Genomic DNA, 55,093 nt, shown 5'->3' on the forward strand with positions numbered 1-55,093 from the left:
TCAAGAAGCTATAAAAACTTCTTGATAATTTCTAAGACATATTATACGAGGGGGAGTATAAGATGTCAAAGTTCAATATGCCTCATGAGGATCACGAAAATCACTTGTGCTATCTCCATAATTTAGGCCTACTGGAGGCTAACCTAGACCACTACAAGGGGTTGGTAAAGGACGCTCAGTATATATGCAAAAGATGCGGCCGTGCGGCAAAAAGAGCAGAAAACCTATGCGAACCAGAGAAACTTTAAAAAACTCAAATTTTGCGGGAGAAGCTTTGAGCCTCTCCCGCAAAACTCTCATTACATACATGCTTTATGATTAGGACTGAAGAAATACTTACGTTAAGCGCTAGGCTCTCAGGTATCTTTTGGAAGCTCTGCAACACCTTGGCTGACGCTCCAGAAATTTCATCACAAGAGTACAATGCTTCTAACTTGCACGCAGAAACCCTAAAGCAATTTGGTTTCACTATAGAAAAACCCTTCGCTGACTCAGAAACAGCCTTCAGGGCGACTTATGGCCAAGGAAGGTTGAATTTTGCCTTCTTGGTGGAATATGACGCTCTTGAGGGGATAGGCCACGGATGTGGGCATAACCTCAGCGGCGCCATGACCAGTCTTGCAGCTGTATTGCTGTCTTTTCTTTCTTCCAGCCTTCCTCCTTTTCGGATCACAGTGTTCGGAACCCCCTCGGAGGAAAAAGGCAACTTCAAGGCCCATTTGGTGACCGAAGGACATTTTAGCGAAACCAACCTAGCCCTTATGTCTCACGCAACCTCCGGAAAAAGCCGCGCACACTTTCGTTCCCTGGCTATGAGCACCAGAGATTTCTCATTTGTCGAAGGTAAAAAGAAGCCAATTTGGGGGCAGATTAAGGGACCTAATCCCTTAGGAGCAATGGGGGACTTGATCACTACTCTGGAAAAACTTCAGGAACATGGCCCCCTGGCAAACGGAGTGATATTAAAATGCGGCAAAGACCCTCTTGAAACACTTTCCGAGACAACAGCTCGCTTCGCCTTCTGCTCCACCAAAAAGATAAAGATCGATGACTTTCTTGAAGAGCTTTATCAAGCGGCCTACCAGATAGCAGAAAAAAGGAACCTTATATTTGTACACAAAATAACAGAAAGGGACATTTGGGAATTTTTCCCAAACAAACCAGCAGAGGACGCCTTGTTTGAGGTCATGACGTCCTTGCAAATGGACCCAGAAAAATTCCCTCCCGGGGAGTTCGATGGGGCTTCCGATGTAGGCAACGTTAGCCAAGTTTGCCCCACCGTCCACCCCCTAATATCCATAAGCGGGGGAAAAATCAAAAGACACACTCCCGAGTTCGCCGCGGCCACCAAGACAAAGGAAGCTCGCAGCGCCCTCGTAAAAGGGGCAGCTGCGTTAGCCCTTTTGGTAGTTCGGTTTCTATCGGACGAAGCCTTACAGAGAAAAATCAAAGAGCACTTCACAAAGGAGAGAAAGCTCTAACTCCGGGAAGCTACTCCACCAATTTGCCAGGGTTCAATATCCCTTTAGGATCGAAGACCTGCTTTATACCCTTTATCAACCTTATCTGAGCTTCATCAAGGAACATACCAATGTACTTTTTGCGTTTTAACCCTATTCCATGTTCCCCTGACAGGGTACCTCCCAGTTTCTTCGTAACTTCGTAGAGGTCTATTCTTGCTCCCTCTATGGCCTCATGCCAATCTACTCGGTCCTCTCCTGCCAAGAGGTTAATATGCACGTTCCCATCCCCTGCGTGACCATAATTTGCTGCCTCCAGGTCCCACTTTCTGCAGACCTCGTCGACCGCCTTTATAAGTGCAGGAACTTCCTTTATGGGCACAGAGATATCCTCTTTTGCATACTTGGTATAGAAGGCCATGACGGCTTCCGCTATACCTTTTCTGGCCTTCCAGAGTTTTTCTCTAAAGTTGCGATTGTCGGCAACGAAGACTTCAAGAGCACCACTTTCCAGGCACATGTCCCCAACCTTTTCATACTCATCGGCCAATACTTCGGGATCGTTCCCTTCCAATTGTATTATCAAATGGGCTCCAGCATCATCGAAAGGCAATGAACTTCCAAGATATCGGGAAACTATCTTGAGCGCCCTTCTATCCATGAACTCCAATGCTACTGGAACTATCTTCGCCTCAGTTATGACCTTGGGAACAAAGGATATGGCATCTTCTACCTTTTCGAACGGAACCAAAAGATCCACTATCCGCTCCTGAAGGGGAACCAATTTGAGGATAATCTTGGTCACCACACCCAAAGTTCCTTCCGAACCAACCATAAGATGGACCAGGTCCAAACCGGTAACGTCCTTGCGCCTTTTTCCTCCAAACCAAGTGATCTCCCCAGAGGGCAAGACTACTTCAAGGCCCAAAACGTTCGCCCCAGTGGTTCCATATTTTATGACCTTGTTGCCTCCGGCGTTCTCGGCCACGTTGCCTCCTATGAAGGATGCGTCTCCACTGCATGGGTCCCCTGCGTACTGAAGGGAATGCTTCATCGCCACCGACTGTATCTCCGAGGTAACGACTCCAGGTTCAACTGTAACTGTAAGGTTCTCCAGGTCCAACTCCAAAATGCGGTTCATCTTCTCAAAGGACATAATTATCCCACCAAAAGCGGGAACTGCCCCTCCAGAAAGGCCTGTGCCTGCCCCCCTCGGAGTCACAGGAATAACTTTATCGTTCGCATATGCCATGATTCTGGAGACATGTTCTGTGCTCTCAGGGAATACCACAACGTCTGCACAGTACTGGCGGTCCCAAAACTGCACTCCCACTTCGTCCCTGGAATATGCGAGCCTTTTTTCCTCATCTACGGATACGTTATGAGGTCCCACTATTGCGCAGAGGTCCTCTATTACTTTGTCGGTTACAGGCATGAAAGCAGTCACTACTCTTTCCCCCTTTGCTCTTTTATCTTCTCTATTATCCTGGGGACTATATCGAAAAGGTCTCCACAAAGGGCAATGTCTGCAACTCTGAATATAGGAGCCTCGGGATCTTTATTTATGGCCACCACGAAATCCGCTGTCTGCATTCCTGCAAGGTGCTGAACCGACCCGGAGATCCCCACCGCAAAATAAACCTTAGGAGAGACCACCTTACCGCTCAGACCAACCTGATGAGGATAGCTTATCCACTTGTTATCTACTGCAGCCCTGCTAGCACCGACGCCTCCACCAAGAAGGGACGCCAACTCCCTCAATAGGTTGAAATTCTCAGCCTTCTTAAGCCCCTTACCACCAGAGACTACGACATCAAGGTCTTGAATATTGACATCCATTCCCTCCTGGTGTTCCTTGCCCAAGACCTCAATGGAGCTTGTGAAAACTTCTCCAGGAAGGTCTGGATGCTCAACTCGGGCTTTGCGTCCTCTGTTGGGCTTGGGGACAGGGAAGGTCCTGGGTCTTACCGTCGCCATCTGAGGCAAGTGGTTGGGCGTTTGGATGGTGGCCATTATGTTGCCTCCAATTGCTGGCCTAGTCTGCAAGAGAAGGCCAGTATCAGCATCTATATCCAGACCCGTGCAGTCTGCTGTGAGGCCTGTATGAACTTTGGCCGCCACCGCAGGCATGTATGTTCTTCCTGAAGTAGTCGCTGGGGCCAAAACTATCTGGGGGTTCCTTCCCTTTATCAAGTAGCTTATGACATTCGTATATACCTCTTGATTGAAGTACCTAAACGGCTCCCCTACGACGCACAAAACCACATCGGCTCCCCACCATGCAAGGTCTTCCACGTTCATGTCAACGCGGTCGTACATCAGTAGAGTCGTGACCTTTGTTCCTAATCTGTCAGCCAGCTCCCTGGCCTTGGCCGTAAGCTCTACCGTCGCAGAATGAAGGGTCCCTTCCCTTATCTCTCCTATAACTAGAATCTCACCAGAACGATTACTTCTCTGCATTATCCTTACCTCCATCCAAAACTCCCATGGAGTGAAGCTCCTTCAAAAGATGCTCTATCCCCTTGTCGAGATCCTTTCCTTTGTAAAAGGCCCCTTCCCTAGTAACCTTAGGATAGAAGATCTTTACTACCCTCGTGGGCGAACCTGAAAGTCCAACCTCCTCAGGATTTAGGCCTACCTTTTCGTGATCCCATTTGACAACGTCGAAACGCCTGGCCTTTTTCTTACCTGCAAGGGTAGGCATCGAAGGCTCGTTGAGGTCCCTAAGGACCGTAAGTAGGCAGGGCAGGGGTAGTCTCTGTATCTCCACACCATCCTCCACAGTTCTTCGAACTACGGCAGAATCCTTTTCGATGTCCAATTGACTCACATACGTGCTGAAGGGAAGGCCCAACATGACAGCCACCTCAGGCCCCACCTGGCCTGTTTCTCCATCAGTAGCTTTTTCCCCTGCCAAGATCAAGTCGTAGGGCCCCGTTTTAGCTATCGCAGCTGCAAGGGTCTTTGCTGTAGCCCACGTGTCAGCTGCCGCAAAACAAGGGTCAGTAAGTAAAAACACCTCATCAACCCCAAGGGCAACGGCCTCCCTTAAGGCCTCCTCGGCCTGAGGCGGGCCCATGGAAAAGACTCTCACCTTGCCTCCAAACTTTTCCCTCAAATCAATAGCGCACTCAATGGCGTGAAGATCCAGAGGATTGATTATGGCTCCGACTCCAGACCTCACCATAGTACCCTTTTCTTCGTCCATCTTAACTTCGTCTGAATCAGGAACTTGTTTCACCAATACAGCAATAAGCACTCTACCACTTCCTTTTCTTTGTTAGCGCTTTCGCCAAATAACCAAAATACTCATCGAGAAAGTATACCTTATTGTCATGCTCCTTGCCATACCCCTCAAGGAAAACCCATTCATTGGGAAATTGGTTGAATGCCCGACAACAGGGAGAATATTATGGCCTTTTCTGAAAATTGCAGTATAATACATCTCTGTTTAGTCTTATTTAGGCTTTTGCGCTTGCAGTACAATCAGGAGGGTAGAATTTAATGAGAGACATATCGAAAATACGAAACGTTGCCATAATAGCCCACATAGACCACGGCAAGACCACGCTGCTTGATTCGGTCTTCAAGGCCGCAAAGCTCTTCCGGGATAACGCCAGGGTAGAAGAAAGAATAATGGACAACAATGCCCTAGAGAGGGAAAGGGGCATTACCATCCGGGCAAAACACTGTTCCGTCGAATGGAACGATTACCTGATCAACATAATTGACACGCCAGGACATGCCGACTTCTCCGGAGAAGTAGAGCGCATAATATCCATGGTGGACTCCGCCTTGCTCTTGGTAGACGCCAATGAAGGTCCGATGCCTCAAACAAGATACGTGCTAATGCGGGCCTTAAAGGCAGGACTTAAGCCCATAGTCGTGGTAAACAAAGTTGACCGCCCAAACGCCGCCATAAACGAGGCCCTGAACGCCACCTTCGACCTGTTCCTTGAGCTAGGGGCAACGGAGGAACAGGCGGACTTTCCGGTTCTGTACGGCTCAGGACTTCACGGTTGGTTCGTAAGAAACTTGGAAGACGAGCCCAGGGGAATGGATCCCCTGTTTGAAACCATAATAGATTTCGTACCTCCCCCAAAAGGAGATCTGGATAAACCCTTTCTCATGCAAGCCACGAGCATAACATGGAACGACTACATAGGCCGGGTAGGATGCGGCAGGATAGTCCAAGGAAAGATCAAAAAGGGCGACATTATAGTAAGAACAAGCACCGCCTGGACGGACAAGGATAAAAACCAATGGGATATAATAAACCAAGAGAGGGCAAAGGTCACTCACCTCTGGTTAACCAAAGGCTTCAAGCTCACGGAGGTAGAGGAAGCCTCAGCGGGCGACGTGGTCTGGATAGCCGGTCCGGAGGATATATCCATAGGTGACACCCTGAGCTTTGAGGAGAACTCCCAAGAACCCCTTTCCCCTCTGGAGATAGAGGAACCCACGGTCTCCATGTTCTTTCTGGTGAACAACGGCCCCTTCGCGGGAAAAGAAGGCAGAGCTGTGACGCTTAGGCAAATAAAAGAACGCCTACTTCAGGAGGCCAGGGTAAACGTGGCTTTGAGAGTGGAGGACATAGGAAGGCCTGACGGATTGAAAGTTTCAGGTCGAGGAGAGCTTCACCTTGCGATTCTCATAGAGGAAATGAGAAGAGAGGGCATGGAGCTATGCGTCTCAAGGCCTGAGGTCATCACTAAACGAGACGAAAATGGAAACCTGCTGGAGCCAATGGAGCAACTGATAGTGGACGTCCCAGAGGAATATCAGGGCGTGGTCATAGAAAAAGTTTCAAGGCGGAAAGGAGAGTTTACCAGCGCCCATAATCTGGGTACTGGCCTCATGCGGTTGGAATTTAACATACCTACTAGGGGCCTCATCGGCTACAGGACTGAGTTCTTGACGGATACCAGGGGCTTGGGAATCATGTCCTCTCGGTTCATAGGTTACGACCTCTGGAGAGGCGAAATATCTGGAAGGAACAGAGGTTCCATGGTGAGCATGGATAGCGGCGAAGCCACGAGCTACCAACTAGAGAACCTTCAGCAGAGAGGCGTTCTCTTCATATCACCCATGGACAAGGTCTACGAAGGCATGGTGATAGGAGAACATTCTAGAGGCAATGACCTGCCTTGCAATCCAACCAAGAAAAAACATGTAACCAACCATCGTTCCTCTACCAAGGAAAGCACCGTAGTTTTGGATGTACCCAGGAAACTGACCTTGGACGCCGCACTGGAGTGGATAGCCGAAGACGAATTGGTGGAGGTCACCCCGCTCTCTGTGAGGGTTAGAAAGAGCATATTGAATCATGAAGCAAGGAAGAAGGCAGCAAAGAAAGCAAAGAATCAAGAAAGTGCCGCGTGACATGCTCCCACCACCTACGCTTCGCTTAGAGGTGGGGCTTCTCGGGTAATCTCATCTCATGATGAGAAATTGACCGAGCTATCCCCGTGTGTCCCACGGTTCATTTTTCTAAAACTGATTATATAATAACACACAAAAAAGAGACAACTTTAGACTATACCTAACCGAAATTCATCTCCCACTTCGTTTAGAAGTGGGAGACTTCTTTCGGAAAAAATGTTAAAAGTTCCCATAGGGGCCCTTGTACGTAAAGGGCCCCTATTACCCTACTGTTACCCGATTCCTGCCGGACCTCTTGCTCTCATAGAGGAGATCATCGGCTCTTTTTATGACGCTCTCCATGGTGTCTTCGTCCTGAAATAACGTAGCCCCTATAGATATGGTAGCACGTAACCTCTTACCCTCGTGTACTATGAAGGACTTCTCTACCAGCACCCTTATCCTCTCGGCCACCTTTGAGAGTTCCGTTTGATCCACGTTCCTTATTACTCCAAGAAACTCCTCCCCTCCCCAGCGCCCAAAAACATCGAAGGGCCTGGAGTTGTTTATAAGGGTATTAGACAACATCTTCAGGACCTCGTCCCCCACCTCATGCCCATGGGTATCGTTAAAGCTCTTGAAGTGATCAATATCCATGAACAAGACGCCGAAAGGCACTTTTAGGCGCTTCCTTTCCTCGATCCTGGTCTTGATCTCATGCTCCATGTACCTCCTGTTTGGTAAACCTGTCAGGGCATCCAGCATTGCCAATCTCTCAAGCTCCATAAGCCGTAACCTGTTCGCCTCTATGGAGGTCATGTCGCTAAAAAGCTCTACAGCACCCACTACCTCACCCTCTGAGTTTCTCAGCACTCCCGCCCTTACCCACACGGGGACCCTGTGGCCCTTTTTGTGATGCAGGTAAACCTCAGCGTCTCTATTTTTGCCCGTCGCCATGGCCAAAGCTAAAGGACACATGCCCCTGCAAAGATCGTTCCCCTCTTCATCAACGTGCATCAATATATCCTTGGAGCACGGAGTACCCAAGACCTCCCAAGCTGCAAAACCTGTTATCCTCTCCGCTGCCTTGTTCCAAAACCTTATTACCCTATCTTTGTCTACGATATATAACCCATCGTTCAGACTGTCGATTATCTCCCGATAAAAATCTTCTTCAAAATGCATCTCCATTGGCATCACCCCCCTATATATTTTCTCGTGTAGGGACAGGCAACTATGCACATTCCGCATATTAACTTGCCTATGTCGGGTTTTGAGGCTTCTATTTTCGTTCTCTCATAACATTTCCAAACATCGAAGAAATCCTCCCTATCGAGGGCTACATTCCAATTTTTACCTGAAGGAGCAGAGACAGGGCAAATTTTGACGCAGCATTTGCAGTCTCCGCATTTGGATTGGACTACCGGCTTACCGAAGGGTACCTCAAGGTCAGTTAAAATAGATGTAAAACGCAGAGCCGATCCATACTCCTCGGTAACAAGTAGGGCGCATTTACCTATCCACCCCAGGCCGCTTCTAGTAGCCACGGTCTTGTGAGGCAAGGGCATCCTCAAATCTGAGGGAACCTCATGTACCGTGGGAGGCAAACTTTTGGCTTTAGCGCCCATAGAGAGTATCATTTTCTCCGCCATTGAGCCTAAACGCGACAAGGACTGATTGGCGTGATCGTAGAGTTTCGCGTAATCAGGGGTGGGACCATTTACGATCCCTTTTATGACCTCCGGATCCAACGGATAGCCGATGGAAACACCATAAGGGAGTTCTGGATATGGTGTAACATCATGCAGATCTGCGAACCCCACGAGAGCAGCTCCGCTATCCAGCAGGCGTTCTTTGAGTTCCGTAAAGAAATCCATGGTTTACCCTTCCTTTCCAAAAAGAAGTTGACAAACATGGAGCCTTGGTGATATTCTTCCTCATAATTTAACACACAATATAAACAAAAGAAAACATGGAGGACAAAATGGCCGCCACTAGATTCTTCGCCCTTGATTACTATTATTACTTGTACTTTACCCCGCATCGAACCGATTCGGGCGAGGTCGGCTATTTTGTGAAAGCAGGGTAAGTGCAAGATTCACAACCTAGGGCTTTCCAATCCGCCTTCCCCGATCGGGGAAGGCGGATTTTTTTATTTATAAACGGAGGTGATTAAAATGCATCAGACCGATGGGTTCGTACTATTTTCCATGTTGGCAATTTTGGCTGGCATACTCTTTCCCATATGGATACTAATCACAGACAGGGGGGAGAATCATGATTAATCTTGCAGTTTGGCTTTTATATGGAGTCATTTTGGTTACGCTAGCGCGATGGTCCAAGGGAAAGGATGTGTTGCTACCCGGTAAGGTGGGAGTTCTAGTACAGGCTTTGGCGTACGTGGCAACCTACGTATCCGCAGTAGCGCTGGTGGGCTTCTCCGGCCTATGTTATCGTTACGGCCTGCAGATGCTTCTCATCGCAGCGGGAAACATGTGGCTGGGCACGTGGTTCGTGTACCGGTTCCTGGCTTGGCCCACTAGGCTTTGGCAACGAAAACTAAAAGCTCGCACCCCTGCAGAGATGCTCGGAACTGCAGCTCGTTCCAAATTGTTCAGAATATACCTTGGGAGCCTTTCCAGCGCCCTTCTTATCGTATACGCATCGGCAGTATTCAAGGGAGCGGCCTTCATGCTATCTGGAGTGACGGGGATTTCGGTTACCTTCTGCCTCTGGGGGATCATAATGATAGTGGCACTTAGCGTATCCTGGGGTGGCTTAAGGGGAGTCTTGTACACCGAGGCCCTTCAGGGAGGCATAATGCTCATAGGCGTCCTGGCGCTTCTTTTTGCCACCATCCGAGCGGTAGGAGGCCCCATGGAAGGGCTAGAACGCCTCGCAGCGCTGAAAGCCACGGAAACCGCAACCAACGGGTTTACCGCTCTAAGTTCCGGTCAGGGAGGTTTGTTCATCCTTTCTTTGGTAGCAGTTACCTCCATTGGAGTTTGGGCACAACCTCAGCTCGTTCAGAGGCACTTCGCTCTTAAGAGCCCCAAAGAGGCAAAAAAAGTAATCCCCTTTGCCATGTTGAGCATTGGGATAGTCATAGGCGGCGCATATTTCTCTGGGGCTCTATCAAGGTTGGTCCTGGGCCCAGACGTAAAGTCCGTGGATTCAGTCATACCCCTTTTGGTCTCAAAGCTTCTACCTGAAATAGGGGGACAGATATTCGCCATAGCGATAGTCTCGGCCTCTCTATCGACAGCCTCGGCCCTGCTTCACATCGTTGCAGGATCGATTACCAACGATGTCCTGCGAAGACAACCCAACGACCTGATATGGAAGGTCCTGGTCGCCTCATGTGCGGTACTCTCAGGCATCTTTGCCACCAAAAACTCCCAAATCATAGCGATGATATGCACTACTAGTTGGACCTTATTGGCCTCCGCCATTCTCGTGCCTTACCTCGCCCTTTTGGTCTGGGGAGACACTTTAAAGAAGTCAACATTCTGGGGCACCTCATTAAGCGGATTGCTCCCTGCTTTGACATGGTACATACTGGCCTTTGCACCTACATCTCAGAAGATCACCAACATCAGTGCACCAGGGTTCTGGGGCAGCGTACACCCCTTTTTCGTGGGGATTCTCTTCTCCCTTTTGGGATTTGCCTTCTTCCTAACCCTGGAGAGGGCTTCGGAAAAAACATCGTTATTGGACACGGAAGGATAACAATAAAAGGGAAGACACCCCCAAGGTGTCTTCCCTTTTATTTTATGCAGACACGGAAACGGAGAAGGTCAGTTTTTCTCCATCCGAATCAACGGTAAGCTTGGAGCCTTCGCAAAGTTCTCCTTTAAGGATCATCCTCGCTATCTTGGTCTCAAGCTCGTGAGCAATGAAGCGCTTCAAAGGCCTCGCACCATACACCGGATCGCTGCCTTCCCTCGCTATGAAGGTTTTGGCTTCTTGTGTCAGTTCAAGGGTGACGGAGCGCTCCTGTAACCTCTCCTTCAAATCTGCAGTCAACAGATCCACTATCTTCACCAATTCCTCTTGTCTCAATGGCTTGAACAGCACCACATCGTCCACCCTGTTGAGGAACTCTGGCCTGAAGTGAAGTCTTAGCTGCCTTGTCACTTCATTTCGAGCTTCCTCGGTGATCTCTCCACTTTCTGTAATACCCTCCATCAGGGCAGTTGCTCCGATGTTGCTGGTCATGATTATTATGGTGTTTCTAAAATCCACAGTCCTTCCGTGGCTGTCAGTGAGGCGTCCATCGTCCAGTACCTGAAGAAGGATGTTGAACACATCCTGATGCGCCTTTTCTATCTCGTCGAATAAGATGACCGAGTAGGGCTTCCTTCTGACCCTTTCCGTCAGCTGGCCACCTTCTTCATACCCCACGTAGCCAGGCGGAGCTCCTATCAATCGGGAGACTGCATGTTTCTCCATGTATTCGGACATATCTATCCTTATCAAGTTATCCTCACTGTCGAACAAGGCCTCCGCCAATGTCTTGGCAAGTTCCGTCTTACCAACCCCAGTAGGACCCAAGAATATGAAGGAACCTATAGGCCTTCTGGGATCCTTTATTCCAGACCTGGCTCTGAGCACCGCGTCAGCCACAAGTTTTACCGCTTCATCCTGACCAACAACCCTCTGGTGCAACACTTCTTCAAGTCTAAGCAACTTTTCTCGTTCTCCCTCCATGAGACGGCTAACAGGAATACCAGTCCACATGGAGACCACCTTGGCTATCTCTTCCTCGGTTACTTCCTCCCTCAAGAGCCTCTGTCCCGAGTCCTCCAGGCGTTTTTGCGCCTCCTGCAGTTTCATCTCAAGTTCAGGAAGCTTACCGTGCTTGAGCTCGGCTGCCTTGTTGAGGTCATATTCTCTTTCTGCTTTCTCTATCTCATGTTTTACCTTTTCTATCTCTTCTCGCAAACTCTGGACCTCAGAGATCAGTTTTTTCTCCACTTCGTACTGGGCCCTCAGGGCATCTGCTTTCTCTCTTGCTTCCTGAAGTTCCTTCCTCAGGTTTTCAAGTCTCTGCTGACTTGCCTTATCCGTCTCCTTTTTCAAGGCAGCTTCTTCTATCTCAAGCTGCATTATCCTCCTCATTACAGTGTCCAGCTCCGTAGGCATGGAGTCGATCTCGGTCCTTACCATGGCGCAAGCTTCATCCACAAGGTCTATGGCTTTGTCGGGCAGGAACCTATCGGTTATGTACCTATGAGATAGGACCGCTGCCGCCACAAGAGCGTTATCCTGTATCCGCACGCCATGGTGCACTTCAAAACGTTCCTTAAGCCCCCTGAGGATGGATATGGTATCTTCCACTGAGGGCTGGTCTACGTACACTGGCTGGAACCTCCGTTCCAGGGCAGCATCCTTTTCTATGTATTTCCTGTACTCGTCAAGAGTAGTAGCACCTATACAGTGAAGCTCTCCTCTGGCAAGCATGGGTTTCAACATGTTGCCCGCGTCCATAGAACCTTCTGCCCTGCCTGCACCCACAATAGTGTGGATCTCATCTATGAATAGTATTATGCGACCTTCGCTCCTTTTAACCTCGTTCAATACAGCCTTGAGTCTCTCCTCGAATTCTCCTCTGTACTTGGCACCAGCCACTAGGGCACCCATGTCAAGGGCCACAATGCTCCTATCCCTGAGCCCTTCAGGCACATCACCTCTTACGATCCGCTGCGCCAAACCTTCGACTATGGCAGTCTTACCTACGCCAGGTTCACCTATAAGAACCGGATTGTTCTTGGTTCTCCTGCTCAAGATTCTTATGACTCGCCTTACTTCCTCGTCTCTTCCTATGACAGGATCCAGTTTCCCTGCCCTCGCAAGAGCCACAAGGTCCCTGCCGTACTTTTCAAGTGCTTCATAGGTACTCTCTGGATCGGCGCTTTGAACCCTCTGGTTCCCCCTGACCTCCTGGAGAGTTTTGAAGAATCTATCCTCGTCGACCCCAAAATCAGCTAATATCTTTCTGGTTGGTGAGCTGGGATCCGGCTCCTCCATAAGGGCACTGAAAAGGTGCTCCACCGAAACATATTCGTCCTTCAATTTCTTGGCTTTTTCTTCAGCTGCGACCAAAACAGCCCCCAACCTGCCGGAAATATAAATTTTACCGGCCTCCAAGGACGCTCCTGCAATGCTTGGTCGCCTCGCCAACTCTTTTTCCACGGCATTTATCATCGCATCCAATGGAACGTCCATCTTCCTCATCAGTCTCGGTATAAGACCGTTTTCCTGCTTCAGCAACGCGAGCAGCAGGTGCTCGTTATCTACCTCTCTATGGCCTCTTTGGATTGCTTCTTTTTGGGCATCCGCCAGCGCTTCCTGTGATTTCTGAGTTAATTTATTCATATCCATAACTTATCCCCCCTTATCTACGCCCTGGGATTGAAGGGCGATTCCTTAGCAAGCTCCTCGAATAGGGCTCTTTCCTTTTCCGTTAGATTTTTGGGAACCACTATCCTCACTGTCGCTAAAAGGTCCCCATTGCCTCCCGTCCTCTTTGGCAAACCTTTTCCTCTCAGCCTCAATACCTGACCGCTTTGTGTCCCAGGAGGGACTTTGAGCTGTACAGTCCCTGTCAATGTAGGGATGGTCACTGTGCTTCCCAAGGCTGCCTCCCAAGGCGCCAGATCAAGCCTCATGGTCAAATCGTGGCCATTAACCCCAAACCTTGGGTCAGGCTTGATGTGAACCCTCAAGTACAAATCCCCGGGTGGGCCACCAGTAGGTGAAGGTGCCCCTTGAGATGCCAAACGGAGCCTGGAGCCCTCCGTAACCCCCTTAGGTATGGTTACCTCCAAAGTCTTTTGCTGCCCACCTATGTTTATAGAGATCTTCTTCTTGCCACCCTTTAAGACCTCTTCCAATGTCAGCTCCAACGGAGCTTCTATATCCTGGCCTTTAATGGTAGTCCTCGTGCTAGTCTCAAAAGGCGACTGAGAGAAGAAAGCCGAATCTCCGAAAAAGGCTTCGAAGAAGTCGCTGAAGAAGCTACCTGCTCCCTTGGAACTCCTTCTAGTGCCAAAGTTGAATATCTCTTCCCAGCCGGGCGGAGGCGTAAATTCCTGGCCATGCTGCCACCCACTTCCCAAAGCATCGTATCTTTTCCTTTTCTCAGGATCCTTCAGTACCTCATAAGCTTCATTTATCTCCTTGAACTTTTCGGTTGCAGCAGGGTCTTTGTTGGCATCTGGGTGATATTTTTTTGCCAACTTCCTGTAAGCTTTCTGTATTTCCTCCTGAGTGGCATTTCTATCCACTCCCAATATCTTGTAGTAATCCTTATATTCCACAGGCCATCGCCTCCCCTCTTACGGCCTCTCGCGCCTTCACGACAGGACCCCCCTTTAAGGGGGGTCCTGCGCCTTTATAGATGCTCACGGCATCTTAACAAGCTCCTCAGCTTTCGTTGAAGTCCGCATCGATTACGTCTTCTTCTGAAGAGCTAGAAGGCCCTGAAGATTCTCCCGTACCTTTTGTGGAGCTGGTGCTGCTGTAAGTGCCCAGCTTGCTTAAGGTATTCATCAGCTGCTTGGCAAGGTCTTCCAACCTTTCCTTTGGCTCCTCTTTCTTGATGGCCTCCTTGGCCTCCTCAATCAACCTCTCAGCAGTACCTTTTTCTTCTACCGGAACAGCATCCTTTACTTCATCCAACTTCTTCTCCACCTGATATACGACATTTTCCAGGTTATTGCGGGACTCTACCCATTCTTTCTTCTTCCTGTCCTCTTCGGCATGAAGCTCGGCTTCCTTGATCATCCGTTCTATTTCTTCCTCTGTAAGGTTCGTAGAGTTGGAGATCACAATCTTCTGTTCTTTGCCTGTATCCTTGTCCTTGGCAGATACATGTAGTATGCCGTTGGCGTCTATGTCAAAGGTCACCTCTATCTGAGGCACTCCCCTTGGAGCAGGCCTTATGCCGTCCAGCTTGAATGTCCCAAGGACCCTGTTGTCTTTTGCCATTTCCCTTTCTCCCTGCAAGACCACTATTTCCACTGCAGGCTGATTATCTTCCGCAGTAGTAAATATCTGAGATTTCCTGCAGGGTATGGTAGTGTTCCTCTCTATCATCTTGGTCATTACTCCACCCAGGGTCTCAATACCCAATGAGAGCGGCGTAACGTCCAGCAGGAGAACATCCTTTACTTCTCCCTTGATTATTCCGGCCTGCACTGCCGCACCCAATGCAACTACTTCGTCAGGGTTGACGCTCATGTTTATCTTCTTGCCACCGGTAAAGTCCGATATCAGCTTGTGGATAGCAGGCATCCTCGTTGAACCACCGACCAAGATAACCTCTGCTATGTCCTCTGGTTTGAGCTTGGCGTCCTTCAGTGCCTGCTGTACTGGTCCCAGACAACGCTTTACCAGATGCTCCGTAAGCTGTTCAAACTTCGCCCTAGTCAAGGTCATGTTCAAATGCTTAGGGCCACTGGCATCGGCCGTTATAAAGGGCAAGCTTATTTCTGTACTCGTTCTGGAAGACAGCTCACACTTGGCCTTCTCCGCTGCCTCGTACAGACGCTGCAGGGCCTGCCTGTCCTTTCTCAAATCTATACCCTGATCCTTGAGGAACTCGTCCGCCATCCAGTCCACTATGCACTTGTCGAAGTTGTCTCCTCCAAGATGGGTATCTCCAGCCGTAGCCTTGACCTCACACAGTCCATCGCCGACCTCCAATATGGATACGTCGAAAGTACCTCCTCCTAAGTCGAACACCATGATGATTTCGTTTTCCTTCTTATCCATTCCATAAGCCAAGGCAGCGGCCGTAGGCTCATTGATAACCCTCAATACGTTCAAACCTGCGATCTTTCCAGCGTTCTTGGTAGCCTGACGCTGAGCATCGTTGAAGTACGCCGGAACGGTTATGACGGCATCAGTTATTTTTTCACCCAAAAATGCCTCAGCGTCCTGAACTAGCTTCCGCAGGATCATGGCGCTTATCTCTTCGGGCGCGTATTGTTTATCACCCACTACGACCCTCACAGAATTATGAGGCCCTTCCACTACTTTATAAGGAACCATTTTCATTTCCTCGGCAACTTCACTGTAGTTGCGTCCCATGAACCTCTTTATGGAATAAATGGTTCCTTCCGGGTTCAAAACCGCCTGCCTTTTCGCTAAGGCTCCTACAAGGCGCTCCCCATTTTTAGTGAAAGCCACCACTGATGGAGTCGTTCTACTTCCTTCAGCGTTGGGTATTACTGTCGGCTTTCCTCCTTCCATGAAGGCTATAACCGAGTTAGTTGTTCCAAGATCTATTCCGACGGTGCGTCCCATCCAAATCCCCCCTCTTTGTTTTCTACAAACATGCTTTTATGTTTTTGACTTTTTTTGACCTTTGCGATGGTTATTATATAACAGAATTCTCAATCCGCAAATCTAAAAAAGTCAAATAAGGTCAGTTATAGATGATTATTCCAATACAGCCATTAATAAGCCCGTTTTTTTTTATTTTTCTCCATTTTATGTCTCATATCTCAAACTTAAGGGGGGAAAGGATTATCCTTTCCCCCCTTAGGCTTTTCTCTCACTTCATTCGCAGGATCAAATCCAGCTTAAAGATTGTCCTGCATGCGGTTTTTCATGAATTGTTCAAAACGCCAAGTATGGATTTCTTTCCTAAGCTGCTCCGCCTTTTCGAAGAGGCTTCTTACTTTCCCTTCGTCTGGCTTTTCATCGATCAATGCAAGGCGAAGCTCTAGATTTGTTCTACGAAGGTCGTTCATCTTTTTGAGTATGTCCTCGGGATAGTTGTTAAGATATTGAGGACCAGCACCCATACCTCTTACGTTTTCTCCATACATTGCGCCGCCTCGGAGACCTCCGCCACCAAATTGCCCGTCCTGATACATCCGAGGGCCAGGGCCTCCGCCCCTGCATCCCCCGAATCGTCCGTCTTGATACATCCAGGGTGCAGGGCCTCCCCAGTGGGCGAAAGCTGCCCCCGCAACTACCAAAAGCCCTACCAAAGCCAACAATATAATCTTCTTGTTCATATCGCTACACCTCCCGTTTTGCTCTAACAAAATTATACGGGCAATACCAGTGGGAGGTATGAGTAAATTTACCTATTTCCAGCAAAAATCCCTTCCACTTTCTCGACTAAGTTTTCGACTTGGACCTCTTCCTTGGCCCCATCAGGGTAAGACAGTTCTACGACACCATCAGCAGAACCCTTACCACAAACTATCGTTACAGGTGACCCAAACAGCTCTGCATCGGAAAACTTTACCCCTGCTCTCTCATCTCGATCATCCAGCAGGACTTTGAACCCCTTTTCTTCCAAAGATTCTGCTAGCCCTTCCCCCAATTCCAAAGCCTCTTTATTCCTAACGGAAGGAACTATGACTGCTACATCAAAAGGAGCAACACCCGCAGGCAGTGGCCCATCAGGCCCCACAAGACTCAAAACCAAGGGCTCCATGTATATTTTTCCTTCCCACAAGTGGGCTTCCTCCACTTTCCCATCCCTTCCCTGGTAAGAAATTTTTCTATCACCAAGGGAAGATGTTGCAATCATAGAAAAGGACGCAACCTTGGAAAGAAACTCTGCCTCCAAGGCAGAAGAACATACAGGACACCCTATTTCTTTTTCATACACTATTAGATCCTTTACCTCCTTAGCTGAGAAATCCCTTCCCCAGCAGGCATTCATCAAGTGTCTTTCGGGTTGGTTAGCTCCCACAACGGCGTTAACCATACCTTCCACATGGCGGTCTGCTATCACCCTTAACCTTTCGGGAAGTCCTACAGGCCCCAAATATCCAGCCAGATCACCAACAGTTTCCTTTATTTCAAGAGGGTCAGCGAAGCGCACGTTGCGACAGCCCACCACCTTTTTCACCTTTTCTTCACTTATTTTGTGGTCACCTCTCACCAGGACCACGAAAACTTCCTTCTCGCCGTCTTGGCGCTCAGCAACGTAAAACATGGTCTTGATGGTGTTCTCTGGAGGAACTCCCAGCTGCCGACATAACTCCGCAATGGTGTCCGCTCCCGGCGTGTCCACCACCTCTAGGGGACGCGGCTCTTTATCTTGAGGCTTGACCCCTCCTTTTACCGGAGAGTTTTCATCTCCACACCATGCACACTTGGGACAATAATAGCCCCTCTCCCCATATGGAGAGGTCTTATCAGTAAGGACAACTAAATCAAGGGTGTCAAGTCCATCAGAGACGGAGGCCTTTTCTCTCACAGAAAGCCCCACATTGGAAAGTCTGCGAGAGAACTCTCTACACGTTCCCCTTATCAGTTCCTCCCCTTGAGACGAAGACTCCGCAAAGCCTAAAATTCGATAAGAATGCCTTTCTCTCTGATAAAAGGTCAAGGGCAAGTGTCTGTAACTTTTTACGTAACCTGATGCAACTTCTTTCGCATGGCTGCAAAAGTCAGGAAAATCCACTCTCTGGAAGGCCATAGCTCTCAACACTTCTTCGACTTTACATGAAGTGCGCTCAAACAAAAGAACACCCATGGGCAAAAGGTTGAGAGACTCTTGTCCCGCCGCCAACCTACTTACAAAACCTCCCCTTATGAGCCTCAACATTCTTTGGTCTGCCACACCCTTTGGTGCTTCCTTAACGGTGGGCGCAAAAACACAAGACATCTTCATTATCCATACCCCCAATGTCAGGATCCAAGTAGTCCCAAAACTAGTATTTTTATGTAGTATACAGCACCATCAATATTACAGAAAGGCCTGTTTGGTGCCTTGCACTAAGTGAACTTAGAGGCTAATCTTTAAAGGAGCAAGATTTTTTGCACTAAAAAAATATAAGTAAATCTGTTTAGGTGATGCAAATCATGGATCCTTTGGCTTTTTTAAGCAAGCTCTTTAGACGCAGGAAGCTTGAATTAACCCCTAAAGACATAGCTCTTAGAGCGCCCAGATTGGATGAATACGAAGAGTGGAGCAAAAACAAGAGGCTTTTGATCTTCAATCCTCCCTTTTGGGGATTTCACGATATCTTCATTGACGATGAGCTAAATCATGCCCTTATATGCATAAAGGAAACCAGGGAGGCCTTCGTTATATCAGGGAACACAAAAGGAGGAGAAAAGGTACTAAAATATGGGCCAAACCTTGATCTGGAGTCGGAAGAAGATCTAGATCCAGGATTACTGGAGTGGATAGTATATGACGACTTCGTGGTATACAGAGGACCCTTCTTGCCGATAGGACGAGACCCTTACTACATTGGCAAGGTCGCAGCAACTTTTCCCTTTAATAAAAAAATTGAACCTAGCATTTATCCCGGCCTGATATCTTATCTAACAGAGTGGTATATAAAAAATAGAAGTTAAAAGCCCAGTGAGGTGTTCTAATGAAAGTTGCAGATCTCTTCAAAAAAAACAATTTCCCTGATTTCCGTCTTCTAGGGGGAGCAGAAGGTGTATCAAACAAGATAACCTCTGTCTCCGTCATAGATTCACCGGATGTCTTCAGGTGGATGCGAGGAGGCGAGTTCCTAATAGGAAGCGGTTACATCTTCAAGGAAGCCCCGGACAGCATGGCAGAGTTCATGCGCCTGGTGGCTGAAAGGGAAATAGCTGCCCTGGGGATCAAAATAGATAGATACCACTCCAAAATTCCGGAAAGCTGCATAAAGGAAGCAGACAAGCTGGGACTCCCCTTGATAGAGATTCCTTCTAACATGATTAGTATGTCGGTAATAAAATAAACACTAGCCTTCAAAGAAATCACCCTTCCCCCGTAAGATTTCACCACCTAAACATTTTAGCGACCCATTCTGGCATTGTAGCTGTCAAATCCTAACAAAAAAATGTCTTTTTACTTGTTGCCCCGAATCATATCAACCCTCTCGCGGATAGCCTCCCAAAGAGACCTAGCTTCCTTTATACCCACGATGTAGCGCCTTCCATCCGTCATTCGGATATCCAAGGCCTCGGTTACGCCCACGCTGTAGAGCCACCCCTTGTATATCCTCTTCAAACCCACAGAGTGCCAAGGTATCTTGGTTAAAGATACCGATTGGATCTCCGACAAAGGAATGCAGCGCTTGACCAATCCAGGCCCCATACGAACCTCTAAAGCATCCTCAGCCAATGTTACCTTTATAGAAGTAAAAAACACCAATGTGAAGCCTAAAAGAGCTGCTGAGACCACTAAAACTGCGTAAGGAAAACTGTCATCAGAAGTTTTCAGTGCCCAAGCCTGTATTACAATGGCGACGAAAACGAGCACAAGAACAGCCCTAAGTCCCCATCCTTGCTGTACATATGTGCGCTTTCCCATGTTAATCCCTCCACAAGTGCATAGTTAGAGTATTTTACCATAGGAACGAAACGAGAGATAAGAAAGGATTGCAATCTCACGCCCTGCAATCAATAGCAGTGTGATATAATTTTATCGTGCTAAACACTAAGAAGAGGAGGAAAGCAAAGATGAGCGGAGTCTACAAAATAATAGAAATAATAGGTTGCAGCAGCACATCCTGGGAAGACGCAGTAAAGACGGCTGTGGAAACTGCATCCAAAAGCCTTCAAGACCTCAGGATTGCTGAAGTGGTAGCGCAAGACGTAACCGTAAAGGACGGAAAGGTGGATCAATATCGGGTCAAAATTAAACTATCTTTCAAATACCACTAACAATCAACAATGACATTGGTACCCAACAATAAGTATCCAAGGGTGGTAGGCACCTTATCGATGTAGAGGGCCTCTCCTTCATATTTGAGTCCCTTCTGGATCCATAGTTTTATCTCCTGTGACTTCACAAGAGAATAGTTTTCTGTGTCTTTTGGCTTGCCACCCTGCACGAGGGCTACATAGTTGGCCCTTCAACCAGAACCTATATTCTGCAAACTAATGTAACCTTCGTTCCCCATCTTGGCCATCGCTTTCCTGGCCTCGTCGGAAAAAACGACCTCCTGCGCCAAGACAGGAGACACGACAACAAGAACGAAAGCGAACATCAATATAACGGCCTTCAACTTCATGATCCATTGCCACCTACCTCTCAACAAATCTCCATCAAAAACGCCTTTCTTTCCTTATCTCCTCATATGCGGCCTGAATATCTTGGAACTTCTTCGTGGCTAGCTCAATAAATTCTTCGTCAAAATCCTGACCTATGAACCTATCGGGATGATATTTGGCCACAAGCTCCTTGTAACGCTTCTTTATTGTCTCTACGTCCGCACTTCTGGAAAGTCCCATAACTTGGTAAGGATCTCTAAAAGAGTGCCTACTGCCTGTGGAGCTATTTCCTCCATTTTCGTGACCTTCATTCCAAGCTCTTCGGTAGGCTCCTCCGGTATTGACCCGTGCCTGCCTCAATATGGCAGCCAGTACCTTGAAGCCAAAAAACAACAATAAAATGGGAAAGGCCAACCTCAAAAGCCTTAAAACAAACAGCATCCCTTACCCTCCAGGCACTACTACTCTTTTTGGAGCTCCCTTATCTCCTTGCGAAGTTTCTCGATCTGCTCCGTGGTATCCTTTATATCCTTTTTGATCTTCTGCAGCCATTCTTTTCTCTTAGTTTGGTCGATCTCACCAGCTTTTTCCCCACTCTCAAGGAGGGAAAGCTTCTTTTCCTGTATTTTTAGCCAATCCATTAACTTCTTCTCTCTATCGATCAGTTCCTTGATTCTTTCTGCATCTTCATCGTCTCTTACAAACGCTCTGCTCATGGCTTCCCCCTCCTCTCCCGGAATTTTATCATCTAAAAACACATTGTGTGGTAGCTTTTACTGCATTTATTCCCATTGAAATTATAGGATATCCAATTATTACAGACCGCAGGAAAGATTGTTCCAAAAGGTTCGGAAGGCCCTTGCAGCTTTTTTTATCCTAGCCTTGCATTCTGGGGTAATTCGGTGGGAAAAATCAAAGGATTCCCCTGTAACGGATATCAACCATCCCTCGGGGGCCTGGCCGACCAACTGTTCAGCCAAGGAGAGCACATTAGCTGGGCCAAAAGTGTGCATGTTCAGCCCCTCAGCTTTCATGTCCTTAGGGATTACCTTCTCGAAAAGGAACCCTTCGGGATAGGACTTCAAAGATGCATCACAAAAAAACAACATCTGGTACCCTTGAGCCTCTAGAAGCACCTCAGGGACCAATTGATGTCCTCTCCACAACCTTACTTCCGCTCCACTGCTTTTGATGATGCGGGCCACAAGCCCTGCAAGCAAGTGGCCCGCTCCATCATCCTGCCTGGAGACGTTTCCGTATCCCAGGACGAAAACCTTCATGTTCTTACCCTCAGGTTAACCCTTGTAAACCTTGCGGAGAACATCTCCATTATCATCCACTATTGAAAGCTCCAAAGGCATCTTGCCCACCGCATGAGTGGAGCAAGAGAGACAAGGATCATAACACCTGATCAAGTGCTCCATCCTGTTCATTACACCCTCTGGAACGTTGTCTCCCTTTATGTGTGCCTTTGCAATGGCCTCTACTCCCTTGTTCATTGCAAAATTGTTGTGTCCTGTGGCTACTATTAGGTTGACATCTGTTATGGCTCCGCTCTCGTCCACCTTGTAGTGATGGATCAACGTTCCTCTGGGAGCCTCTATGACGCCAATACCTTCAGGGTAGAGCTCATTGGACGTTATCCTTAGGTCGCTTCCGGTTATATCCGGATCTTGCAGCAGTTCCTCAATGCGCTCTACGCCGTAAAGCGCCTCGATCAGCCTGGCGTAGTGATAGTAGAGGACATCGTGAACCATGCCTTCTTCTCCAGCCTGCCTATAGAGGCTAAGCTCTTCAGAGGCCTCAGGAGTTGAGATGTCATCGCACACGTTGAGCCTACCTAGAGGACCTACCCTGTAGCTTCCGTTGGGGTACCCCAATGGACGGTAGAAGGGGAACTTAAGGTAGCTCCACGGCTCCACGTGTTCTCCGATGTATTCTGCGTACGCCCAATCGGGAAATTCATCGATTATTCTTCCTCTTGCTCCCTTGAGCCTTATATCTCCATCGTAAAGTTCAAGGAATCCATCGGCAACCAGTCCCATGTAGGAGGTTTTCAAGGGCGCAAAATTGGATACCTCTTCCTTGTGTTCCTCAAGGTAACCCTTGACCAAGCTCAAGGCATCCTTCACGTATCCTTTCATAACAGGGATCTCTTTGAGGTAGAAGTCCCTTTCGCTCTCCTTTAGGCTCCTGTTGACTCCACCTGGAATGCTGTGCCAGGGATGAACCTTCTTACCTCCCAAGGTCTTTATTATCTCCTGGCCAAACTTCCTGAGCATAATGCCTTTAGTGGCTATCTCAGGAAACTTCGCTGCCACGCCTGCCACGTTCCTGATGGCTGGGTCTGCATCGAAACCAAAGAGAAGATCGGGACTTGAAAGATGGAAGAAACTCAGCGCATGGGACTGCACAAACTGCCCCATGTGAAGTAGTTCCCTCAGCTTGTGAGCCGTCGGAGTAATCTGCACACCCAAAATTGCATCGCAAGCCTTCGCTGAAGCCAAGTGATGGCTGACCGGGCATATGCCGCATATCCTAGGAGTAATCTCTGGCATCTCCCTGAAATCTCGCCCCTTAGTAAAGGCTTCGAAGCCTCGGAACTGTGTTACATGAAACCGGGCCGTTGTGACGTTTCCATTCTCATCAAGATGTACCGTAATCTTTCCGTGCCCTTCTATCCTCGTAATGGGATTAACTTCTATTTTACGAACCGTACCCATTTTAACAGCCCCCTTTAGTCATACCGCATCATGTCTGCGGGCACTTTAGGAATCCTACCCTCAAGCAACTCCTGGAAAACCCACAGTATGGTATCCGCATCGGGCGGGCATCCTGGGACATAAACGTCCACCTTTACCACTTGGTCAATAGGAATGGCCTTGGGCAGCAGTTCAGGAATGTCCTCTCCCGGGATCACTCCTTTGGGATTAACGGTGCTGACCGTATCTATGTACGCTTTTTCAAGGACTTCCTTAGTGGGCATGAAGTTACGCATGGTGTTGATGCCTCCAAAGACAGCGCAGTCTCCCCATGCCACCAATATATCACACTGTTCCCGCATCTTTTTTGCCAAGTGGACTTCCTCGTCGTTTCCCAGAGCTCCGGAGATGACACCCACATCTACTTTAGGTATCTCCTTGGAATCCACTACAGGAGAATACATTATATCTACCTTCTCCAACAAACTCACGATTCTCTCGTCGACATCGAGAAAGGACATGTGGCAGCCCGCACAGGCCTCCAACCAAACGGTAGCAAGCTTAGCCTTGGCCATTACAAAGACACCTCCTCCAGCTCAACTATTTGAGCATTCTGGGGAGCTTTCTCACTCCCGAAAAGTTGCTCACAGGGAACAGCCTTAGGGCTGCCCAACTCCACACCAAGGGCAGATGCAAATTCCTGGATGACCGAAGCCAGGCCTCGTACCTCACCCTTGGGAGGAACCACTACATTCAATCTTCTTCTCTCACCCTCGATGGTGCAGAAGTGACCGCTTCTTTCGTACCATGCAGGCGCAGGAAGGAGCACGTCGGCCATATTCACTAGGGGATGGACCAAGTAAGGCGTCTGCACCACCACGAACTTAGTCCTGGATATTGCCGCTAGGGAATCTTCGTCCTCTGGGATCATTCCCGTAGAGAACACGTACATGAAGTCCAGATCTTCCTTGCCCAACCAAGCTTCATCGGCCAAAACGGTATTGACCGTACCCAAGCTGTTGCTGCTGACGACCAGAGGAACCACGCCTATGCCGTCCTCAAAGAAAGCCTTGGATGCTATGGCAAGGTTTACCGCCGCCTGGACCACCAAGGGATTCTTTGAAACGTTGCTTCCAAGAACAAATACTGGCTTTTCAGCCTTCGAGAGCTTGAGGACCAGCTGTTCTACCTCATCTACGTCCATGTCCACCAAGGACGCAGTCTGCTGGACGTATTTCCTGTAATCATTCAATGCCTCAGTCCCTTTGCCAAGGTCCTCTTCGGACATCCTCAAAGCGATTATTGCCTTGGTAAGGGAGTCAAGCAAGGCCGGATCCCCACATTCTGAGAGCAGCCTTATATCTACATCGGTGATACCTTCGAAGGGGTTATCCCAGCTGGAGACGTTGATTAGGGAGGCTTCGTTCTTTAGAACTCCTACCCTCATGTAGCTTGCAACCACCGGTGCCTCCTCGTCGGGATTGGCACATAGATTGACTATACAGTCGCTTTCCAGGATGTTATGAGCTGCAGTGAATGGTCTCACTCCCTGTTTCCTGAAGGGCTCAAACCCTTTCATGAAACCTCTCAATATATCACCGTCAAAAGTGTCCAGTCTCTTCATTCCAAGGGAATCCCTGAAGAGAGCACTGAATACAGAAAGCTCCTCGTCAGTGCATATGCTTGAGACCAAGGCTCCTGCCTTGTCAGCTTCGTGAGCCGCCTTGAAGTTTTCTGCCACCAGAGAGAGAGCTTCCTCCCAAGTTGCCTCTCTGTAGTGGACGCCTTCCCTTATCATGGGAACGTGGATCCGGTCTCTTTCAGTGGACCTGGGCAGCTCCAATCTTCCCTTGTAACAAAGCTGGCCACCGTCGGGTTGGTCAGTTGTAGTGCCCTCTACACGAACTACGCTACCAGTTCTCACGTATGCCTTTATCTTGCAACCTACTCCGCACAAGGGACATACGCTTTCTACTATGTCATCGCAGTCGCTACGCCGCCCCCTGTAAGCAAATTCCCTTATGGTAATGGTTCCGGTGGGGCAGACCTGGGCACAGGCCCCGCAGCTAACACAGGTATCGCTCTCTCCCAGTTTTTTACCCAAATCGGAAATAACCTTGGCGTTCCAACCCCTGTCCTTCAAGTCAAGGGTGTGAGCACCTACTTTTTCTGCACAAACTCTTATACAGCGCAGGCAGAGAATGCAGCGGTTGTGGTCCACCTGGTACTCGGGGTGGGTAGCGTCATTTTCAAAATCCGAGTAGAGGAAGGGGTACCTAACATGATCCATACCGTGCTCTATGGCCAAACGCTGGAGTTCACAGTCTCCGCTCTGGGAACAGTACATGCAGAAGTGGTTTCTGCCCGCAAAGAGGAGTTCCAAAACCTGCCTCCTATAGTTGTGCAGGGTCTCGGTCTTGGTGTGCACCACCATGCCGTCTTGAGCAGGAGTGGTGCAAGCGGTAAGGAGCTTGGGATTCTTCTCAACCTCGACAACACACATTCTGCACGATCCTATGGGAGTCAAGCCCTCAAGGAAACAAAGGGTTGGTATGTCTATGCCATTTTTCCTTGCAACCCCAAGGATGGTATCTCCATGGGTGCCTTTGCAAACCTTTCCATCTATGGTTAAGGTAATCTCTTTCATAATTTCTTCCTCCCCGCTGCCTCAGTCTTTATATACCGCATTGAACGGGCAAACCTCTAAACAAGAACCACACTTTATGCAGCGCTCCTGATCGATCTCGTAGGGCGTCTGGCGATCGCCGGAAATGCAGTTGACAGGACAGTTCTTGGCGCAAAGGCCACACCTTCTGCACTTCTCGCTCTCTATGTTGTAGGTTATGAGAGCCGTGCAAACCTTGGCCGGACACTTCTTGTCCTTTATGTGCGCTTCGTATTCATGACGGAAGTACTTAAGGGTGGTAAGTACTGGGTTGGGCGCCGTCTGCCCTAGGCCGCAGAGGGACATCCTTCTTACCATGTGGGCGAGTTCCTCAAGAGTATTGAGGTCTTCCATGGTGCCTTCCCCATTGGTGATCTTTTCCAATAGAAGGAGCATCTGCTTGGTACCCTCTCTACAAGGAACGCATTTACCGCAGGACTCCCTCTGGGTAAATTCCAGGAAGAACTTGGCAACATCCACCATACAAGTATCTTCGTCCATTACCACAAGACCACCTGATCCCATTATGGCTCCCGCGCCAGTCAGAGATTCGTAATCCACTGGAAGGTCTAGATGGTCCTTGGTCAAGCATCCTCCGGAGGGTCCACCTATCTGGACCGCCTTGAACTCTTTGTCGCCGAGAATTCCTCCGCCGAGTTCGAAGACGATCTCTCTTATGGTTATACCCATGGGAACCTCTATCAGACCAGTGTTCTTGACTTTACCTGTGAGGGCGAACACCTTGGTTCCCTTGGAGCTCTCGGTACCTATGGAGCTGTACCAATCAGCACCGTTCAATATTATCTGGGGTACGTTTGCCCATGTCTCAACGTTGTTTATGTTGGTAGGCTTGCCCCACAATCCTGCCTGGGCAGGGAATGGCGGCCTTGGGCGAGGCATCCCGCGCTTACCTTCAATGGACGCCATAAGGGCCGTCTCCTCTCCGCAAACGAAAGCCCCCGCCCCTTCCTTGATGTGAAGATGGAAGGAAAAGCCAGTGTTCATAATGTTGTCCCCAAGCAGTCCATACTCTTCCGCCTGCTTTATGGCATTCTTTAGCCTCTTTATGGCAAGAGGATATTCAGCTCGGCAGTAGATATATCCTTCATCGGCGCCGATGGCGTATGCACCAAGAAGCATACCCTCTATGACAGCGTGAGGGTCCCCTTCCAACACTGAACGATCCATGAAGGCCCCTGGGTCTCCCTCGTCAGCGTTACAGATTATGTACTTTTTGTCTCCTGCAGCCTTCCTAGCAAACTCCCACTTAAGCCCAGTGGGGAATCCAGCGCCACCTCTCCCTCGCAAACCTGAACGCTTCACCTCTTCCAGAACCTCTTCAGGGGTCATCTGCGTCAAGGCCTTGGCCAAAGCCTGGTAGCCGTCCCTTGCAATGTACTCCTCAATGTGGTCTGGATTTATGTAACCGCAGTTTTTGAGAACTATTCTGTGTTGCTTGCTGTAGAAAGGTATATCTTTGTAATGAGGAACCTTGGTCATATCCGTGGGAACAGTGTAAAGGAGCCTCTCCACTATCCTTCCCTTGTAGAGGTGCTCTTCAACTATCTCCGGAACGTCCTCTGCGGTTACCCTACAGTAGAAAGCACCCTCAGGATAGATAACCACGATGGGTCCCATCTCGCACATCCCGTGACACCCGGTCTCCACCAGCATTATCTCGCTATCAAGTTTGCGCTTTGCCAGTTCCTCCTTGAAAGCGCTGAAGACAGAAGGGGCGCCACTTGCGGTACATCCCGTTCCCTTACAAACCAATACGTGAGCACGATACATGGACATCTCTCTTGCCCCCCTATTCCGTTCTTCCTACGACTTTTTCTTCCACGACGCTGCCGTTGACCACGTGCTCTGCGATTATTTTGGGCACGTCCTTGACCTCTACGTTGCCGTAAGTAATGCGAGGCTCACCTGGCCTTATAACGTCCAACAACGGCTCCTTCTGACACATCCCTATGCACCCTGTGGTCTCCACTACCACGTCCTTGAGGCCTCTTTTGTCCAATTCCTCCAGGACGGCTGTCATGATGTCCCTAGCACCTGCCGCTATTCCGCAGGTTCCCATACCGATTATGATCTTGACCTTCCCACCGCTTCTTGCAGCTGTAAGGTCCCTGGCCTGTTCCTTTATCTTCCTCAAATCTTCCAAGCTGGTAATTTTAGGCAATTCGATCACTTCCTCCCCGTATGGAGTTTTTCTATCTGTTCATTCAAATATTTTTTAAGCCACATAGCCACCTCGGGCAGCACAAAGAAGTTCCTGTCCTCAAGAACCTCCAGGAGCTGGTGGGTACTCAATTCCAGCGTCCTTCCATTCACCACGTACCTGAAAACCAAGTCCCTGTCGGGCCAACCAACCACCAGCGCAACCAAAGTCGATGCAAGGTCCCCTGTAGGAGGGCAGTCTATATGGCTTTTCCTAAACGAGGCCTCTACTTTGGTTCCCTTCCCCTTTGTCGAGTCTATCCGTAGGAAGCCCTCACTCGCTTCCGCTGCCTGCTTAAGGAAGGGAATCCCGAGCCCTACCCTTCTCTCCTGTCTGGTGGTGCAAAAGGGATCAGCCACCATCTTTAACAGCTCTTCGTCCATTCCTGGACCGTTATCTTCAACGATTAGGCTGACTAGGTCCTTCTTATCGTCAACACTCAGCTCGATCTTGACCTCGGTCGCTCCGGCCTTAAGTGAGTTCTCCGCTATATCCAAGACGTATTGGGAAAGGTCCTGCAGCATCGGGCTATTCGTACTTGTTCAATATAGATTGCACCTTATCGGGCGTTAGCCTTCCGTGAGTGTCATCGTCGATCATGATGACAGGAGCTAGCCCACAGGCGCCTATACAGGCCACTGGTTCCAAAGTGAAGCGCAAATCCTCGGTAGTGTCGTTCTCATTGACCCCAAGAATCTGTTTGATTTTCTCCATTATCTTCAAGCTGCCCCTTACGTGACAAGCCGTTCCCCGGCATACCCTTATTACGTGCCTTCCTCTGGGTTTCAAATGGAACTGCGCGTAAAAGGTAGCAACACCGTAAATATCTGCCTTAGGAATCTTTAGCTCCTTTGATACGGTAACCAAAGCTTCTTCCGGCAGATAGCCGAACTCCTGCTGGATCGCCTGGAGTATGGGAATAAGGCCACCATGCTTGCCCTTCCAAGGCGCCACTATCTCCTTGGTCTTTTCCGCTATCTCCGCCGCCTTCACTACCACTATCACCACCACCTACTTTCAATTTTTTTCAATGCACATCGCCACTACTTCGCTATAGTGAGCACAATCACAAATATTGACAAAAAACAACACCTCTAGCTCTTATAACATCGAAAAAGACATGCCGCAATAGAGTCGGGGGGTATTTAATTAGAATATTCACTCCCAGCGATCCCCATTGAGAGGTCTTCCTGCATCTACGTTTTAATTTTAAAACTCTGCTTCAGCTGCAAGTCTCACCTTCAATAGGCTCTTTTCTCCCATTACGGTCAAAATGGTTTCATGTGGTCTCATAAGCTTCACCGTTTAGGTCATTTTTTCGCCTAGCAAGTTCAGCTGTGCTGCTTTTTCAATGCGCTTAAGACTGTTTCACAGGTGATGCCATTGCTAATCACCGGTTGAACTACGCAAATCTAGAAATCTTGATAGATCTTCCTTAGTATTTATGCCCATGAAGGAAATTTCATAGTCTTTTAGTTGGGCAAGTTTTTCTTCCTCCACCACGGAAACCCTTGCATCACCATAAAAACTTTTCAATGAAAGAGCTCCTTTGGCCATGGCCCTTTCCACAGCAGGCAGACATGAAGGCGAATAAAAGGCATGAAGGGGTTCCAAAAAACCTCGGAGCCTTGCACAGACCACATCTGATCCTTCTTTGCAGAATTGCCATAGGAGAGTTACAACTTCCTCTTTAATATAGGGCATGTCACACCCCATTACAAAAGCCCAAGGAGTTCCCTGGGCCCGCAAAGCACATCGGAGCCCCTCCAAGGGGCCCCGACCTTCAAAATCGTCTTCCACAAATTTAACATGCCTGCAAGAATTTGGCTTTTTCAGTATCCTCTCAGCAATGGTGGTTTGTCCCACCCCCACAGATACAATGACCTCCTTAAACAAAGGGGACAACCTGCTGATAATCTTCTCAATCATAAAAGAACCATCTACTGCCAAAAGGAGCTTCCCAACCCCTATTCTCCGGCCTTTCCCTCCGGCCAATATTACCAAAGAGGCGGGCAGTACTCCTTTATGCATCTTTAGTTTTCCTTTAGCTTGTCTTTGAATACTACAAAATACAGGATTGCGACGAAAAAGACTCCTCCAATCACATTGCCAATGGTTACAGGGATCAGATTGTGGAAAAAGCCTTCCCATCCCACGTAGGCTAGTTTCCCCTCAGGAATATTGGCCAAACCTGCCACTTTTTCGCTACCTTTGAGCAACATGCCCAAGAACATGAAGTACATATTTGCGATACTGTGCTCAAAGCCCGAAGCCACGAAGGCCATTATGGGGAAAAATATGGCAAATATCTTGCCCACTACGTCCGTCGCAGCCATGCTCATCCAAACCGCAAGAACCACAAGCCAGTTGCATAGGATCCCCCTTACTAGGGCTTCCTTGAAGGTGAGGCTCATCTTGCCTGCAGCTATTTTCAGAGCATGGGCTCCTACCGGCCCTGCAGCAAGGCCGCTATGAAAAACCAAAAAAGCGACCAAAACGGAGCCCAAAAAGTTGGCCAAATATACCCAAAGCCAGTTTCGAAGCACCTGGCCTGTAGTAACACACCCAGACAAGATTCCCATGGGCATCATGCAGTTACCAGTAAAAAGCTCACCACCTGCTATAACCACCAGCATAAGGCCGACAGAGAACACGGCTCCACCCAAAAATTTGGTAAACCCAACACCTGCAAAGCCAACCAAATCATGGGTTACTACCGTATACAAAAAACCGGCAAACCCAATGTACGCTCCGGCAAAGATCCCAAGTATAAGCATTTGGACCACAGACCACCTGCTTTTAGATACGGCGACGCTGCAAGCCCCTTGAGCAAGCTCTGAAGGCGTCTTGAAGCTCATATGATTTTCCCCCTTTTTTGCTTAATCATCTCTTTGGCGCGCCTTTTTTTCGTCACAAACTGAAAGGATGGTACCGTAACATAAAAATTAAATCAAGCAACAGGATCAAAAGTACGGCCATAGGACTTTTCTGCCACTTGCACCTCTAAACGCCATGACTATTTCCTCAAGGGTGGGCGATTCAAGTAAAACTGGGGTAGCATGTTCCTTTTTCAGATCAGAAAGCCTGTGGGCATCTGAAGATCTGATCACCGGTCGGCCTTTTACTTTTCTCTTCCAATCTAAAGCTTCTGCTTTGGTCAAATATTTGGATACCTCTACTGCATCTACTTCCAGGTCGTCCGGCAAGAAGCCCAAAACGGACATGTATGAAAAGGCCTCTCTGTCGATATGGGCCAAGACGCACACTCCCCCAAGGGTTTTGGCTTTGTGGATTATTTCATCCGCGGTTTTTGTAATCCCCTGAAGAAGAAACTTGGACTCCTGACCTTTTATCCTGTTTCTTTCGTCTATAATCAGCTGCATTCCAAACTTTTCTGGTATATTGTCAACGGGTGGCAAATGATCCCATACCCAAGCTTCAAACTCTGCTGTTTCTTTCCATTCTTCAAAGTAACAGAGCACATGGACGTCCTCGACAGATTGCACCTCAAGGCCAAATATCACCTCAACGCCCGTTCCAGATGCGGCCTTCTTCACCGCTAGGGAGTTCTTTGCGGCATTATGGTCCGTTATAGCTATGATGTTAATTCCTTCCTTTATGCACCTGTCAACTATGTCCGGTGCTCCCATATCAAGCTCCGCACAAGGAGAAAGGACCGTATGTACATGAAGGTCCATATAATAAACTTTCATCGTTCCATGACTTTTATTCGTTTCTTATTCCCATGGCATACAGCTTTCCGCATATAGTGAAGGAGTCCATGTCCGTAGAGGCCAGTGCTATATTCTCGCTTTTGCATTTTTCCAAAAGCTCGGGCGTAGGTTCTTTGCCGGAAGCCAGTATAACAAGAGGAATTTCCTTGAGTACCGCTACTGCGGCGACGTTGAGATGGTTCTGAATAGTAACCCATAAGCAACCGGACGGCGCGCTACCCATAACGAAACTCAAAAGATCACCAACGGCTGCACCTTTTACCTCCTTGTCCTCTTGGAGCTCAACGTGAACCTTAAGACCTAGGTTTTTACATATCTCGCTTATCTTCATTTTTCTCCTCCGGAGTCATGGTATGAACAAGCTTTCTAGACAAAACATTTATCTCTTCAGAAAGTTCCGCGATCCTTTCTCTTACTCGGAAAACACAATCCTCCAACGAACCTTCCCCTTTGACTATATCTTCGGCCATGACCCTGCAGGTGGGTCTTCCACAGGTTCCACAATCCAGATGGGGAAGCTCAGCATAAACAGAGTGGAGCTCTTCCAGCTTCTCCATGGCCTTGGCCAACCCCTTGCCTAAAGGAGTCTGCTCCACTGGCGCTATGATCTCCTGGAGCCTCCATATATCGGCCTCGTAGAGCTCTTCAAGAAGCTCTATTTCTTCCTTTGCTGGTTCTGGAGGGTTCAACATTTTGAGCTTCTGAAAAGCTATGAAACGAGACTCCACGTTAGCAATTCCACCTATACAGCCGAAATTGCACGCCCTGGCCTCAACGAAATCGACACCCTTCAACCTTCCCAATTCAAGCTCTTGAAGCAAGTCTATTACGTTCCGCATTCCTGATACAGTAAGGGAGCGAACTGGCTTTTGGGCAAACTTTTCGATACAAGCCGATTCTCCTCCTAGGGACGCCCAAGTGACCCAACGAGAGGCAAGCCCATCCGGTGGGTTACCCATATGAGCCACGTTTCGGCTTCCAACCAATATCTCCCTTGCCATACGGGTAACGGAAATCACATAATCAGCGGAACTGGTATCCCTACCCACCGGGTCCTCCACCATGGCTATGCGGGCAGGACAAGGAGCCACAAGTGCAGCAGGCACATTGTGCTTCATGTGTCTTGCCCTCCAAAGGTCAATACTAACTTCCAAGGGGTTTTCCACAGGAGAAAGGTGGGGTATAAGCTCTTGAAACTTTATCTGAATCAGCCTAACTACAGCGGGGCAGTAAGTGGATATCACAGGACCCGTCTTCTCCGAATTGTTATCTAGATGCCTTGCCTCCGCCAAAGCCGTAAGGTCGTAAGCCAAGGCACATTCGTTGAATATGGGGTCGAAGCCCATATTTCTCAGCACCTGGGCTAAAACATCGGGATAAGGTCCCCACGGGAACTGAAAACATAGTGCAGGATCAGCCACTACAGCCAGAGATCGTTTATTGGCCAGAAAATCCCAATCTCCTTCTTTCAAGGAGAGAGCCCTATGTCTACAACTCCTAAGACACTCCCCGCATCCTATACATCGCTCCTCCATTATGCGCACCTTGCCATTTATAACCCTCATCGCCTCGGTTGGGCAGGTCTTTATGCAGTTCACACACCCCTTACAGGCTTCTTTGCTTATTCTTATCCCATGGGACATCTTTATTCCTCCTGTTTGCCTTCGAGAAAAATATAGGCCTTAAGCGTCGTTCCCCTTCCTACTTCCGTATCTATCTCCAGTTTGTCAGAGTACTTCTTTATGTTGGGGAGTCCCATACCTGCACCGAATCCCATCTCTCTAACGAAATCCGGAGCCGTCGAATAACCTTCTTGCATGGCCATCTCAAGGTCCTCTATCCCTGGCCCCTGGTCCTCTGCAACTATTATGATAGCATCGTCCTCAAGTCTCAAGCTCATTATTCCTCCACCACCGTGAATTACGGTGTTCATCTCCGCCTCATAGGTGACTATGGAAGCCCTTCTGCATATGTCCGTAGGAATGCCCAGAGATTTCAAGAGTTCCTTGAACTCCGAAGCGGTCTCCCCTGCTGCCAAAAAGTCCAAGGGTTTAACCTCCCTTTGGACTATAAGTGGTTCTCCTGTGCTCATCTCTCGCCCCTCTTTGGACATTTACAAGGTCTTATACCCGCAGAATACAACATTCCACAGGTTTCGAACATGGTCTTGTCCGTCAGTATGATGGGAAGGCCCATCTTGTCCGCTAGCTCTATAGTCTCTTTAGCCGGTTTTTTGCCCCGTACAAAAACCACCCCAGGCATATCCAACATGCTGGCGGTCCTGACTATTTGTATGTTGGTAAGACCGGTAATCAAAAGGGAACCTGGGCTAGCAAGGGCTAACACGTCGCTCATCAGGTCAGACGCAAAGGCACATTCTATATTAGCGGAAAGATCCTCACATCTACCAACTTTCTCCGCTTCCAAAATCTTTAGTACTTCATTCAAAACCATCAAAAGGCCCCCCCACAAATAATTAGTGATTATGTTAACTATATCATGTTTTTATCTTTATGTTGACTCCTGTGAATGGCATAAAAAAGAGGGGGGCTTTCGAAAGCCCCCCTCTTTTTTATGCTGCGTTGTTAGGCATATCATTCTTTCTCGATGGGTATTACCCTGCCTTCCACGGCCTCGCTCTTTGGAAGCCTTATAGTTATGACTCCATTCTTGAAGGAAGCCTTAGCTTTGGACGGATCCACTTCGTAAGGCAAGTTGATGCTGTAGTTCATCGCTTGAGACCTTCGCTTGATGTAGTAAGTCCTTCCTTCTTCCTTCTCCTCTTTCCGCTCAACCTTGGACTGGACCACAACCCTGTCGGCAAAGGTCTTTATCTCCACATCTGAAGGCTCAAAGCCCGGTGCGTCGACTTTGAGTACTAGCTCGCTACCTTCCTCGTACATCTCAACAGGAGCATATCTGCTCGTCATAGGCCTCAGCGCCTCAGAGAAACCACGGAAGAATTCATCCATTTCATCAAAAATGCTTCTCGTTCCATTCCAGGGCATCATGTACCTTCCAGTCATCTTATCCACCCCCTCTAAGATTTATGAAGTTTTTTCATTATTTCCTCTTGTTTGCGCTTCAAAGTTTATAGGTATGGTCAACAATAGTCAAACAATAAAGGTCAGTAAAAGTCAGTAATACATGGACTTAACGCAATTTATTTTGAATTTTAGACCATTTCCTTTACATATTTTTTCTTATCTGCTCTTTTCATATGCACCCTAAATGCCAAATAAGACTGCCACAATCCAAGTTGTAGTATTATAAACAAGCAAAATCCCACAACCCAGGAGGAGTAAAACCATGGAGTGCAAAGAAAAGGCCTTTGCTGGTTCCATCGATTCTTTGGAAAGCGTACCTGCGGACGGCGTTTGTGGCGTGGACAAGAAGATCGTCTTTGGCCCCAAGAGATTTTGGAACGATTACGTAATGAGGTACTTCACCTTGGATGAGGCCATGCAGACACCGCTGCACGCCCACGAGTGGCCCCACTACGTGGTGATCCTGTCAGGAAAGGTGGAATTCGTGCTGAAAGATCAGTCATACATCCTGGAGGGATTATCCTGGGCATATGTACCTCCGGGAGAAACCCACTGTTTCAAAAACATAGGAGACGACACGCTGAGCTTTCTCTGCACGGTCCCATTGGAGGGTGACCCTGAAGCCTAAAACGAACAAAAACTCATGAGCCCGCCCCTTTGCTTATGTAAGAAGCTTATTACCTTAGTGATTGTAATGGCTCTGCTAATAGCAGAGCCATCGTGTCCTGCTTTGGCTCTTAACCCCATATCCCACGGACCCAATCTGGCAAAAACTGTAGCGCTGACGTTCGATGACGGACCTCACCCCTGGCACACCCCCCAACTACTTGACATGTTGGAAACCTTTCAAGTAAGGGCCACTTTCTTCGTCGTTGGGATAAAATGTGCGGAAAATCCCCTTCTCCTCAAAGAGATTGCAGAAAGAGGCCACACCATCGCCAACCACTCATGGAGCCACCCAAACCTTGTGGAACTCGAGGACGAAAAGATCGAAGAACAGATACGGCTCTGCAATCAAGCCATAGAAGGAATAACCGGTAGAAGTTGCCATTTTTTCCGCCCCCCTGGTGGCAATTGGGACAGCCGCACTCTCAAAATAGCAGAAAAGATGGGATTAAGGACCGTTCTTTGGACCATAAACAGCTATGACACCGGAGACAAAAGCCTAACCGCTGTGGAGGAGGCCCAAATGGTGACACGAAAAACGACACCTGGTGCGATAATCCTCCTGCACGACGGTGGGAACTTCACTTTAGAGGCCTTACCCCACATAATAACCACACTAACAAGGAAGGGGTACTCTTTCGTTACCTTGGAAGAAATGTTTCAGGATCCACCAAAGCCCATAAACCTTAACTTTTAAATCCATTGATGTATAATGCAAGTGATGCAAAGGAGGGGGGAATATCATGCCCCTAGTAGGCTTGGCACTTGGCGGAGGAGGAGCAAGAGGATTAGTCCACCTCGGAGTCATAAAGGTATTGGAGGAAGAAGGCATTCCAATCGATCTGATCTGCGGCACCTCTATGGGAGCCATAATAGGCGCCATCTACGCGCAGCGAGGTAACATATCTGAGACAATACAGGTGGTAAAAGACTACCTTGCCTCTGAAAGGCACAAGGACCTTGAGCTACCCTTAATAAGCGAAGAAGAGCAGGAAGACTCCACTCCTCTAAGCAGGCTGGCAAGGACGCTAGCAAAGCGAGTATATGCCATATCTTTGGGTGCCAAGAGGTCTTTCTTCAAATCCCACGTCCTGGAGGAAGCCATCAACTTCTTGATCAAAGAGGGTAGGATAGAAGATACCCAGATTCCTTTCGCCGCGGTAGCAACGGACTTAAATTCCGGCAAAACCTTGATATTCTCCAAAGGAGATATCCGGCAAGGGGTAAAACGGAGCTCTCTGGTGCCAGGATTTTTGCCTCCGGAAAAAGAAAAAGACCTGTTAATAACCGACGGTGGGGTCACTCAACTAATACCTGTCGAAAGCACCCAAAAACTAGGTGCCGAAATGGTAATAGCGGTCTCAGCCAACCCATCAAAACTTCCCCCCCTGAAGGACCCAGCCATGATGGACATCATAGAACGATGCCAGCTGATAATGGGCCTTGAGGTTTCCAGGCTCCAAGCAGAGAAGGCTGACGTGCTGATAAATCCTCCCCTTCCCTACGTCCCGTGGTCAAATTTCACGGAGTGTGACAGATTCATAAAAGCAGGAATAGACTCGGCAAAAGAGCAACTGCCACAGATAAAGAAGGTCCTGAAACTTAAAAGAAGTTGGTTTTTCCGCCTGGTCTCCCGTTTCAACTAAAGATCGCCCTCAATCAGCTTTTGCGCCAACTCCAGGATATCAACAGGCCAGTACTCTAGCGGCCTCGGCTTAATAACTCCCTTTCGTCCAACTTCAAGGCGCATATCAAGAATGGATTTTACCCAATCCCTAGGCACCCCTTGAATTCCGTAGACCGCTCCCAAAAGGGCACCGCAAACGGCCGCGTTGGTGTCTGCGTCCCCTCCCTTTTTTGCGGTATTTACCACTCCCTCTTCCAAACTTTCAGCGTGAACTAGCTGCCAAAGGGCGTTGTGCAGAGCTATCAAAACCCAACCCTGATGGGTGTAATAATCCTTGGGAGGCTCTTGGGCCCCTTTACTTACGACCTCCAACAACAAAGGCTCTTTTAGCCTCTCTTTAGCCCATCGAGAGATCTGTTCATATAATGCGCTGGCACTTGGGCCGGTTCTTACGGCAAAAGCCAAGGCCATGGCAAAAAGTTCATTGGCCTCCAGGCACACGGGATTCGGATGGGTTATTGAAGCATCCTCTCTGGCCCACGATGCCACAAGATCCAACTGGAACTTTGCTCCGAATATCCCCAAAGGTGCAACGCGCATGAGGGCCCCATTGGCCTGACTTTCAGGGATGAAGTGTCCCCTCAGGGCTGAGGCTATGGTCATGCCGCAATCAATGGGGTCTGAATTCAACCATCTTATGTAAGCAGCCTTGACATATTCCCTGTCGTAGTAACCTTTCTGAACTAGAGTCCTGGCAAGAGCCAAAGCCATCTCCGTGTCATCAGTAGGCTGACCTGCAAGGTCCTTCAGCTTACCAAGAAACAGAGCCTCTGCCTCCTCCTCTTGTTTGAACTCGGCAATGCTTCCAATCACATCCCCCGCCACAAGCCCCACGAGGCAACCTTGGGCACGGCTTAAAGCCTCTCCATTGCAATTATCCATTTTTCACACCTGCCTTTCAAAGTATGATCACCCTAACAAGATAATATCACCAAGAACCTTCAGAACAAGAAAGCTCTTGAAGTATTTAAGTATTGTGGTACCATATATATAAATACCCTAAGGGAGGAATGTTCCATGTTTTGTTATCAATGTGAGCAGACTGCAAAAGGAGCAGGATGCACCGTAGCAGGAGTTTGCGGCAAAAGTCCCGCGGTTTCAGACATGCAGGACCTTTTAGTCCACATCACCAAGGGAATTTCCATGTATGCCCACCGAGCAAGAGAGTTTGGAGTAAAAGACAAAGAAATAGACACCTTCGTGGTTGAGGCACTCTTCTCTACAATAACTAACGTAAATTTCGACGAAGACAGGATGGAGGGGTTGATCAAAAAGGCCGTAGAGCTGAGAGAAAAAGCCAAAAGGCTCTATGAAGAATCCTGCAAAAAGGCCGGCACCTCCCCCGAAGAGTTATCCGGACCAGCAACCTTCGATCCAGGAACTACGAAAACAGAGATGATCTCCAAGGGAGAGGAAGTAACTCCAGCAAAGGGAGCAGAAAAGCGCGGAGAAGTAATACAGGGAATGCATGACCTTGTTCTTTTCGGCCTGAAAGGAAGCGCAGCCTACGCTGACCATGCTCGAATCTTGGGACAAGAAGATGACGAGGTGTACGGATTTTTCCACGACTTCTTGAATTTCCTTTCCAAGGATTCCTTCGAGCTGGACGAGTTAGTCTCCAGGACGTTGGAGGCAGGGAAATGGAACATAAGGGTAATGGAGCTTTTGGACAAGGCAAACACTGGAGGATACGGCGATCCTGTACCCACCAAGGTCCGTATAACCCCCGTAAAGGGCAAGGCCATACTGGTATCTGGCCACGACCTTAAGGACCTGGAGCTGCTCCTCAAACAAACGGAAGGAAAAGGAATAAACATATACACCCACGGTGAGATGTTACCGTGCCATGGTTACCCCGAACTCAAAAAGTACCCCCACCTAGTAGGTAACTACGGAGGAGCTTGGCAGGATCAGCAGAAGGAATTCGACGAGTTCCCCGGAGCCATACTCATGACGACCAACTGCATTCAGAAACCAAAAGAATCTTACAAACACCGAATCTTCACAACGGGCCTGGTGGCTTGGCCTGGTGTGCGCCACATAGGTCCGGACAAGGACTTTACTCCCGTGATAGAAGCGGCCTTGGCCGAAGAAGGCTTCAAAGAAGATGCCCCAGAAAAAACTATCATGGTTGGTTTTGCCCGTAACGCCGTTCTTTCCGTTGCTCCTCAGGTCATAGAGAAAGTAAAAGAGGGGAAGATCAGGCATTTCTTCCTGATAGGAGGCTGCGATGGAGCAAAGAGTGGGCGCAACTACTACACTGATCTGGCTCTTAAGGTACCCAAAGACTGCGTTATCCTCACCTTGGCCTGCGGCAAGTATCGCTTCAACAAATTAGATTTTGGAGACATAGACGGAATACCTCGCTTGCTCGACGTTGGGCAGTGCAATGACGCTTTCTCTGCCGTCAAAATAGCTCAAGCCCTAGCAGAGGCATTCGAAACGGACATAAACAGCCTGCCTCTTTCCCTGATCCTCTCCTGGTACGAACAAAAGGCTGTGTGCATCCTTCTTTCTCTGCTTTACTTGGGCATCAGGAACATGCGCCTTGGGCCATCCCTTCCTGCGTTCGTGAAACCACCAGTGCTGGAATTTTTGCAGAAGGAATTCAATCTAATGCCTATAACCACCCCAGAGGAAGACCTCAAGTCCATACTGGGGTAAAATATCAATGCGGGGCCGGAAAGCCGCCAAAGGTTTTCCGGCCCGAAATACGAACAGAAAAGGTAGGATTAGACTATGAAGAAAATAATACAAATATCCGAAGCAGTATCTTTAGCTCTCCACGGAATGGGAATCCTTGCATCGTCGGAGACAGGCAGAGTAACGGTGAAGGAAATAGCTGAAATAACCCAAACTTCTGAGGCTCATCTTTCCAAGGTCTTCCAAAGACTAGCAAAAGGAGGGCTCGTCCTCTCCATTAGGGGACCCAAAGGAGGGTTTGAACTAGCGAAACCCCCTGAAGAAATAACCCTGCTGGACATATACAAGGCCATAGAAGGCGAGCTTACGACAGAAACCTGCTTCCTTCAAAGTGGAACACCCTGTCCCTTTGGAAGGTGTATTTTCGGAAACCTCGTTGAAGACCTGACGAGACAATTCCTGGAACACCTAGAGAAGACGACCCTTCGTGACATTAAAAGCAACTTAAGCTATAAACAATAAATAAGAGCAGGTAATCATCAGTACTTTCCCCTAAATACATAGACCACATGCGTGGCCCATCAAGAAAAACGAAGGATGTGCCGCTCTAAAGACCACTACAGCAATCGGTGTATTGGTTGTTGCACCATGCAAAGGAAATGGTTAAGACAGCAAGCATATCCGGCTCTAAAATTAAATATAAACGAAACACATTAACGGTTACAAAAAAACAATCCTCTTTCTCTTGACAGCATCACACCAAGGTCCAGTCTTCCAAGAGCTTGTAGGTTACAAACCTTCAATAATCTTTACGTTTCTTAACAACTCCTAAACCCTTCTTTTACTTGTTTTGCTCTAGACTTCTTTTCAGCAACAACATTCCTCAAAAGGAGTGAACACACTTGAAGAGAAACCTAGCTTTCATGGCCCTCTTGATCGTTCTAGTGATGATACCTTCCGCAGCGAAGGCAAAGGAAGCCTTGACCTTGGAAAGGTGCATCGCCATAGCTTTAGCTAATCATCCCGAGTTGGCTGAGTACAACGCCCAAGTAAAAGCCAAAGAAGGCGCGGCGGAACAGAATGCAGCTCAATTGCGGCCTACGCTTTCCATCGCCTCAAACATCGCCGAAGAAAAGAACAATGATTACTCCTCGGTGAACATATCTGTAAATCAACTTCTTTGGGACGGCAATCAGTCCCAAAAGGCCATAGAAGCTTCAATGGCTCAAAAGTATGCTGTCTCTTGCCAACTCGAAAGGAAAAGGCAGGAGATCGTTTACTTGGTCAAACAGGCCTTTTTTGAAACCTTAAAGGCTAAAAAAGCTCTCGATGTGGCAAATATTAGCATGGCATATTACGAAAAAAATCTAAAACAGGCTAAATCCTATCATGAAGCGGGATTAGCAGCCAAATCCGATGTCACATCTGCCCAGGTAGACCTAAGCCAAGCGAAGATGGAGCTAATAGAAGCTCAAAGTAACTTTAAAAAGGCGATGGCAAACCTACAAAACGTCCTTGGAATCCAATCACCTCTCAGCGAAATGGAAATAAAAGATTCAGTCCAAGGGAAAGAACTCTCTTCTCTATTGATCTCCAATGAGACCAAAACAATCACACAAGTCATAGAAAACAGACCGGACATAGTTGCCCAAAAGCACTACATTGAGGCAGCAAAACACAATCTAGATCTTCAGGCTCGATCCAACAACATTTCCCTCTCTGCTTATGCCGATTATGGCTTGGACCTTTCTGGAGAAGACCAAGAAGACTACAGTCTAGGAGTAGAACTTTCTGCGACCCTCTGGGACGGAGGGACTCTATCAGGAAAAATCAAAGAGGCAAGGGGGGAACTAGAGTCCGCAATAGCTTCCTACAGAAGTCAGGTAAATTCAGCCTTACTGGAGATAAAAACTTCCTTGTTGGAGCTCGAGGAAGAAAGGCACAACGTGGAGCTTACCAGCCTATTGGTAGAACAGGCCAAGGAAAACCTGGATTTGGCCTTGGGAAGGTACAAAGCCGAAGTTGGAAGTTCGTTGGAAGTAAGCAAGGCCTTGAAAGATTACCATGAGGCCCTAAAGGAACACAATGAGGCCATATATAACCTTCGCATAGCTGAAGCGCAGTTGGAATACGCAGCAGGGTTGTGGAAAGGAGCAAATTCAAAATGAAAAAAAAGCTATTTTTTTGTGGAACTTTTATAGTGATTGCAACGATCACGTTGGTTTTTGGGAGTTTTATCAAGGCATCTGACAAAAAAGAAACCTCCTACATTACAGCCACTGTAACCCGAGGCGACATAATCCAAAGGGTATCCGCAACCGGCACACTGCAAGCTATTAATACGGTCGAGGTCGGAAGTCAAATATCGGGCACCATAGAGAAAATCTTTGTAGACTACAACTCCACCGTCAAGGCAGGACAAGTTCTTGCGCAAATAGATCCTTCAACCTTGGAGGCCGCAGTTTTGGAAGCTCAGGCTACACTTGATTCAGCTGTGGCTGCGCTGACTGAGGCCGAAGCGAAGGATGCTTTGGCCAGAAAAAATTACGAGCGAAAAAAGAAACTCCTGGAGCAAGATTTTATCGCACAGAGTGACGTCGACGAGACATATGCAGAATGGCAAAGTGCAAAGGCTGCAGTAGCATCAGCCAAAGCGAGCATAAAAGGGGCAAAAGCCGCCCTTGAAAAAGCAAAGAGGAACTTAACCTATGCAACTATAAAATCCCCGGTCAGCGGAGTGGTAATAGATAAGGCAGTAAGTGAAGGCCAAACCGTGGCTGCAAGTCTTGAAGCCCCTACCCTTTTCACTATAGCAGAAGACTTGACTAACATGCAGGTTGAGGTAACCGTGGATGAGGCGGACATAGGTCAAGTAAAGGAAGGACAGATTGCGAAGTTCTTCGTGGACTCCTTCCCTGAGGAGACATACTTCGGGAAAGTCCGTCAGATTCGTCTATCTCCAACAGAAGAAGAAAACGTGGTGACCTATACCGTGATAGTAGATGTACAAAACCCACAACTCAAACTGCTGCCAGGAATGACAGCTAATGTGACCATAGAAATAGCATCCGCAAAGAACGTACTTAAGGTCCCTTCTGCCGCCTTAACTTTTTCCCCTCAAGACTCACAAAACAACACAACTTTGAGCACCTACACAATCGAACCTAGTCACGTGATATGGGTGCTTGATGAAGGAAAGCCTAAACCCATCAAAGTAAATGTGGGCTTAAGCGACGGCAATTTCACGGAGATAACGGGAGACGTGGAAGAAGGACAAATAGTCATACTGAGCTCTTCTGCAACTTCAACAACGTCTAACAAAAGAACACCTATGAGGTTTTTCCCATGAAAAAAAACATCATAGCGCTTCACAAAATAACTAAGATTTATCGTATGGGTGAATTTAAAGTACACGCATTAAAAGGAATAGACCTAAAGGTCGCAGAGGGTGAATTCATCGCCGTGATGGGTCCCTCAGGATCTGGAAAATCTACCTTGATGAGTATCTTGGGATGTTTGGACGTGCCGACTTCCGGAGAATACGTGCTCGATGGGAAGGAAGTCAGTAAATTGAGCAAGGATCAGCTGGCGTGCGTTCGAAACGCCAAAATAGGCTTTGTGTTCCAGAACTTTAACTTGCTTCCGCAGATGTCTGCCATAGAAAACGTGGAGCTTCCCATGATGTATAAAGGAATCAAAAAACCATTACGTACTAAAATCGCAAGAGATTGCCTCGCCATGGTGGGGTTACACGGCAGAGAGCACCACAAGCCCACTCAATTGTCGGGAGGGCAAAGGCAGCGTGTAGCAATAGCAAGGGCCTTGGCCAATAATCCGTCGATCATACTGGCAGACGAACCTACGGGCAATCTGGACAGCGCAGTCAGTCACGAAATAATGGAGCTTTTTTCCAGGCTCAACGACGAGGCCAAAGTAACCATAATATTAGTAACCCACGAGCATGACATCGCTTCCTTCGCCAAAAGAACCATAACGTTAAGAGATGGAATCATTCTATCGGGGGAGACTGAAAATGATACATCCATTTGAAATAATGAGAGCTTCCATACGATCCATAGGAGCAAATAAATTAAGAACATCCCTGACCGGACTTGGAATCATGATAGGAGTTGCCGCCGTAATAATAATGGTTTCCCTGGGCTATGGAGCCAGTAAGAGGGTAAGTGACACCTTTTCCAACATGGGCACCAACCTATTGGTCGTATTCCCGGGTTCTGCGCGAAGCGGCGGAGTCCGCCTAGGTTCCTCGACCAAACCAACCTTAACTTTGAGCGATTGGAAGGCCATCTTGGAGAATTGCACATCGATAGAGGACGCTGCACCCGAGGTCAGGGGCTCCGCCCAGGTAGTTTTTGGAAACTCCAACTGGAACACGACAATCAGTGGGACAACGAACTCCATTTTGAATATAAGAAATTGGCACCTTTCTGAAGGTAGAACTTTCACCGATTCGGAGTTGAGAAGTAGCGCAAAGGTCTGCATAATAGGCGAAACGGTAGCAAAGGAGCTATTCGGAACATTGAACCCCATAGGCAGAACCATCAGGATAAATAAGATCCCCGTGCTCGTAATCGGTCTGCTGGAACCTAAGGGAAGCACCGGAATGGGCCAAGACCAGGACGACATCATATTTGTACCCATAACCACAGCTCAAAAAAGGCTCTTTCCATCCCCCTTTCCGCAAAACGTGGACGCCATACTTGTAAAAGCTAAAGGAGCAGAATTTATTGACTCAGCAGAGCATGAGGTAGAACAACTACTAATAAAAAGACATAAGATCAAAGACCCTTCCCAAAAGGATTTCAATATTCGCAACCTGCAGGAATTCATGGATGCCGCCGAGGAATCTACAAAGACCATGTCTTTATTGCTGGCTTCAGTGGCTTCGGTATCTCTGATGGTTGGAGGTATAGGCATAATGAACATAATGCTCGTTACCGTTACCGAAAGAACTAGAGAGATCGGAATAAGAATGGCCATAGGGGCCCGAACCTCGGACATCTTGGCTCAATTTCTACTGGAGGCCATCTTCGTCTCCTTGATCGGAGGAACCTTGGGGATTATTACGGGCTGCCTAGGGTCCATAGTGGTGTCCCACTTCACATCCTGGCCTGCCGTTTTATCGATAAAATCCATCTTCCTGGCATTAAGCTTCTCTGTTTCTGTAGGGGTTTTGTTCGGCTTTTTCCCCGCTTGGAAGGCCTCGTCCCTAAACCCTATAGATGCTCTAAGACACGAATGAACACCCTATTTAAGTCCCACGTTGACGCCATCCCCTTCCGGTGGTATTATCTTTTCGCAATCTAGTAACACGCGCGTGTACAACGTGGAGGGGATCGAAGATGAAAAGGTTTTCTTTTTCCATATTTGTGATTATGGTAACGACGTTTATTCTAAGCATGTGCGGGGTAGCTTTGGCCCACTTCCAGGTCATCAAACCCCAGGATAACATAGTGGAGCAAAAAGAGGACGCCACTATAGAGATCAAGCTGCTTTTCACCCATCCTTTTGAGCAAAAGCCCATGAACATGAAGAAGCCCAAAGAGTTCGGGGTCGTTGTGCGAGGTCAAAAAACGGACCTTTTGAATACGCTCAAAAGTTACGAAGCTGCTCCGAAAGCTACCGCCTGGAAGACTCTCTACTCTATAAAGCGCCCAGGAGATCACATATTCTATGTTTCACCCGCACCCTATTGGGAAGAAGCAGAGGAAAAATACATAATCCACTACACTAAAACCGTGGTAAACGCCTTTGGCATGGAAGATGCATGGGACAAGCCGGTAGGCTTGAGGGCCGAGGTCATCCCCCTTACGAGGCCCTACGGTCTTTGGGCAGGCAACGTCTTCCAAGGCAAGGTAATAGTGGACGGCAAACCTGCAGCGGGAGCCGATGTGGAGGTTGAGTACTATAACACGGATTCCAAGGTAAAAGCACCGAAGGAACCCTACATCACTCAGGTTATAAAGACCGACGAAAGGGGCGTTTTCACTTACGCCATACCTTGGGCAGGTTGGTGGGGATTTGCTGCCCTAACAGATGCCCCTGAAACCATGAAGTCTCCTTCGGGCCAAGATGCGCCAATAGAGATAGGAGCCCTAATCTGGGTATATGCAGAGAAAGCGGAGATGTAATTGTAATGCACATCGCTGAAGGTGTACTATCCTGGCCTGTTTTAGTTTCTGGTGCCGCTATCGCCACCGCGGGAACGGCGTATGGAATAAAAAAGCTCTCCTTTGAGACGATCCCACGCTGTGGGATCGTCTCCGCCGCCTTATTCGTCGCTTCCTTGATACACGTCAATCTCGGAGCTTCAAGCGTTCACCTCATCCTCGGAGGCTTGGGGGGAATTCTGCTGGGCTGGTCCCTCTTTCCCGCCTTCCTGGTGGCCCTGTTCTTGCAGGCGGTGCTGTTTCAATTTGGAGGCCTTGTAGTTCTAGGGGTAAACGTCACTAACATGGCTCTTTCCGGCGTATTGGCTGGCTTTGTAGGACGAGCTCTTTTAAAACGTCTGAAAAGGCCCTTTTTATGCGGCGCAATCTCTGGTGCCCTTGGTGTCTTCGGAGCTGCAGTATTCGTAGCGGCCTCACTGGCTTTTAGCGGAGAAGCTTTCAGGGCCTCAGCGGTGCTTCTGATTGGTGCCCATTTACCAGTGGCGATAATCGAAGGCATAATAACCGGTTTCATAGTTTCTTTCCTATCCAAGACGGACAAGAATTTCCTGGAGGTATGACATGAAAGGCAAAAGACTAACGTTAACCCTTTTGTTTTGTGGCATCCTTTGTCTGGTATTTTTAGCGGGAGCACCTACTGCCCTTGCTCACCGTCTGAACGTCTTCGCTTTACTTGAAGGAGATTGTATCAACGGAGAGGCTTATTTCAACGATGGAAGCCCCGCTAAAGATTCGAAAGTTCTGATAAAAAACTCCACAGGGCATGTTTTGGCAGAAGGCAAAACCAATGAAAATGGGCAGTTCAGTTTAAAGCTGTCCTCACCTCCTACAGAGGCCGTAACGGTGATAGTTGAAGGAGGAGTTGGACACAGGGGGGAAACCACAGTAGAATCTCCGAAGAATGGCAAAAAGCTCACTACTACCACCAAGGTGGGCTCAGAAGCCCCCGAAAAAACTACAGTACAGGACGTTCCTTCTGCAGCAATAGAAGAAATAATCAAGAATGCTGTCAAAGAAGAGATGGAACCTATAAAAAACGAGCTTATCAAAATGAACATGGAGCTTTCGAAACCTAAAGTTACAGAGATCTTAGGAGGTATAGGATACATAGTGGGCTTGTTCGGTGTAGCTTTCTGGGTTAAGGGGAGAAGCAAAAATGGCTAAACAAATTGATATAGCTCAGGACCCTTCATTATTGAACGGTTCTTCCTACCTTCACCTCATGGACCCTAGGCTAAAGGTGTTGGCGTCATTCATATTGGCGCTGAGTGTGGCCTTAACGAGAGACTGGGGTTCTCTTGTGCTGCTATTGGGACTTTCCACACTTTTGGTGTTTTGGAGCCGAATACCTCTGACCAAGGTTATAAGAAGACTTGCCGCCTTTGACAGCGTATTGATTATTCTATGGCTGACCCTGCCCTTTTCTGCCGGGGGAGAAAAGGTCTACTTAGGGGGAGTGGCCATATACGCCGAAGGGATAAAGTTAGCCCTGGCCATAACCTTGAGGAGCAACGCAGCCTTTTTGGGCTTTTTGGCCCTTTTGGGAACAACACCAATCCATGAGAACCTGAAGGCACTACGGGCCTTGGGAATACCTCACAAACTGGTTTTGCTCTTACATTTCACCTACAGGTATGGACACGTCCTGATGCAAGAAGCCATCAAGGTTCAGCAAGCCATGGCCCTAAGGGGATTTCAACCTGGATTCAACCTTTTTACTATGAAAACCTATGGCAACTTCGTGGGGGTCATCTTTCTTAAGGCCTTCAAAAGAGCAGAAAGGGTTACTCAAGCAATGGTGTTAAGAGGGTTTGAAGGTACCTTTCCAGAGCTGGCTGCTCCCAAGAGGATGTCCTTTAAGGAAGTGGCAAGCTGTGCAGTTTTGTGCCTTTTGTTTTGGGGGTGCACACTAGTATGAAGGAACTTCTAGAGCTGCAGAACGTGGTCTTCTCCTACCCCGGGGAGAAAAAGGTCTTGCAAGGTATAAACCTTTCCGTGAAACCTGGAGAAAAGATAGCTATAATCGGCAAGAACGGCTCCGGCAAAACCACTTTGTTCAACGTGATAATGGGGCTTCTTAAACCCACGGAAGGCAAGATACTATTTATGGGCAAAGACATAGAAGACAAGCAAAGTCTTACCTTCCTCAGGCGAAAGGCAGGTTTTCTCTTTCAGGATCCGGAGAACCAGCTTTTCTGCCCCACGCTGCTGGAAGACGTAGCCTTTGGTCCTTTAAACATGGGGCTTCCCCCCACAAAGGCTAAAGAAGTAGCCCTTGAGACCTTGGAACTGGTTGGATTGACCTCGCTGGCAAGCGCTCCCCCCTACTCACTTTCAGAAGGGCAAAAAAAGATGGGGGCATTGGCCGCCATACTGGCCATGGACCCCGACTTACTGCTGCTGGACGAACCCACAAGTGGATTAGATGAAACATCCCAATCCAAGTTGGAGAAAATCCTCTCTGAATCGGAGAAAGCCATGCTTATCGCCTCACACGATATGTCCTTCCTGGCCGAGCACGCATCCAAAAGTTTCGCCCTGTCGAATGGCACATTGACCCCTTATGATTTAGGGGCCCGTACCGATGCTTAAGATCCTAACTTTCCCGTCGCTACCCTTAACTAAATAAATAAAATAGGTGGCCGTCCCGGAAAAATCCAAAGACTGTCGCTTGTCCTTGTAATCAGCCTTCAAGGTGACTTGAAAACATCTTATTCCCAGCATAGCCAACTCCCTGTCAGGTACGGGGACCTCTTTCTGATCGACCAGGTTAATACTTTTTATATTCTTTATTTCGTTCAACCACTGGTAGTAATCCTGCCTTGTTCCGAAAGAAACAGAAGAACCATCGGCAAAGCTCAATGTCAATTTTTCAGGGAATATAAGCTCAAAAGCTTCCCTGTATTTGCCCTCTCCGATCAAATCGTAGTAGCTTTGAATGGCCTGCATAAAGTCATCGTCCGTCTTAGTGACTTTTTCACTATTTTTCCCCTCTCCCTTTATGGTGAAATAATCACTCACAACGCTTGTTTTGGGGTCATCAGCATCGAAAACCATAACTCTTACATTATGGCTTTCTTTCAAACCATAGGAGGTCACAAATCCAATAGGTATAGTCCATTCCCAAAGCCCTTTTCTGGCATCTAGAGCGTACTCCCCGTCGCTGAATTCCAAGAGCCCCCTGTCCTTTCCTCCTACAGCGACCGCTATAGACACCCTTTCAACTCCTTTAGCTGCCCATTCTATTGGACAAATCTCTCCTTCTTCGTACACAGCACCTGATGCTGGACGTATTATTTCTATGCTCTTTTGCTCTGCAGCGCTGCCTGTGCCACAATCGAAAAGAAAAATTAGACATGTCAAACCTAAGAAAATAAATAGAAGCCCCACCCACCGCACTACTTCTTCGCGCTGCGTCCCTTCCGCCCCTAAGTTTTTTAGGTTATTATGCACGGGTCCGCACCTCCTATTCATCTCGACTAATAGCTACCAGTTTAATTATATCAACTTCGCCATGGCTGTTTTTTGGCAAAAGCATTTGCAAAGTTCTTGAGTTTTTGCTATAGTTTCCTTCAAATAAGGAGATGAGCCTAGATGAGAAAGATTCTAAGAAACACTAGCTACTCTGAAAGAAACTATTGGTGGTGGCGCTAAGGCGCCGCAGCCGTCAGCTTGTAGAAGCGGGGCTGCGGGATGTTACTTGTCCCCAGCCCCTTAACTTTGGAACTTTAGGGGCTTCCCACGGGGAGCCCCTAATTTTTTATCAGAAAAAAGAGGAGGTAGATTAGGATGGAAAAGCTGAGTGCAGTACATACTAACGCAGCAGGGAAAGGGTTCTACGGAGAATTCGGGGGCAGTTACGTTCCCGAAGAACTTAAGCCTCGCCTTGAAGAGCTAGAAAGGGCATACGAGGACATCCTGTCCGATCAATCGTTTTTCGAGGAATTTCATAGACTTCTCAAGGAGTACGTAGGAAGGCCGTCGGCCATCACGGAGTGCCAGAACATATCGAAGAAGTTCGGAGGGGGCAGACTGTTTCTCAAGCGGGAAGACCTTAATCACACAGGGGCCCACAAGATAAACAACGCGTTGGGACAAGCCCTTTTGGCAAAACGCATGGGGAAAAACAGGGTAATTGCCGAAACCGGCGCCGGGATGCATGGAACTGCCACGGCCACTGTTTGCGCTCTTTTAGGACTGCAGTGCACCATTTACATGGGAGCAGTAGACGTCAAAAGGCAGGCCCCAAACGTGGCACGCATGAAGGTTTTAGGGGCTGAGGTTGTGCCCGTTACTTTCGGCCAGCAAACACTCAAAGAAGCCGTTGACGCTGCCCTTACAGAATACGTCAAAGATCCAGATGTGTTCTATCTTTTAGGTTCCGCAGTAGGCCCCCACCCCTACCCTGCAATAGTTAGGAAGTTCCAAAGTGTCATTGGAGAGGAGGCAAGAAGACAGTTTATGGAGAGGGAAGGCAAGATGCCAGACTACGTAGTGGCATGCGTAGGAGGGGGGAGCAATGCTATAGGTCTGTTTTCAGGCTTCATAAATGACCCATCGGTAAAGATAGTGGGAGTAGAACCAGCAGGTAAGGGACTAGACACAGGCGAACACGCTGCCACCTTGGTCGCCGGAAAGCCAGGAATAATCCACGGCTTCAAAAGCTACGTCCTAACCGACGAAAAAGGTGAACCGGCAGAAGTATACTCCATTTCTGCAGGCTTAGATTATCCTGGAGTAGGTCCTGAGCACGCGTATCTCAAAGAATCAGGTAGGGCCCAATATGTTGCAGTGACCGACCAACAGGCCTTGGAAGCCTTTTCCGAGCTATGTAGGCTTGAAGGAATAATACCAGCCCTAGAAAGCTCTCATGCCCTGGCCTATGCGCTGGAACTCCTTCCCAATTTGAATGCCGATGAATCGGTGCTCGTGAATCTCTCAGGTAGGGGGGACAAAGATCTAGACACCGTACTACCTATTTTGGGATTATAATTGTTGGGAATAAACATTCAAGTTAGGAGGAAGAAACATAAACGTCAAGTCCGAACGACAGAATAAAGCCCTGAAGGCCTCGTGGATAGGCCTTGTGGTCAACGTCATCCTAACCTCGTTAAAGTTTCTAGCCGGCCTAATGGGCAACAGCTCGGCCATGATAGCCGACGCAGTTCATACGCTCTCTGATTTGATTACCGACGCAGTTGCCATCGTGGCCTTCAAGCTTGCAGGAAGGCCAAAAGACGAGACCCACGATTACGGACATGGCAAATTCGAAACCCTAGCATCCGTGATCGTGGGTTTGTCCCTTGCCGGCGTAGCGATAGCAATATTTTATTGCAACATAATCAAAATATGGAGCACCTTCAAAGGAGAATCCTTGCCTGCCCCAGATACTATCGCCCTGGTAGCCGCTGTGGTTTCGATTGTCTCCAAGGAATGGTTGTTTCGCTACACCCAAAAGGTAGCTTTAAACATTAAAAGCTCCACTTTGATGGCAAAAGCATGGGACCATAGATCCGACGCCCTTTCCTCCATAGGCACCCTGGTTGGAATAGCAGGCGCCATCTTCATAGGCGGCAAGGGAAGAATCCTGGACCCCATCGCGGCAATAATAGTGGGTGGGCTGATACTAAAGGTAAGTATAAAGATCTCCCTGGATGCTATCCACGAACTAATGGAGGGAGCCCTTCCAGAAAGTGAGAAAAAACGGATTCTGGAGGCCATCTTTTCAACCGAAGGGGTCATAGATGCTCATAAACTAAGGACTAGAAGGATAGGTACATCTGTGGGAATAGATGTCCATATTCTGGTATCCCCTTCCCTTTCTGTCGTAGAGGGACATGATATAGCAACGGCTGTGGAACATAAGATAAGAGAAATCCACGGACACGATGCAGTTATCTCAGTACACATAGAACCTATCCACGAAGAGGTCAAGGAACCTGGTGGAAAAGACTCCCCCAAGAGAAATTAACCCAAACATAAAACATTTCAAGGTGTTGACAAGGATGGGTATTTTGGTATTATAATACCAGTTTTCCTATTAAACCTGGAGGTGCTCACATGCCCAAAATAATGAGAAAGATAATAAAAATCGACGAGGACAAGTGTGATGGATGCGGCCTTTGCGCTCAAGCCTGTCACGAAGGGGCAATACAGATTATAGACGGTAAAGCCAAACTCGTATCCGAATCCTACTGCGACGGTCTAGGAGACTGCATCGGAGAGTGTCCAAGAGGAGCCATTTCCTTTGAGGAGCGCGAGGCCGAACCTTATGATGAGGAAGCAGTGTTGAAAAACAAGGCACTAAAGGATTTTCCCCCTTTACCGTGCGGGTGTCCTGGAACGGCAGTCAGAGACCTCAAGGATTCCAATAACGAGAGGCCATCTCACCACACGGAACAGAAAACGGCCTCACGTTCTGAGCTCGCAAACTGGCCCATACAGCTCATGTTAGTCCCTGTCAACGCCCCATATCTAAAAGGAGCCAACCTTCTCATAGCGGCTGACTGCGCAGCTGCTGCGTCTTACAACTTTCATGATGCCTTTGTAAAAGGCAACACCCTCCTTTTGGGATGTCCCAAACTTGACGACGCAGGATACTATGCGGAGAAGCTTGCCCAGATAATAGAGATCAACTCTCCCCCTCTCATACACGTGGTAATAATGGAGGTTCCTTGTTGTGGTGGTTTGAAATCCCTGACAGAAAGGGCCATAGAGGCGGCAAAAAAGACATTAACCTTGAGGGTCACAAGGTTGAGCGTCCGTGGAGAGGTACTGGAAGACGAAAAGACAAAGTACGTATTCTCCTAAGGTTTAAGAGAGAAAGGTTCCGTGCCTTCTTACTCCTGAAGCAGAAGGCACGGCCTCCCCTCTAGGAGGACGACAGTAGGCACAACAAAAGAACAGTTCACCTTGCAGCAGTATTCAATGTCCTCCTTCATTCCCAGCTCCATCAGGAGCTTGGCACTTTCAGACATATATACCCCTTTTCCCAAATCTTTGCCGTAAAACTCCCAAAGGGCTGAAACCACCTTCGCTCCATCATCCAAATCTACATTTCCTGCCATTTTCAAAATCTCTTCTAATAAAAGCCCAGCACATAGACAATCATCCAAGGCTAGTCTTCCTTCCTTGCCAGCACAAAGAATCCCGACTGTATCTTTCAGCTTTAATGCCCTTCTTGCGGCATGATAAGCGTTTCGTGCCGCGGCAACGAATACAGCTTTCCCCGTAGAAGCGGCCTTGAGGTACGCCAAAGTTCCATTCGATGTGGTCATCACTGCTCCAGCTTTGTCCTTTAGATGGACGTATTCAAAAGCCAAGGGCGAATTACCTAAGTCAAATCCTTCTATGGGAAGGGCTTTTCTTTCGCCCATCAATATCCAGTTATCCCCAAGGTTAGCCTTCAGGCGCCTAGCCTCCTCCACTGAGGAAACAGGCAGTATCTTTTTCCCCCCATGCTCAAAGAAGGCCACAGCGGTAGATGACGCCCTAAGCAGGTCCACTACCAACCAAACGTCTACATCCGGTAACGTTTCCCCGGGAGTCAAGACGATTCTGATCTTTTTACCTCCCAAAACATACACCTCCATAGGTGTTTAAGGCACAATTTATAAACTATAATAACGATAGATGATGATATTAGACATTGTATGTCAAGATTTTGCAATTAGCCATCCAAAGAATATGGAAGTAAAATATCAGTGATGCACATCGCAAGAGCACTACACAGAATAGGAGGGATAGCTATGCTTAACATAGGCGAGTTCCTTTCCCCTGGCATCTTTTCAGATGTCAAGTTGACGGTAAAGGAAGAAGATACCGTGGGCAACTTCTCCCCAAGGCTGGAGCAGCTATTGTCAACTGCAGCATGTGTCAAGGCTTTCATAAAAGCTGCAACGGAAGCCACTGACCACCACCTTCCAGATGGGTATTTGACCGTGGGAAGGTCCATCTCCATAGACCACGAAGCCCCATCATATCTTGGGACCACGGTCACCTTTAGAGCCAAGTTGACACGCATAGAGGGCAACAAGCTTTTCTACGAGCTTTCCGCCTGGGATCATCAGGGGATTATAGCCACCGGCACCCACGTAAGAGCCGTCGTAAAATGGGAAATACTGATGAACAAAGCGAGGGAACGAGCATTCTCTGAGGAAAGAGGCGTGTAAAGACAAAGGCACAAATTAGGACATAAAGCGGGGGAAGGCTAAAAGGCCTTCCCCCTTCGATTTTAGCTTCATTTATCTTTCGATTCGATCTTGCACGACTTCTATATCTGAGCTTCTTATACTGTTTTGATTCCCACAACCACGCTCTGTCTTGGGACCTCACTGTGGTTGCCTTTTTAATACCGCAACCCATCCTTCATCCAGTGGCAAAACTATGCTCCATCTTCACGAAGGCAGTTGCGCTAATCGCCTAAGAAGTCCCTCCAGGATTATCCGTTCCTTCACCACCTGGAGCACCTTCGGCGTTGTTGTTACCTGAGCCCTTGCCAGGGTTTGTTCCATCTGAATGGCCGGAATGACTTCCTCCTCCACCCTGGTTACCGTTATTGCCTCCGTTACCGTTTCCTCCGCCACCTTTACCTTGTCCGTTATTCTCTCCACCGTTGCCGGTTCCTGGGCCACTTCCACCAGTGTTTCCTCCGCCGTTACCCGGGTTACCGTTGTTTCCATTTCCGTTACCGGGGCCTCCGTCGTCATCATCATCATCGTCGTCGTCATCGTCATCATCATC

At 48.2% G+C, this 55,093-nt stretch carries 60 protein-coding genes; 25 read left to right on the forward strand and 35 right to left on the reverse strand.

What is annotated here, in order from left to right:
* Positions 1-62 precede the first annotated feature (62 nt).
* Positions 63-248: a hypothetical protein gene (locus V7Z69_RS03465; RefSeq protein ID WP_014163718.1), complete on the forward strand. Its 186-nt coding sequence runs from the start codon at positions 63-65 to the stop codon at positions 246-248.
* Positions 249-314: 66 nt separating this feature from the next.
* On the forward strand, positions 315-1,481 hold the full coding sequence (locus V7Z69_RS03470; protein WP_014163719.1) for a zinc-binding metallopeptidase family protein: 1,167 nt from the start codon (positions 315-317) through the stop codon (positions 1,479-1,481).
* A gap of 10 nt (positions 1,482-1,491) precedes the next feature.
* Here V7Z69_RS03470 and V7Z69_RS03475 read toward each other — a convergent pair whose 3' ends face one another.
* From V7Z69_RS03475 to V7Z69_RS03485, 3 genes are read right to left on the reverse strand one after another with little or no spacing between them, the layout of a single operon-like run.
* Positions 1,492-2,907, reverse strand: a complete 1,416-nt coding sequence (locus V7Z69_RS03475) for an FAD-binding oxidoreductase (protein WP_014163720.1) — start codon at positions 2,905-2,907, stop codon at positions 1,492-1,494.
* On the reverse strand, positions 2,907-3,920 hold the full coding sequence (locus V7Z69_RS03480) for an electron transfer flavoprotein subunit alpha/FixB family protein (RefSeq protein ID WP_014163721.1): 1,014 nt from the start codon (positions 3,918-3,920) through the stop codon (positions 2,907-2,909). The genes V7Z69_RS03475 and V7Z69_RS03480 overlap by 1 nt, the downstream gene beginning before the upstream one ends.
* Positions 3,907-4,719 carry an electron transfer flavoprotein subunit beta/FixA family protein gene (locus V7Z69_RS03485; protein WP_014163722.1) on the reverse strand — a complete coding sequence of 271 codons (813 nt, stop codon included), beginning with the start codon at positions 4,717-4,719 and terminating at the stop codon, positions 3,907-3,909. The genes V7Z69_RS03480 and V7Z69_RS03485 overlap by 14 nt, the downstream gene beginning before the upstream one ends.
* A 245-nt stretch (positions 4,720-4,964) precedes the next feature.
* Here V7Z69_RS03485 and typA point away from each other — a divergent pair, with 245 nt between their 5' ends.
* The gene (gene typA / locus V7Z69_RS03490; RefSeq protein WP_014163723.1) at positions 4,965-6,842 is read left to right on the forward strand and encodes a translational GTPase TypA; all 1,878 of its coding nucleotides are present in this window, start codon (positions 4,965-4,967) and stop codon (positions 6,840-6,842) included.
* Positions 6,843-7,103: 261 nt separating this feature from the next.
* Here the strand turns inward: typA and V7Z69_RS03495 are convergent, their stop codons facing one another.
* Entirely contained in the window at positions 7,104-8,012 is a 909-nt protein-coding gene (locus V7Z69_RS03495) for a diguanylate cyclase (RefSeq protein ID WP_334138554.1), read from the reverse strand.
* Between the two features lie 5 nt (positions 8,013-8,017).
* Entirely contained in the window at positions 8,018-8,698 is a 681-nt protein-coding gene (locus V7Z69_RS03500) for an epoxyqueuosine reductase (RefSeq protein WP_014163725.1), read from the reverse strand.
* 400 nt (positions 8,699-9,098) lie between these two features.
* Between V7Z69_RS03500 and V7Z69_RS03505 the strand changes: the two genes are divergently transcribed.
* Positions 9,099-10,550 (forward strand): sodium:solute symporter family protein, encoded by a 1,452-nt coding sequence (locus V7Z69_RS03505; protein WP_014163728.1) that lies wholly within the window; start codon positions 9,099-9,101, stop codon positions 10,548-10,550.
* Positions 10,551-10,592: 42 nt separating this feature from the next.
* Here the strand turns inward: V7Z69_RS03505 and clpB are convergent, their stop codons facing one another.
* The 5 genes from clpB to V7Z69_RS03530 form a co-directional block, all read right to left on the reverse strand.
* Positions 10,593-13,205: an ATP-dependent chaperone ClpB gene (gene clpB, locus V7Z69_RS03510; RefSeq protein ID WP_014163729.1), complete on the reverse strand. Its 2,613-nt coding sequence runs from the start codon at positions 13,203-13,205 to the stop codon at positions 10,593-10,595.
* Between the two features lie 17 nt (positions 13,206-13,222).
* Positions 13,223-14,143, reverse strand: coding sequence for a DnaJ C-terminal domain-containing protein (locus tag V7Z69_RS03515; protein ID WP_014163730.1), 921 nt, complete (start codon positions 14,141-14,143; stop codon positions 13,223-13,225).
* Positions 14,144-14,249: 106 nt separating this feature from the next.
* On the reverse strand, positions 14,250-16,133 hold the full coding sequence (gene dnaK / locus V7Z69_RS03520; protein WP_014163731.1) for a molecular chaperone DnaK: 1,884 nt from the start codon (positions 16,131-16,133) through the stop codon (positions 14,250-14,252).
* 278 nt (positions 16,134-16,411) lie between these two features.
* On the reverse strand, positions 16,412-16,852 hold the full coding sequence (locus V7Z69_RS03525; protein ID WP_334138555.1) for a hypothetical protein: 441 nt from the start codon (positions 16,850-16,852) through the stop codon (positions 16,412-16,414).
* A 68-nt stretch (positions 16,853-16,920) separates the two neighbouring features.
* Positions 16,921-18,468, reverse strand: coding sequence for a YbaK/EbsC family protein (locus V7Z69_RS03530; protein ID WP_334138556.1), 1,548 nt, complete (start codon positions 18,466-18,468; stop codon positions 16,921-16,923).
* A 191-nt stretch (positions 18,469-18,659) separates the two neighbouring features.
* Here V7Z69_RS03530 and V7Z69_RS03535 point away from each other — a divergent pair, with 191 nt between their 5' ends.
* Positions 18,660-19,160, forward strand: coding sequence for a hypothetical protein (locus V7Z69_RS03535; protein WP_334138557.1), 501 nt, complete (start codon positions 18,660-18,662; stop codon positions 19,158-19,160).
* Positions 19,161-19,180: 20 nt separating this feature from the next.
* Positions 19,181-19,537 (forward strand): PucR family transcriptional regulator ligand-binding domain-containing protein, encoded by a 357-nt coding sequence (locus V7Z69_RS03540; protein ID WP_334138558.1) that lies wholly within the window; start codon positions 19,181-19,183, stop codon positions 19,535-19,537.
* Between the two features lie 110 nt (positions 19,538-19,647).
* Here V7Z69_RS03540 and V7Z69_RS03545 read toward each other — a convergent pair whose 3' ends face one another.
* Entirely contained in the window at positions 19,648-20,112 is a 465-nt protein-coding gene (locus V7Z69_RS03545; RefSeq protein ID WP_334138559.1) for a PH domain-containing protein, read from the reverse strand.
* 149 nt (positions 20,113-20,261) lie between these two features.
* Here V7Z69_RS03545 and V7Z69_RS03550 point away from each other — a divergent pair, with 149 nt between their 5' ends.
* Positions 20,262-20,465 (forward strand): dodecin family protein, encoded by a 204-nt coding sequence (locus tag V7Z69_RS03550; RefSeq protein ID WP_334138560.1) that lies wholly within the window; start codon positions 20,262-20,264, stop codon positions 20,463-20,465.
* On the opposite strand, the gene V7Z69_RS03555 is transcribed toward V7Z69_RS03550, so the two are convergent.
* The 20 genes from V7Z69_RS03555 to V7Z69_RS03650 form a co-directional block, all read right to left on the reverse strand.
* Positions 20,462-20,635, reverse strand: a complete 174-nt coding sequence (locus V7Z69_RS03555; RefSeq protein ID WP_334138561.1) for a hypothetical protein — start codon at positions 20,633-20,635, stop codon at positions 20,462-20,464. The two genes, V7Z69_RS03550 and V7Z69_RS03555, sit on opposite strands and share 4 nt — an antisense overlap.
* A gap of 21 nt (positions 20,636-20,656) precedes the next feature.
* Positions 20,657-20,815: a hypothetical protein gene (locus V7Z69_RS03560; protein ID WP_334138562.1), complete on the reverse strand. Its 159-nt coding sequence runs from the start codon at positions 20,813-20,815 to the stop codon at positions 20,657-20,659.
* Between the two features lie 34 nt (positions 20,816-20,849).
* On the reverse strand, positions 20,850-21,236 hold the full coding sequence (locus V7Z69_RS03565; RefSeq protein WP_334138563.1) for a DnaJ domain-containing protein: 387 nt from the start codon (positions 21,234-21,236) through the stop codon (positions 20,850-20,852).
* A gap of 20 nt (positions 21,237-21,256) precedes the next feature.
* On the reverse strand, positions 21,257-21,511 hold the full coding sequence (locus V7Z69_RS03570; RefSeq protein ID WP_334138564.1) for a hypothetical protein: 255 nt from the start codon (positions 21,509-21,511) through the stop codon (positions 21,257-21,259).
* 99 nt (positions 21,512-21,610) lie between these two features.
* Positions 21,611-22,075 carry a hydrogenase maturation protease gene (locus V7Z69_RS03575; protein WP_334138565.1) on the reverse strand — a complete coding sequence of 155 codons (465 nt, stop codon included), beginning with the start codon at positions 22,073-22,075 and terminating at the stop codon, positions 21,611-21,613.
* Between the two features lie 15 nt (positions 22,076-22,090).
* On the reverse strand, positions 22,091-23,518 hold the full coding sequence (locus V7Z69_RS03580; RefSeq protein ID WP_334138566.1) for a Ni/Fe hydrogenase subunit alpha: 1,428 nt from the start codon (positions 23,516-23,518) through the stop codon (positions 22,091-22,093).
* A 14-nt stretch (positions 23,519-23,532) separates the two neighbouring features.
* Positions 23,533-24,072 (reverse strand): NADH-quinone oxidoreductase subunit B family protein, encoded by a 540-nt coding sequence (locus tag V7Z69_RS03585; protein ID WP_014163746.1) that lies wholly within the window; start codon positions 24,070-24,072, stop codon positions 23,533-23,535.
* The gene (locus V7Z69_RS03590; protein WP_014163747.1) at positions 24,072-26,144 is read right to left on the reverse strand and encodes a molybdopterin-dependent oxidoreductase; all 2,073 of its coding nucleotides are present in this window, start codon (positions 26,142-26,144) and stop codon (positions 24,072-24,074) included. The genes V7Z69_RS03585 and V7Z69_RS03590 overlap by 1 nt, the downstream gene beginning before the upstream one ends.
* A 21-nt stretch (positions 26,145-26,165) precedes the next feature.
* Complete coding sequence (nuoF, locus tag V7Z69_RS03595; RefSeq protein ID WP_334138567.1) at positions 26,166-27,959, reverse strand: NADH-quinone oxidoreductase subunit NuoF; 1,794 nt, start codon at positions 27,957-27,959, stop codon at positions 26,166-26,168.
* Between the two features lie 13 nt (positions 27,960-27,972).
* Positions 27,973-28,344: a (2Fe-2S) ferredoxin domain-containing protein gene (locus V7Z69_RS03600; RefSeq protein WP_014163749.1), complete on the reverse strand. Its 372-nt coding sequence runs from the start codon at positions 28,342-28,344 to the stop codon at positions 27,973-27,975.
* Positions 28,345-28,349: 5 nt separating this feature from the next.
* Complete coding sequence (locus tag V7Z69_RS03605; protein WP_014163750.1) at positions 28,350-28,907, reverse strand: ATP-binding protein; 558 nt, start codon at positions 28,905-28,907, stop codon at positions 28,350-28,352.
* Between the two features lie 4 nt (positions 28,908-28,911).
* The gene (nuoE, locus tag V7Z69_RS03610; RefSeq protein WP_014163751.1) at positions 28,912-29,388 is read right to left on the reverse strand and encodes an NADH-quinone oxidoreductase subunit NuoE; all 477 of its coding nucleotides are present in this window, start codon (positions 29,386-29,388) and stop codon (positions 28,912-28,914) included.
* Positions 29,389-29,769: 381 nt separating this feature from the next.
* Positions 29,770-30,414: a molybdenum cofactor guanylyltransferase gene (gene mobA, locus V7Z69_RS03615; RefSeq protein WP_334138568.1), complete on the reverse strand. Its 645-nt coding sequence runs from the start codon at positions 30,412-30,414 to the stop codon at positions 29,770-29,772.
* Positions 30,415-30,416: 2 nt separating this feature from the next.
* Positions 30,417-31,241 (reverse strand): formate/nitrite transporter family protein, encoded by an 825-nt coding sequence (locus V7Z69_RS03620; RefSeq protein ID WP_014163753.1) that lies wholly within the window; start codon positions 31,239-31,241, stop codon positions 30,417-30,419.
* A 105-nt stretch (positions 31,242-31,346) separates the two neighbouring features.
* Entirely contained in the window at positions 31,347-32,096 is a 750-nt protein-coding gene (locus V7Z69_RS03625) for a PHP domain-containing protein (RefSeq protein WP_041445807.1), read from the reverse strand.
* Positions 32,097-32,109: 13 nt separating this feature from the next.
* Positions 32,110-32,448, reverse strand: a complete 339-nt coding sequence (locus V7Z69_RS03630) for a hypothetical protein (protein WP_014163755.1) — start codon at positions 32,446-32,448, stop codon at positions 32,110-32,112.
* Positions 32,426-33,760, reverse strand: a complete 1,335-nt coding sequence (locus tag V7Z69_RS03635) for a [Fe-Fe] hydrogenase large subunit C-terminal domain-containing protein (RefSeq protein WP_334138570.1) — start codon at positions 33,758-33,760, stop codon at positions 32,426-32,428. The genes V7Z69_RS03630 and V7Z69_RS03635 overlap by 23 nt, the downstream gene beginning before the upstream one ends.
* Positions 33,761-33,762: 2 nt before the next feature.
* A complete protein-coding gene (locus tag V7Z69_RS03640) occupies positions 33,763-34,209 on the reverse strand; it encodes an ATP-binding protein (RefSeq protein WP_014163757.1) in 447 nt (148 codons plus the stop codon).
* Positions 34,206-34,571: a DRTGG domain-containing protein gene (locus V7Z69_RS03645; RefSeq protein WP_334138571.1), complete on the reverse strand. Its 366-nt coding sequence runs from the start codon at positions 34,569-34,571 to the stop codon at positions 34,206-34,208. Before V7Z69_RS03645 ends, V7Z69_RS03640 begins: the two co-directional genes overlap by 4 nt.
* 140 nt (positions 34,572-34,711) lie before the next feature.
* Positions 34,712-35,143, reverse strand: a complete 432-nt coding sequence (locus tag V7Z69_RS03650; RefSeq protein WP_334138572.1) for an Hsp20/alpha crystallin family protein — start codon at positions 35,141-35,143, stop codon at positions 34,712-34,714.
* 283 nt (positions 35,144-35,426) lie between these two features.
* Between V7Z69_RS03650 and V7Z69_RS03655 the strand changes: the two genes are divergently transcribed.
* The 3 genes from V7Z69_RS03655 (at position 35,427) to V7Z69_RS03665 (ending at position 37,476) form a co-directional block, all read left to right on the forward strand.
* The gene (locus V7Z69_RS03655) at positions 35,427-35,792 is read left to right on the forward strand and encodes a cupin domain-containing protein (RefSeq protein ID WP_014163760.1); all 366 of its coding nucleotides are present in this window, start codon (positions 35,427-35,429) and stop codon (positions 35,790-35,792) included.
* A 66-nt stretch (positions 35,793-35,858) separates the two neighbouring features.
* The gene (locus tag V7Z69_RS03660) at positions 35,859-36,527 is read left to right on the forward strand and encodes a polysaccharide deacetylase family protein (protein ID WP_169311621.1); all 669 of its coding nucleotides are present in this window, start codon (positions 35,859-35,861) and stop codon (positions 36,525-36,527) included.
* A gap of 46 nt (positions 36,528-36,573) precedes the next feature.
* Positions 36,574-37,476: a patatin-like phospholipase family protein gene (locus tag V7Z69_RS03665; RefSeq protein WP_334138573.1), complete on the forward strand. Its 903-nt coding sequence runs from the start codon at positions 36,574-36,576 to the stop codon at positions 37,474-37,476.
* Here V7Z69_RS03665 and V7Z69_RS03670 read toward each other — a convergent pair.
* Complete coding sequence (locus V7Z69_RS03670) at positions 37,473-38,399, reverse strand: ADP-ribosylglycohydrolase family protein (RefSeq protein WP_334138574.1); 927 nt, start codon at positions 38,397-38,399, stop codon at positions 37,473-37,475. The genes V7Z69_RS03665 and V7Z69_RS03670 overlap by 4 nt on opposite strands.
* A 135-nt stretch (positions 38,400-38,534) precedes the next feature.
* Here V7Z69_RS03670 and hcp point away from each other — a divergent pair, with 135 nt between their 5' ends.
* The 11 genes from hcp (at position 38,535) to V7Z69_RS03725 (ending at position 48,943) form a co-directional block, all read left to right on the forward strand.
* Complete coding sequence (gene hcp, locus V7Z69_RS03675; RefSeq protein WP_334138576.1) at positions 38,535-40,181, forward strand: hydroxylamine reductase; 1,647 nt, start codon at positions 38,535-38,537, stop codon at positions 40,179-40,181.
* Between the two features lie 75 nt (positions 40,182-40,256).
* Complete coding sequence (locus V7Z69_RS03680) at positions 40,257-40,682, forward strand: RrF2 family transcriptional regulator (protein WP_334138578.1); 426 nt, start codon at positions 40,257-40,259, stop codon at positions 40,680-40,682.
* Positions 40,683-41,062: 380 nt separating this feature from the next.
* Positions 41,063-42,328: a TolC family protein gene (locus tag V7Z69_RS03685; RefSeq protein WP_334138580.1), complete on the forward strand. Its 1,266-nt coding sequence runs from the start codon at positions 41,063-41,065 to the stop codon at positions 42,326-42,328.
* Entirely contained in the window at positions 42,325-43,509 is a 1,185-nt protein-coding gene (locus tag V7Z69_RS03690) for an efflux RND transporter periplasmic adaptor subunit (protein WP_014163767.1), read from the forward strand. Before V7Z69_RS03685 ends, V7Z69_RS03690 begins: the two co-directional genes overlap by 4 nt.
* Entirely contained in the window at positions 43,506-44,210 is a 705-nt protein-coding gene (locus V7Z69_RS03695) for an ABC transporter ATP-binding protein (protein ID WP_014163768.1), read from the forward strand. Before V7Z69_RS03690 ends, V7Z69_RS03695 begins: the two co-directional genes overlap by 4 nt.
* A complete protein-coding gene (locus tag V7Z69_RS03700) occupies positions 44,194-45,423 on the forward strand; it encodes an ABC transporter permease (protein WP_334138584.1) in 1,230 nt (409 codons plus the stop codon). Before V7Z69_RS03695 ends, V7Z69_RS03700 begins: the two co-directional genes overlap by 17 nt.
* A gap of 100 nt (positions 45,424-45,523) precedes the next feature.
* Positions 45,524-46,312 carry a DUF4198 domain-containing protein gene (locus V7Z69_RS03705; protein WP_334138586.1) on the forward strand — a complete coding sequence of 263 codons (789 nt, stop codon included), beginning with the start codon at positions 45,524-45,526 and terminating at the stop codon, positions 46,310-46,312.
* 5 nt (positions 46,313-46,317) lie between these two features.
* A complete protein-coding gene (gene cbiM, locus V7Z69_RS03710) occupies positions 46,318-46,911 on the forward strand; it encodes a cobalt transporter CbiM (RefSeq protein ID WP_014163771.1) in 594 nt (197 codons plus the stop codon).
* Position 46,912: 1 nt separating this feature from the next.
* Positions 46,913-47,515, forward strand: coding sequence for a hypothetical protein (locus tag V7Z69_RS03715; protein WP_334138588.1), 603 nt, complete (start codon positions 46,913-46,915; stop codon positions 47,513-47,515).
* Complete coding sequence (cbiQ, locus tag V7Z69_RS03720) at positions 47,508-48,269, forward strand: cobalt ECF transporter T component CbiQ (RefSeq protein WP_334138590.1); 762 nt, start codon at positions 47,508-47,510, stop codon at positions 48,267-48,269. The genes V7Z69_RS03715 and cbiQ overlap by 8 nt, the downstream gene beginning before the upstream one ends.
* Positions 48,266-48,943 (forward strand): energy-coupling factor ABC transporter ATP-binding protein, encoded by a 678-nt coding sequence (locus V7Z69_RS03725; protein WP_334138591.1) that lies wholly within the window; start codon positions 48,266-48,268, stop codon positions 48,941-48,943. The genes cbiQ and V7Z69_RS03725 overlap by 4 nt, the downstream gene beginning before the upstream one ends.
* On the opposite strand, the gene V7Z69_RS03730 is transcribed toward V7Z69_RS03725, so the two are convergent.
* Positions 48,920-49,804 carry a hypothetical protein gene (locus tag V7Z69_RS03730; protein WP_334138592.1) on the reverse strand — a complete coding sequence of 295 codons (885 nt, stop codon included), beginning with the start codon at positions 49,802-49,804 and terminating at the stop codon, positions 48,920-48,922. The genes V7Z69_RS03725 and V7Z69_RS03730 overlap by 24 nt on opposite strands.
* Positions 49,805-50,140: 336 nt before the next feature.
* Here V7Z69_RS03730 and trpB point away from each other — a divergent pair, with 336 nt between their 5' ends.
* From trpB to V7Z69_RS03745, 3 genes are all read left to right on the forward strand, one after another.
* A complete protein-coding gene (trpB, locus tag V7Z69_RS03735) occupies positions 50,141-51,343 on the forward strand; it encodes a tryptophan synthase subunit beta (RefSeq protein ID WP_334138593.1) in 1,203 nt (400 codons plus the stop codon).
* Positions 51,344-51,413: 70 nt separating this feature from the next.
* Positions 51,414-52,322 carry a cation diffusion facilitator family transporter gene (locus V7Z69_RS03740; protein WP_334138606.1) on the forward strand — a complete coding sequence of 303 codons (909 nt, stop codon included), beginning with the start codon at positions 51,414-51,416 and terminating at the stop codon, positions 52,320-52,322.
* An 89-nt stretch (positions 52,323-52,411) separates the two neighbouring features.
* Positions 52,412-53,161, forward strand: a complete 750-nt coding sequence (locus tag V7Z69_RS03745; RefSeq protein WP_014163778.1) for an ATP-binding protein — start codon at positions 52,412-52,414, stop codon at positions 53,159-53,161.
* Positions 53,162-53,190: 29 nt separating this feature from the next.
* Here the strand turns inward: V7Z69_RS03745 and V7Z69_RS03750 are convergent, their stop codons facing one another.
* Positions 53,191-53,928: a 2-phosphosulfolactate phosphatase gene (locus V7Z69_RS03750; RefSeq protein WP_334138595.1), complete on the reverse strand. Its 738-nt coding sequence runs from the start codon at positions 53,926-53,928 to the stop codon at positions 53,191-53,193.
* A gap of 171 nt (positions 53,929-54,099) precedes the next feature.
* Here V7Z69_RS03750 and V7Z69_RS03755 point away from each other — a divergent pair, with 171 nt between their 5' ends.
* The gene (locus V7Z69_RS03755; RefSeq protein WP_334138597.1) at positions 54,100-54,522 is read left to right on the forward strand and encodes a thioesterase family protein; all 423 of its coding nucleotides are present in this window, start codon (positions 54,100-54,102) and stop codon (positions 54,520-54,522) included.
* A gap of 225 nt (positions 54,523-54,747) precedes the next feature.
* Here the strand turns inward: V7Z69_RS03755 and V7Z69_RS03760 are convergent.
* A partial coding sequence (locus V7Z69_RS03760; RefSeq protein WP_334138599.1) for a hypothetical protein occupies positions 54,748-55,093 on the reverse strand: 346 nt, incomplete at its 5' end.

Origin of the sequence: Thermovirga lienii, assembly GCF_036847465.1 — a bacterium.
GTDB lineage: Bacteria > Synergistota > Synergistia > Synergistales > Thermovirgaceae > Thermovirga > Thermovirga lienii.

What these genes read in the sequence shown, in the direction of transcription:
- V7Z69_RS03550 (WP_334138560.1), top strand. Translation starts at nt 20,262, where the DNA reads ATGAGCGGAGTCTACAAAATAATAGAAATAATAGGTTGCAGCAGCACA.
- V7Z69_RS03535 (WP_334138557.1), top strand. Translation starts at nt 18,660, where the DNA reads ATGGATCCTTTGGCTTTTTTAAGCAAGCTCTTTAGACGCAGGAAGCTT.
- cbiM (WP_014163771.1), top strand. Translation starts at nt 46,318, where the DNA reads ATGCACATCGCTGAAGGTGTACTATCCTGGCCTGTTTTAGTTTCTGGT.
- V7Z69_RS03540 (WP_334138558.1), top strand. Translation starts at nt 19,181, where the DNA reads ATGAAAGTTGCAGATCTCTTCAAAAAAAACAATTTCCCTGATTTCCGT.
- V7Z69_RS03470 (WP_014163719.1), top strand. Translation starts at nt 315, where the DNA reads ATGATTAGGACTGAAGAAATACTTACGTTAAGCGCTAGGCTCTCAGGT.
- V7Z69_RS03670 (WP_334138574.1), bottom strand. Translation starts at nt 38,399, where the DNA reads ATGGATAATTGCAATGGAGAGGCTTTAAGCCGTGCCCAAGGTTGCCTC.
- V7Z69_RS03560 (WP_334138562.1), bottom strand. Translation starts at nt 20,815, where the DNA reads ATGAAGTTGAAGGCCGTTATATTGATGTTCGCTTTCGTTCTTGTTGTC.
- V7Z69_RS03505 (WP_014163728.1), top strand. Translation starts at nt 9,099, where the DNA reads ATGATTAATCTTGCAGTTTGGCTTTTATATGGAGTCATTTTGGTTACG.
- V7Z69_RS03715 (WP_334138588.1), top strand. Translation starts at nt 46,913, where the DNA reads ATGAAAGGCAAAAGACTAACGTTAACCCTTTTGTTTTGTGGCATCCTT.
- V7Z69_RS03655 (WP_014163760.1), top strand. Translation starts at nt 35,427, where the DNA reads ATGGAGTGCAAAGAAAAGGCCTTTGCTGGTTCCATCGATTCTTTGGAA.
- V7Z69_RS03625 (WP_041445807.1), bottom strand. Translation starts at nt 32,096, where the DNA reads ATGAAAGTTTATTATATGGACCTTCATGTACATACGGTCCTTTCTCCT.
- V7Z69_RS03585 (WP_014163746.1), bottom strand. Translation starts at nt 24,072, where the DNA reads ATGGCCAAGGCTAAGCTTGCTACCGTTTGGTTGGAGGCCTGTGCGGGC.
- V7Z69_RS03630 (WP_014163755.1), bottom strand. Translation starts at nt 32,448, where the DNA reads ATGAAGATAAGCGAGATATGTAAAAACCTAGGTCTTAAGGTTCACGTT.
- V7Z69_RS03495 (WP_334138554.1), bottom strand. Translation starts at nt 8,012, where the DNA reads ATGGAGATGCATTTTGAAGAAGATTTTTATCGGGAGATAATCGACAGT.
- V7Z69_RS03705 (WP_334138586.1), top strand. Translation starts at nt 45,524, where the DNA reads ATGAAAAGGTTTTCTTTTTCCATATTTGTGATTATGGTAACGACGTTT.
- V7Z69_RS03590 (WP_014163747.1), bottom strand. Translation starts at nt 26,144, where the DNA reads ATGAAAGAGATTACCTTAACCATAGATGGAAAGGTTTGCAAAGGCACC.
- V7Z69_RS03500 (WP_014163725.1), bottom strand. Translation starts at nt 8,698, where the DNA reads ATGGATTTCTTTACGGAACTCAAAGAACGCCTGCTGGATAGCGGAGCT.
- V7Z69_RS03700 (WP_334138584.1), top strand. Translation starts at nt 44,194, where the DNA reads ATGATACATCCATTTGAAATAATGAGAGCTTCCATACGATCCATAGGA.
- V7Z69_RS03745 (WP_014163778.1), top strand. Translation starts at nt 52,412, where the DNA reads ATGCCCAAAATAATGAGAAAGATAATAAAAATCGACGAGGACAAGTGT.
- V7Z69_RS03650 (WP_334138572.1), bottom strand. Translation starts at nt 35,143, where the DNA reads ATGACTGGAAGGTACATGATGCCCTGGAATGGAACGAGAAGCATTTTT.
- V7Z69_RS03605 (WP_014163750.1), bottom strand. Translation starts at nt 28,907, where the DNA reads ATGCTGCAGGACCTTTCCCAATACGTCTTGGATATAGCGGAGAACTCA.
- mobA (WP_334138568.1), bottom strand. Translation starts at nt 30,414, where the DNA reads ATGCATAAAGGAGTACTGCCCGCCTCTTTGGTAATATTGGCCGGAGGG.
- V7Z69_RS03665 (WP_334138573.1), top strand. Translation starts at nt 36,574, where the DNA reads ATGCCCCTAGTAGGCTTGGCACTTGGCGGAGGAGGAGCAAGAGGATTA.
- V7Z69_RS03725 (WP_334138591.1), top strand. Translation starts at nt 48,266, where the DNA reads ATGAAGGAACTTCTAGAGCTGCAGAACGTGGTCTTCTCCTACCCCGGG.
- typA (WP_014163723.1), top strand. Translation starts at nt 4,965, where the DNA reads ATGAGAGACATATCGAAAATACGAAACGTTGCCATAATAGCCCACATA.
- V7Z69_RS03645 (WP_334138571.1), bottom strand. Translation starts at nt 34,571, where the DNA reads ATGGTTTTGAATGAAGTACTAAAGATTTTGGAAGCGGAGAAAGTTGGT.
- V7Z69_RS03755 (WP_334138597.1), top strand. Translation starts at nt 54,100, where the DNA reads ATGCTTAACATAGGCGAGTTCCTTTCCCCTGGCATCTTTTCAGATGTC.
- V7Z69_RS03635 (WP_334138570.1), bottom strand. Translation starts at nt 33,760, where the DNA reads ATGTCCCATGGGATAAGAATAAGCAAAGAAGCCTGTAAGGGGTGTGTG.
- V7Z69_RS03530 (WP_334138556.1), bottom strand. Translation starts at nt 18,468, where the DNA reads ATGAAGATGTCTTGTGTTTTTGCGCCCACCGTTAAGGAAGCACCAAAG.
- V7Z69_RS03660 (WP_169311621.1), top strand. Translation starts at nt 35,859, where the DNA reads ATGGCTCTGCTAATAGCAGAGCCATCGTGTCCTGCTTTGGCTCTTAAC.
- V7Z69_RS03580 (WP_334138566.1), bottom strand. Translation starts at nt 23,518, where the DNA reads ATGGGTACGGTTCGTAAAATAGAAGTTAATCCCATTACGAGGATAGAA.
- hcp (WP_334138576.1), top strand. Translation starts at nt 38,535, where the DNA reads ATGTTTTGTTATCAATGTGAGCAGACTGCAAAAGGAGCAGGATGCACC.
- V7Z69_RS03640 (WP_014163757.1), bottom strand. Translation starts at nt 34,209, where the DNA reads ATGAGCACAGGAGAACCACTTATAGTCCAAAGGGAGGTTAAACCCTTG.
- V7Z69_RS03680 (WP_334138578.1), top strand. Translation starts at nt 40,257, where the DNA reads ATGAAGAAAATAATACAAATATCCGAAGCAGTATCTTTAGCTCTCCAC.
- V7Z69_RS03480 (WP_014163721.1), bottom strand. Translation starts at nt 3,920, where the DNA reads ATGCAGAGAAGTAATCGTTCTGGTGAGATTCTAGTTATAGGAGAGATA.
- clpB (WP_014163729.1), bottom strand. Translation starts at nt 13,205, where the DNA reads ATGGATATGAATAAATTAACTCAGAAATCACAGGAAGCGCTGGCGGAT.
- V7Z69_RS03525 (WP_334138555.1), bottom strand. Translation starts at nt 16,852, where the DNA reads ATGAACAAGAAGATTATATTGTTGGCTTTGGTAGGGCTTTTGGTAGTT.
- V7Z69_RS03690 (WP_014163767.1), top strand. Translation starts at nt 42,325, where the DNA reads ATGAAAAAAAAGCTATTTTTTTGTGGAACTTTTATAGTGATTGCAACG.
- V7Z69_RS03545 (WP_334138559.1), bottom strand. Translation starts at nt 20,112, where the DNA reads ATGGGAAAGCGCACATATGTACAGCAAGGATGGGGACTTAGGGCTGTT.
- cbiQ (WP_334138590.1), top strand. Translation starts at nt 47,508, where the DNA reads ATGGCTAAACAAATTGATATAGCTCAGGACCCTTCATTATTGAACGGT.
- dnaK (WP_014163731.1), bottom strand. Translation starts at nt 16,133, where the DNA reads ATGGGACGCACCGTCGGAATAGATCTTGGAACAACTAACTCGGTTATA.
- V7Z69_RS03575 (WP_334138565.1), bottom strand. Translation starts at nt 22,075, where the DNA reads ATGAAGGTTTTCGTCCTGGGATACGGAAACGTCTCCAGGCAGGATGAT.
- V7Z69_RS03570 (WP_334138564.1), bottom strand. Translation starts at nt 21,511, where the DNA reads ATGAGCAGAGCGTTTGTAAGAGACGATGAAGATGCAGAAAGAATCAAG.
- trpB (WP_334138593.1), top strand. Translation starts at nt 50,141, where the DNA reads ATGGAAAAGCTGAGTGCAGTACATACTAACGCAGCAGGGAAAGGGTTC.
- V7Z69_RS03565 (WP_334138563.1), bottom strand. Translation starts at nt 21,236, where the DNA reads ATGCTGTTTGTTTTAAGGCTTTTGAGGTTGGCCTTTCCCATTTTATTG.
- V7Z69_RS03695 (WP_014163768.1), top strand. Translation starts at nt 43,506, where the DNA reads ATGAAAAAAAACATCATAGCGCTTCACAAAATAACTAAGATTTATCGT.
- V7Z69_RS03465 (WP_014163718.1), top strand. Translation starts at nt 63, where the DNA reads ATGTCAAAGTTCAATATGCCTCATGAGGATCACGAAAATCACTTGTGC.
- V7Z69_RS03620 (WP_014163753.1), bottom strand. Translation starts at nt 31,241, where the DNA reads ATGAGCTTCAAGACGCCTTCAGAGCTTGCTCAAGGGGCTTGCAGCGTC.
- nuoF (WP_334138567.1), bottom strand. Translation starts at nt 27,959, where the DNA reads ATGTCCATGTATCGTGCTCACGTATTGGTTTGTAAGGGAACGGGATGT.